General features: G+C 36.3%; 44 protein-coding genes, 2 pseudogenes and 1 other annotated feature. Of the genes and pseudogenes, 37 read left to right on the top strand and 9 right to left on the bottom strand.

The features are described from left to right. Positions 1-151: 151 nt before the first annotated feature. Positions 152-964 carry a Cof-type HAD-IIB family hydrolase gene (locus tag K9V48_RS17275; RefSeq protein ID WP_224140280.1) on the bottom strand — a complete coding sequence of 271 codons (813 nt, stop codon included), beginning with the start codon at positions 962-964 and terminating at the stop codon, positions 152-154. Between the two features lie 151 nt (positions 965-1115). Between K9V48_RS17275 and K9V48_RS17270 the strand changes: the two genes are divergently transcribed. The 10 genes from K9V48_RS17270 (at position 1116) to K9V48_RS17225 (ending at position 12940) form a co-directional block, all read left to right on the top strand. Then, complete coding sequence (locus tag K9V48_RS17270) at positions 1116-1883, top strand: alpha/beta fold hydrolase (protein ID WP_224140279.1); 768 nt, start codon at positions 1116-1118, stop codon at positions 1881-1883. Positions 1884-1993: 110 nt separating this feature from the next. Next, positions 1994-2302, top strand: coding sequence for a metal-sulfur cluster assembly factor (locus K9V48_RS17265; protein ID WP_224140278.1), 309 nt, complete (start codon positions 1994-1996; stop codon positions 2300-2302). Between the two features lie 455 nt (positions 2303-2757). Further along, positions 2758-3795, top strand: a complete 1038-nt coding sequence (gene argC, locus K9V48_RS17260) for an N-acetyl-gamma-glutamyl-phosphate reductase (protein WP_224140277.1) — start codon at positions 2758-2760, stop codon at positions 3793-3795. Positions 3796-3818: 23 nt separating this feature from the next. Beyond that, a complete protein-coding gene (argJ, locus tag K9V48_RS17255; RefSeq protein WP_308012594.1) occupies positions 3819-5051 on the top strand; it encodes a bifunctional ornithine acetyltransferase/N-acetylglutamate synthase in 1233 nt (410 codons plus the stop codon). A gap of 10 nt (positions 5052-5061) precedes the next feature. Next, a complete protein-coding gene (gene argB, locus K9V48_RS17250) occupies positions 5062-5844 on the top strand; it encodes an acetylglutamate kinase (RefSeq protein WP_224140275.1) in 783 nt (260 codons plus the stop codon). Continuing rightward, positions 5841-7001 carry an acetylornithine transaminase gene (gene argD / locus K9V48_RS17245; RefSeq protein ID WP_224140274.1) on the top strand — a complete coding sequence of 387 codons (1161 nt, stop codon included), beginning with the start codon at positions 5841-5843 and terminating at the stop codon, positions 6999-7001. The genes argB and argD overlap by 4 nt, the downstream gene beginning before the upstream one ends. Positions 7002-7152: 151 nt before the next feature. After that, the gene (locus K9V48_RS17240; RefSeq protein WP_224140273.1) at positions 7153-8223 is read left to right on the top strand and encodes a carbamoyl phosphate synthase small subunit; all 1071 of its coding nucleotides are present in this window, start codon (positions 7153-7155) and stop codon (positions 8221-8223) included. Next, a complete protein-coding gene (carB, locus tag K9V48_RS17235) occupies positions 8216-11302 on the top strand; it encodes a carbamoyl-phosphate synthase (glutamine-hydrolyzing) large subunit (protein WP_224140272.1) in 3087 nt (1028 codons plus the stop codon). The genes K9V48_RS17240 and carB overlap by 8 nt, the downstream gene beginning before the upstream one ends. 96 nt (positions 11303-11398) lie before the next feature. Then, positions 11399-12343, top strand: coding sequence for an ornithine carbamoyltransferase (gene argF / locus K9V48_RS17230; RefSeq protein WP_224140271.1), 945 nt, complete (start codon positions 11399-11401; stop codon positions 12341-12343). Between the two features lie 417 nt (positions 12344-12760). Continuing rightward, complete coding sequence (locus K9V48_RS17225; RefSeq protein WP_111615736.1) at positions 12761-12940, top strand: YjzC family protein; 180 nt, start codon at positions 12761-12763, stop codon at positions 12938-12940. A 57-nt stretch (positions 12941-12997) separates the two neighbouring features. Here K9V48_RS17225 and K9V48_RS17220 read toward each other — a convergent pair whose 3' ends face one another. Next, complete coding sequence (locus K9V48_RS17220; RefSeq protein ID WP_263432868.1) at positions 12998-13177, bottom strand: YjzD family protein; 180 nt, start codon at positions 13175-13177, stop codon at positions 12998-13000. 362 nt (positions 13178-13539) lie between these two features. Here K9V48_RS17220 and K9V48_RS17215 point away from each other — a divergent pair, with 362 nt between their 5' ends. From K9V48_RS17215 to K9V48_RS17200, 4 genes are all read left to right on the top strand, one after another. Further along, the gene (locus tag K9V48_RS17215) at positions 13540-14274 is read left to right on the top strand and encodes an alpha/beta hydrolase family protein (RefSeq protein ID WP_224140270.1); all 735 of its coding nucleotides are present in this window, start codon (positions 13540-13542) and stop codon (positions 14272-14274) included. Between the two features lie 351 nt (positions 14275-14625). Continuing rightward, the gene (locus K9V48_RS17210; RefSeq protein ID WP_224140268.1) at positions 14626-15426 is read left to right on the top strand and encodes a hypothetical protein; all 801 of its coding nucleotides are present in this window, start codon (positions 14626-14628) and stop codon (positions 15424-15426) included. A gap of 419 nt (positions 15427-15845) precedes the next feature. Beyond that, a complete protein-coding gene (locus K9V48_RS17205; protein WP_224140267.1) occupies positions 15846-16799 on the top strand; it encodes a BMP family ABC transporter substrate-binding protein in 954 nt (317 codons plus the stop codon). An 82-nt stretch (positions 16800-16881) separates the two neighbouring features. After that, the gene (locus K9V48_RS17200) at positions 16882-17064 is read left to right on the top strand and encodes a ComZ family protein (protein WP_224140265.1); all 183 of its coding nucleotides are present in this window, start codon (positions 16882-16884) and stop codon (positions 17062-17064) included. 38 nt (positions 17065-17102) lie between these two features. Here K9V48_RS17200 and K9V48_RS17195 read toward each other — a convergent pair whose 3' ends face one another. Further along, positions 17103-17399, bottom strand: a complete 297-nt coding sequence (locus K9V48_RS17195; protein ID WP_224140263.1) for a hypothetical protein — start codon at positions 17397-17399, stop codon at positions 17103-17105. Between the two features lie 252 nt (positions 17400-17651). Here K9V48_RS17195 and K9V48_RS17190 point away from each other — a divergent pair, with 252 nt between their 5' ends. The 4 genes from K9V48_RS17190 (at position 17652) to K9V48_RS17175 (ending at position 22136) form a co-directional block, all read left to right on the top strand. After that, positions 17652-18584 carry a beta-ketoacyl-ACP synthase III gene (locus K9V48_RS17190; RefSeq protein WP_224140262.1) on the top strand — a complete coding sequence of 311 codons (933 nt, stop codon included), beginning with the start codon at positions 17652-17654 and terminating at the stop codon, positions 18582-18584. 127 nt (positions 18585-18711) lie between these two features. Then, positions 18712-19953 carry a beta-ketoacyl-ACP synthase II gene (fabF, locus tag K9V48_RS17185; protein WP_224140261.1) on the top strand — a complete coding sequence of 414 codons (1242 nt, stop codon included), beginning with the start codon at positions 18712-18714 and terminating at the stop codon, positions 19951-19953. Between the two features lie 270 nt (positions 19954-20223). Further along, on the top strand, positions 20224-21000 hold the full coding sequence (locus K9V48_RS17180; RefSeq protein ID WP_224140260.1) for a DUF2268 domain-containing putative Zn-dependent protease: 777 nt from the start codon (positions 20224-20226) through the stop codon (positions 20998-21000). Positions 21001-21380: 380 nt separating this feature from the next. Beyond that, a complete protein-coding gene (locus tag K9V48_RS17175; protein WP_224140259.1) occupies positions 21381-22136 on the top strand; it encodes a YjbA family protein in 756 nt (251 codons plus the stop codon). Positions 22137-22364: 228 nt separating this feature from the next. On the opposite strand, the gene trpS is transcribed toward K9V48_RS17175, so the two are convergent. Together trpS and K9V48_RS17165 are read right to left on the bottom strand one after the other, a co-directional pair. Continuing rightward, on the bottom strand, positions 22365-23354 hold the full coding sequence (gene trpS / locus K9V48_RS17170; RefSeq protein WP_224140258.1) for a tryptophan--tRNA ligase: 990 nt from the start codon (positions 23352-23354) through the stop codon (positions 22365-22367). A 216-nt stretch (positions 23355-23570) separates the two neighbouring features. Beyond that, positions 23571-23776: a binding site (T-box leader), on the bottom strand. Positions 23777-23835: 59 nt separating this feature from the next. After that, positions 23836-24195 (bottom strand): DUF3899 domain-containing protein, encoded by a 360-nt coding sequence (locus K9V48_RS17165; protein WP_224140257.1) that lies wholly within the window; start codon positions 24193-24195, stop codon positions 23836-23838. A gap of 377 nt (positions 24196-24572) precedes the next feature. On the opposite strand from K9V48_RS17165, the gene K9V48_RS17160 reads away from it, so the two are divergent. The 9 genes from K9V48_RS17160 to spxA all read left to right on the top strand — a co-directional run bounded on the left by K9V48_RS17160 (position 24573) and on the right by spxA (position 33845). Then, complete coding sequence (locus tag K9V48_RS17160; protein WP_224140256.1) at positions 24573-26258, top strand: peptide ABC transporter substrate-binding protein; 1686 nt, start codon at positions 24573-24575, stop codon at positions 26256-26258. A 139-nt stretch (positions 26259-26397) separates the two neighbouring features. Then, positions 26398-27327 carry an oligopeptide ABC transporter permease gene (gene opp3b / locus K9V48_RS17155; protein ID WP_224140255.1) on the top strand — a complete coding sequence of 310 codons (930 nt, stop codon included), beginning with the start codon at positions 26398-26400 and terminating at the stop codon, positions 27325-27327. Beyond that, positions 27327-28349 carry an oligopeptide ABC transporter permease gene (gene opp3C, locus K9V48_RS17150; RefSeq protein WP_224140254.1) on the top strand — a complete coding sequence of 341 codons (1023 nt, stop codon included), beginning with the start codon at positions 27327-27329 and terminating at the stop codon, positions 28347-28349. The genes opp3b and opp3C overlap by 1 nt, the downstream gene beginning before the upstream one ends. A gap of 20 nt (positions 28350-28369) precedes the next feature. Beyond that, on the top strand, positions 28370-29413 hold the full coding sequence (locus tag K9V48_RS17145) for an ABC transporter ATP-binding protein (RefSeq protein WP_224140253.1): 1044 nt from the start codon (positions 28370-28372) through the stop codon (positions 29411-29413). Between the two features lies 1 nt (position 29414). After that, positions 29415-30353 carry an ABC transporter ATP-binding protein gene (locus tag K9V48_RS17140; RefSeq protein ID WP_224140251.1) on the top strand — a complete coding sequence of 313 codons (939 nt, stop codon included), beginning with the start codon at positions 29415-29417 and terminating at the stop codon, positions 30351-30353. A gap of 549 nt (positions 30354-30902) precedes the next feature. Beyond that, entirely contained in the window at positions 30903-32093 is a 1191-nt protein-coding gene (gene iscB, locus K9V48_RS17135; RefSeq protein ID WP_224140250.1) for an RNA-guided endonuclease IscB, read from the top strand. Continuing rightward, entirely contained in the window at positions 32081-32437 is a 357-nt protein-coding gene (gene tnpA / locus K9V48_RS17130) for an IS200/IS605 family transposase (RefSeq protein WP_263432867.1), read from the top strand. The genes iscB and tnpA overlap by 13 nt, the downstream gene beginning before the upstream one ends. Before the next feature lie 166 nt (positions 32438-32603). Continuing rightward, complete coding sequence (locus K9V48_RS17125) at positions 32604-33182, top strand: GNAT family N-acetyltransferase (protein ID WP_224140248.1); 579 nt, start codon at positions 32604-32606, stop codon at positions 33180-33182. Positions 33183-33449: 267 nt separating this feature from the next. After that, the gene (gene spxA / locus K9V48_RS17120; RefSeq protein ID WP_224140247.1) at positions 33450-33845 is read left to right on the top strand and encodes a transcriptional regulator SpxA; all 396 of its coding nucleotides are present in this window, start codon (positions 33450-33452) and stop codon (positions 33843-33845) included. Positions 33846-34056: 211 nt separating this feature from the next. Here the strand turns inward: spxA and K9V48_RS17115 are convergent, their stop codons facing one another. Continuing rightward, the gene (locus K9V48_RS17115) at positions 34057-34737 is read right to left on the bottom strand and encodes a TerC family protein (RefSeq protein ID WP_224140246.1); all 681 of its coding nucleotides are present in this window, start codon (positions 34735-34737) and stop codon (positions 34057-34059) included. 343 nt (positions 34738-35080) lie between these two features. Between K9V48_RS17115 and mecA the strand changes: the two genes are divergently transcribed. From mecA to pepF, 5 genes are all read left to right on the top strand, one after another. Further along, complete coding sequence (gene mecA / locus K9V48_RS17110) at positions 35081-35773, top strand: adaptor protein MecA (RefSeq protein ID WP_224140245.1); 693 nt, start codon at positions 35081-35083, stop codon at positions 35771-35773. Between the two features lie 370 nt (positions 35774-36143). Then, positions 36144-37655 carry a cardiolipin synthase gene (cls, locus tag K9V48_RS17105; protein WP_224140243.1) on the top strand — a complete coding sequence of 504 codons (1512 nt, stop codon included), beginning with the start codon at positions 36144-36146 and terminating at the stop codon, positions 37653-37655. Between the two features lie 300 nt (positions 37656-37955). After that, positions 37956-39164, top strand: a complete 1209-nt coding sequence (locus K9V48_RS17100) for a competence protein CoiA (protein ID WP_224140242.1) — start codon at positions 37956-37958, stop codon at positions 39162-39164. Between the two features lie 57 nt (positions 39165-39221). Beyond that, positions 39222-39389, top strand: coding sequence for a hypothetical protein (locus K9V48_RS17095; RefSeq protein ID WP_224140240.1), 168 nt, complete (start codon positions 39222-39224; stop codon positions 39387-39389). A gap of 147 nt (positions 39390-39536) precedes the next feature. Further along, positions 39537-41363 (top strand): oligoendopeptidase F, encoded by a 1827-nt coding sequence (gene pepF / locus K9V48_RS17090; RefSeq protein WP_224140281.1) that lies wholly within the window; start codon positions 39537-39539, stop codon positions 41361-41363. A 136-nt stretch (positions 41364-41499) separates the two neighbouring features. Here pepF and K9V48_RS17085 read toward each other — a convergent pair whose 3' ends face one another. Further along, on the bottom strand, positions 41500-41667 hold the full coding sequence (locus tag K9V48_RS17085; RefSeq protein ID WP_224140238.1) for a hypothetical protein: 168 nt from the start codon (positions 41665-41667) through the stop codon (positions 41500-41502). 1132 nt (positions 41668-42799) lie between these two features. On the opposite strand from K9V48_RS17085, the gene K9V48_RS17080 reads away from it, so the two are divergent. The 4 genes and pseudogenes from K9V48_RS17080 to K9V48_RS17065 all read left to right on the top strand — a co-directional run bounded on the left by K9V48_RS17080 (position 42800) and on the right by K9V48_RS17065 (position 47534). Next, complete coding sequence (locus K9V48_RS17080) at positions 42800-44110, top strand: homocysteine synthase (protein WP_224140237.1); 1311 nt, start codon at positions 42800-42802, stop codon at positions 44108-44110. 685 nt (positions 44111-44795) lie between these two features. Then, positions 44796-45165: pseudogene (locus K9V48_RS17075) on the top strand (DoxX family protein); the annotation flags it as partial. A 325-nt stretch (positions 45166-45490) separates the two neighbouring features. Further along, complete coding sequence (locus K9V48_RS17070) at positions 45491-46624, top strand: zinc-dependent alcohol dehydrogenase (protein ID WP_224140236.1); 1134 nt, start codon at positions 45491-45493, stop codon at positions 46622-46624. Between the two features lie 49 nt (positions 46625-46673). Then, entirely contained in the window at positions 46674-47534 is an 861-nt protein-coding gene (locus K9V48_RS17065; RefSeq protein ID WP_224140235.1) for an MBL fold metallo-hydrolase, read from the top strand. A 411-nt stretch (positions 47535-47945) separates the two neighbouring features. Here the strand turns inward: K9V48_RS17065 and K9V48_RS17060 are convergent, their stop codons facing one another. Together K9V48_RS17060 and K9V48_RS17055 are read right to left on the bottom strand one after the other, a co-directional pair. Next, complete coding sequence (locus K9V48_RS17060) at positions 47946-48374, bottom strand: YugN family protein (RefSeq protein ID WP_224140234.1); 429 nt, start codon at positions 48372-48374, stop codon at positions 47946-47948. Between the two features lie 395 nt (positions 48375-48769). Then, the gene (locus K9V48_RS17055) at positions 48770-49057 is read right to left on the bottom strand and encodes a transposase (protein ID WP_111615765.1); all 288 of its coding nucleotides are present in this window, start codon (positions 49055-49057) and stop codon (positions 48770-48772) included. A gap of 429 nt (positions 49058-49486) precedes the next feature. Here K9V48_RS17055 and K9V48_RS17050 point away from each other — a divergent pair. After that, a pseudogene (locus K9V48_RS17050) lies at positions 49487-49769 on the top strand (IS200/IS605 family accessory protein TnpB-related protein); the annotation flags it as partial.

Genomic DNA, 49769 nt, shown 5'->3' with positions numbered 1-49769 from the left:
TCTTAACGGGCAGTAAGACTCCGACCTCAGGCTTCTGAGTGTACAAATACAAAGAAGATAGGTGGGAGATTAACTGCCCGTAAAGGTCCGATAAGTGCGAACTAACCATCAGTGGGGGATGAAAGAATCCCCCCACTGATGGAAGTCTTCTTTATAAAGATAAAACATCCTTTAAATAATGCGCAATGCCGTCTTCTTCATTTGTTCGTGTTTCTTTGTTCGCAACCGCTTTAAGCTTGTCGATTGCGTTTCCCATAGCAACACCGTGACCAGCATATTGAAGCATTTCTACATCATTATCCTCGTCTCCAAATGCGATGATCCGTTCTGCTGGAATTTGATAATAGGATGCGATTTTTTCTAAACCAACCGCTTTATTCATACCTGCTTTAATAATTTCAATAACGTGAAATGGTGCTGCCCAGCTTCTATGATCAACAATTTCGGCATGAACCTCTGATAAATAAGATCGAATCTTTTCAACATCTTCTTCAACAGCATGTATCAGGATGCTTGTGACATCATCACCTAAATTTTCTCGTAAATCGCCAATTTTAATATCTGGGTTCCCCATGTTAAAGATATCTAAAAGTTTCTCATCATGGTAATGAAAATACACATCGTCGATAATTTCAGCTAACATATTATGTATTTGATATTTTTCGGCAACTTCAATAATTTCTTTAACAACCTGAAGATCAAGTGTTGTATGATATTTCCCCCAGCCATCATTTTTAGGATGATGGACATATGCTCCATTGAAATTAACGATAGGTGTAGTTAGTTGTAATTCTTCATAATAAATGGAGCTTGATCGAAATGGTCTTCCTGTAGCAATACAGACTATGTGTCCCGCAGCTTTTGCTTTTTCGATTATCTCTTTTGAATAATTTGAAATGGTTTTATCGTCCTTTAAAAGAGTTCCATCCAAGTCTAAAGCAATTAAGAAAGGTTTCGTTTCCATAAAGTCTCCTCTTTTCGTTTTTGTGAAATTTTGTTTGCGTGAGGCTGGACATGGTGTTTGCGCTTTAATACTAGTGTATCTTTTTTCCAAGTTACCTGTCTACATGTTACAATTAATTTGAGGCAAATTAGTTAGGGAGGCACGATTCACTTTGATTGTAGTCGAAAAAATGAACATCGCAGACATTCCACTATTACATATTGTCGATCATTCCATTAAGGATAAAAAAACTCCCTTGGTCATGTATATCCATGGATTTATGAGTGCAAAGGAACATAATCTCCATTATGCGTATTATTTAGCTGAAAAAGGAATTAGAGTTGTTTTACCAGAGGCGTTATATCATGGTGAAAGAAGTAATGAATATAATAAAAAGGAATTAAGTCTTAGGTTTTGGAAAATTGTCGTCAATGAAATTGAAGAAATCAATACAATTAAAGAGCATTTCGAAAAGCATGATTTAATCGATAACCAACGTATAGGTCTTGCGGGTCACTCAATGGGAGGGATCACCGCGTTAGGTGCTTTAACGCAGTATGATTGGATCAAAGCTGCTGTAAGTCTTATGGGATGCCCTAATTACACAACGCTTTTAAAAAGTCAGCTTTTAGACCTGCAGAAAAATGGTGTAGAACTACCCCTTTCTGCAACGGAAATTGATGAACAGTTTTCGCTGTTGGAGCCATTTGATTTAAGCTTGCATCAGGAGAAGCTGCAAAATAGGCCACTGTTATTTTGGCATGGAGAACGTGATGATGTTGTCCCGTTTGCCCCAGCTTATCAATTTTATCAAGACATCATCCCAATGTATGAAAAAACACCAGAAAGACTAAAGTTTTTTGTCGATCCTCTTGCAGATCATAAAGTATCGCGTGAAGGTGTTTTGGCGTTGGTAGAGTGGTTTGTCCGTTATTTATAAGTTATTTTCAGAAAGAATAAGCATGTCCCTTTCTTTATGGCGGCTACTCTACTATACTCGATTGAGCAAAGGATTGCTTAGTAAGGATTTGAAAGGAGCGATTAGATAAAATGGATGAATTAGTAAAGGAAAATATTTACGGTGCACTTGAAACGGTAGTCGATCCAGAATTAGGCGTCGATATCGTAAATCTTGGACTCGTTTATGATGTGACTATGGATGAGGAAGGGCAAACAGAAGTTTCCATGACATTAACATCGATGGGATGCCCAATGGCAGGCACGATCGTTGATCAAGTGAAATTGTCCCTAGCAGATATTCCCGAAGTAAAAAATGTAGAGGTAAATATTGTTTGGAATCCACCATGGACGAAGGACAAAATGTCTAGATACGCAAAAATTGCTTTAGGAATTCGATGAAGTTTATTTAAAGCCATCAGCGGGATAGTGCCCTCTGGTGGCTTTTTCATGCTTGGTGAATATTGTTGTGCATAATAAACAAATGAGATACTTTTTACACCTCGAATCAGAATCTACTACCCATAAAATTCCCGTTTCCCTGAAATCCCCAAACACTGGAGCAAAGAAAGGGAGAACCTATGAAATAACAAGCTTCCTTTAACAAAAAATCTTACGTCCAAAAGCTTCATACGTCTTTCCTAAATAATTTATTCACCATTCGCATTCTTTTATGCAAGCTTCTGTATATATATTAATTATTGTAGAGGGAAGTTTTAAGATTCATTTTCCTTATTCCTAAAGGGATTTATTGAAAAATTCATAAAAATATTATTTATACACTTGATTTTATTTTTATACATATTTATAATTGAGAAATAATTTAGAAAACGAACTTAACAAGAGAAGGTGTTTTGATGAAAGTCGGAATTGTCGGGGCCACTGGTTATGGTGGAGTCGAATTATATCGTATATTATCAAATCATCCACATGTTGATGAATGTATAATGTATTCATCTTCAGAAATGGATGTTCCATATAGTAATTCTTTTCCACACTTATCTGATCTAAGTACTCACACATTAAATAAGATTGATGTGGAAGAAATAAAAAAGAATGTGTCGGTTCTATTTCTTGCGACCCCTCCTGGTGTTTCAAGAATTTTATCACCTCAATTTCTTGACTCAGATGTGAAGATCATCGATTTATCAGGGGATTTAAGGTTAAAAAATAAAGGTGAGTATGAAGAATGGTATAAACGCCCGTGTGTAGATGAAGATGTCCTTGAAAAAGCTGTATACGGTCTTTCTGAATTAAATAAAGCAGAAATTACAAAGACGAATTTACTTGCGAATCCAGGATGTTTTCCAACTGCAACGATTTTAGGATTAGCACCAGTTGTTGAGAAGAAATTTGTTCATGAACAGTCAATTATTGTTGATGCTAAAACAGGAGTTTCAGGTGCAGGTCGAAATGCATCACAAGCAACACATTTTTCAGAAACAAACGAAAATATAAAAATATATAAAGTTCACGAGCACCAGCATATACCGGAAATTGAACAAGCGCTTCGCTCGTTAAATGAAGCAATCACTTGTATTTCCTTTAACACACACTTAGTGCCAATGACTCGTGGGATTATGGCCACTATTTATGCAAGTTTGACAGATACGTATTCAACAGAAGAAATACTAGATTTATATAAAGATTATTATGCAAATTCACCATTTGTTCGAATTCGGAAGCAAAATGAATTTCCATCAACAAAGGAAGTATATGGTTCTAACTTTTGTGATATCGGTGTAAAAGTTGATGAACGTACGGGAAGAATAACGATAGTAGCGGTGATAGACAATCTAGTAAAGGGTGCTGCAGGTCAAGCGGTTCAAAACTTTAATCTTATGAATGGTTTCGAAGAAAAGACTGGATTGTATTTCGCACCTATTTATCCATAATGACAGCTAGGGAGGAAAACGCAGTGTTAGAAACAAAGGAAACAGCTGCAATAACAAAAATTGATGATGGATCAATCGTTACACCAAAAGGATTTTCAAGCGATGGTGTTCACGCTGGTTTAAGGTATGCCAGAAATGATGTAGGTGTGATTTATAGTGAAGTACCTGCAAATTGTGCAGCAGTTTATACACAAAGTCACTTTCAAGCAGCACCATTAAAAGTAACGCAAGAAAGTGTTGCAAAAGAAGGGCGCTTGCAGGCAATCGTGGTAAACAGTGCCAATGCAAATGCGTGTACTGGAGAGCAAGGGCTTCAAGATGCATACGAGATGAGAGAACGTACTGCAAAGTTGTTTAATATTGAAAATCACTACGTAGCAGTTGCTTCAACTGGAGTCATCGGTGAATTTTTAAAAATGGATAAAATTCGTCAAGGGATTGACCAATTAAAACCTCAAGCAACCGAGAAGGCTGCAGTCGAATTCCAACAAGCAATTTTAACAACGGATTTAGTGATGAAAACATCATGCTACGAAGTTGTGATTGATGGAAAAAAAGTCACGATCGGTGGGGCTGCAAAAGGGTCTGGGATGATTCATCCAAATATGGCAACAATGCTTGGCTTTATGACAACTGATGCGAACATTGATTCTGAATCCCTTCAATCTGTGTTAAAAGAAGTCACGGATAAAACATTTAATCAAATAACAGTTGATGGTGATACATCGACGAATGATATGGTGCTTGTGCTTGCTAATGGTCAAGCTGAGAACGAACAATTAAATGAAAAACATCCACAGTGGAATGAGTTTAAAACAGCTTTTCAGATGGTAAGCGAAGAACTTGCAAAACAAATTGCCAAAGATGGCGAAGGGGCAACAAAACTAATTGAAGTAGAAATAACTGGAGCAAGAACAAAACAAGAAGCAAATGTTGTTGCGAAGAAGATCGTTGGCTCAAGTTTAGTAAAAACAGCTGTTTATGGAGCTGATGCAAACTGGGGAAGAATTATTTGTGCCGTCGGGTATAGTGAAGCTTCAGTAGAGCCAGAAAAGATTGACATATACCTTGAAGATCTTTGCTTGTTTACAAATAATAGCCCTCAACCTTTTTCAGAGGAAAAAGCAAGTGAGTATTTAAAAAGAGACCAAGTGAAAATTGCGGTTAACCTTGGTGTTGGAGATGAAGCAGGTAAGGCATGGGGCTGTGATTTAACCTATGATTACGTAAAAATTAACGCAAGTTACCGAACATAAGGAGAAGGATATGTCAAAAACAGTCGTATTAAAATGTGGCGGAAGTACAGTTCACCAATTGTCAGACTCATTTTTTCAAAGCTTGAATGCACTGATTGAGAATAATTGGAAGGTCATGATCGTTCATGGTGGTGGTCCAGATATAACAAACATGCTAAAAGCTTTAAATATTGAGACAGAGTTCGTAAAGGGACAACGAAAAACAACAGAAGCTGTGTTAGAGATAGCTGAAATGGTCTTAGCAGGAAAAATAAACAAGCATCTAACAAACCTTTTACAACAAAAAGGACTCAATTCAATTGGGATATCGGGTAGTGACGGTGAAATGTTACAAGCTGAATTTTTAGATAAAGAAAATCTTGGATTAGTTGGTAAAGTAACGTCTGTTAACAGATCCGTTGTATCACTACTCATGGAAAATGGGTATATACCTGTGGTTGCGCCGCTAGCACGTACTGTGACACATGATACTCTAAATGTTAATGCTGATTTAGCTGCTGCTGCAATCGCACAGGCAGTTGGTGCCCAGAAGCTACTATTTGTAACAGATGTACCGGGTATTCTTGATGAATCGAAACAATTAATCAAGGAAATTACTCCTTCTAAAATACAATCATACATTGAAGACGAGGTTATTACAGGTGGCATGATTCCAAAAGTGCAATCTGCGATGACAACTCTTTCAGATACATTAAAAGAAGTCATGATCGTAAGTGGTCAACAGGCATTTATTGAAAATGATGATTTTAAAGGAACGAAAATTGTTAGAGAACAGGAGGTATCGTCAACGTGAGTTATTTATTTCCTACTTATGCAAGATGGGATGTTACAGTGAAAGAAGCAAAAGGCTCGTGGCTTACTGATGAAAATGATAAAAAGTATTTGGATTTTGTCACAGGGATTGCGGTTTGTAATTTAGGTCATGCAGATGATGATGTGATGCAGGCAGTCGGAGAGCAACTAACAAAATATTGGCATACGTCAAATCTTTTTCAGCAACCGATTCAAGAGGATGTTGCCAAGCTCTTAGTTGAGAATAGTGATGGAGAGGCTGTATTCTTTTGTAACAGTGGAGCTGAGGCGAATGAAGCGGCAATTAAGTTAGCGAGAAAGCATACGGGCAAAACAAAAATTGTCACTTTCCTGCAATCCTTCCATGGACGAACATTTGCAACAATGTCAGCAACTGGTCAAGAAAAAATACAACAAGGATTTGGACCTCTACTCGAAACATTTACGTATCTCCCATACAATGATGTAGCTGCTTTAGATGTGCTAGAGGATGATGTAGCTGCAATTATGCTTGAAGTCGTGCAAGGAGAAGGCGGAGTTATCCCGGCAGAGCAAGAATTTATCGACAAGGTAAATGAAACATGTAAGCGAATTGGTGCATTATTAATTATCGATGAGGTTCAAACAGGTATTGGTCGAACAGGTAAACCATTTGGATACCAGCATTATGGACTATCACCAGATATCGTTACTTCTGCTAAAGGATTAGGGAGTGGGCTTCCAGTTGGCGCAATGATTGGGAAAGCACCATTAATTGAAACGTTTCAGCCTGGAAGCCATGGTTCAACTTTTGGAGGAAATCCAATAGCAATGGCTGCAGCGAAGGCAACAATGAAGAAAATCCTAAATGATGATTTTCTAAAAGAAGTTGAAGAAAAAAGTAGCTATTTAGTTGATAAGTTAGTTCAAAAAATAGGAAATCATCCACTTGTTAATGGAATTCGTGGAAAGGGCTTATTGATTGGTATCGAATGTAAGGAACAAGTTGGTATGTTGATTGATCAATTAAGAGAACAGCAACTACTCGTTTTATCGGCTGGACCAAATGTTATTAGACTTCTTCCACCACTAAACGTTTCCTATGAAGAAATCGATATAGCGGTTGGAATCATTGATAAACTATTTTCTACAGCAAAAGAAACGGCTAGCGCTCAGTAAAATGAGCATTTTTTTTACACGATTTTGAATAAAAATACTTATTATTTAATAATTATCCAATTATAAAAAGAATAGAAAAAATCGATAATCTGCATGGACATAAGTTCATGCAAATAGAAGGATCATTTTGAGACAAAAGAGGTGTGAACAAATGAAAGGTTATCTCCATTTAGAGGATGGTTCAGTTTATACGGGAGAGATTGAACATGGATCTTCACAAGACATCAGCGGAGAAATTGTATTTTTTACAGGGATGACAGGGTATCAGGAAGTGTTAACAGATCCTTCATTTAAAAATCAAATTGTTGTATTTACTTATCCACTGATCGGGAATTATGGCATCAACTCAAACGATGTTGAAAGTTTGCAGCCGCATGTAAAAGCTGTTGTTATGTATGAGTGCACAGATCAATATTCTCATTATGAGGCGAAGCACAGCTTAAAAGAGTATTTACAAAAGTGGAATATTCCAATTATCCACCATATCGATACACGTTCTGTTGTGAAAAAGATTCGTCATCAAGGTTCGATGGCTGCAACGATTTCCAAAGAAATTAAGAAAGAAGAACAGCCAAGTACAATTTACGAAGATGGCGTTTTCGAAGTCACCTCTTCTTCGATTGAAACGTATGGAGAAGGGGAAAAGCATATCGTCTTAATTGATTTTGGCTATAAGAAATCAATCCTTACTTCATTGGTTAATAGAGGGTGTAAAGTAACGACAATTCCTTTATCAATGATGAATAAAGTCGTTGAATTAGATCCAGATGGTGTCGTTTTATCAAATGGTCCAGGAAATCCAGAGATGTTAAAAAGCTATTTTTCGCAAATAAAACAAATTGTTTCATCCTATCCAACATTAGGGATTTGTTTAGGCCACCAATTAATCTCGTTATCTTTTGGGGCAAAAACGAAAAAACTCTTGTTCGGACATAGAGGTGCTAATCAGCCTGTATTAGATACGAAAACCAAAAAAGTATTTATGACATCGCAAAATCATAGTTACGTTGTAATTGGAGAAAGCTTGAAACAAACGGATTTAATTACTCGTTTTTATAACATAAATGATGATTCAATTGAAGGGTTATCACATGCTACATTACCAATTTTAACAGCACAATTTCATCCCGAGGCACATCCAGGACCTACAGATAGTGAATGGATTTTTGATGAATTTTTAGATTTAGTCGCGGTTGCAAAAGGAGATATACTTTATGCCTAAAAACCAATCAATCAAGAAAATCGTCGTAATTGGTTCTGGTCCAATTATTATCGGTCAGGCTGCAGAATTCGATTATGCTGGTACACAAGGGTGCTTAGCTCTGAAGGAAGAGGGTTACACAGTTGTTTTAGTGAACAACAACCCAGCTACAATCATGACAGATGAAGAGTATTCAGATGTTCTCTACTTTGAACCGTTAACCGTTGAAAGTGTAACGAAAATCATTGAAAAGGAACAACCTGATGGTTTACTTGCTTCATTAGGTGGTCAAACAGGACTAAACTTAGCGATGGAACTTCATGAAGCAGGAGTGTTGGAGGAATATGGTGTTCAACTGCTAGGTACATCGATTGAATCGATTCGAAAAGGTGAGGATCGTAACGAGTTTCGCCAACTTATGTATGATTTAAATCAACCAATTCCGGAAAGTGCAATTGTGACTACAGTAGAAGAAGCGATTGAATTTTCACATCAAATTGGTTTTCCGATCATCATTCGTCCAGCTTATACGCTTGGTGGTAAAGGCGGAGGAATTGCCAATACAATAGAAGAATATAAAAAGATTGTAAAAAGTGGCCTGCAAGCAAGTCCAATAACTCAATGCTTAGTGGAAAAAAGTATTGCAGGGTTTAAAGAAATTGAATACGAGATGATTCGGGATCATAAAGGAACATGTATTTCAGTTTGTAATATGGAAAACATTGATCCGGTTGGTGTTCACACAGGTGACTCAATAGTCGTTGCCCCATCCCAAACGTTAACAGATCAAGATTATCATATGCTAAGAACTGCTGCTGTGAAGATCGTTTCAGCACTTGGTGTGGTCGGTGGATGTAACATTCAATTAGCTTTGGATCCAAAAAGTAAGCAATACTATATAATTGAAGTAAATCCACGGGTCAGCAGATCATCTGCCCTAGCATCAAAGGCTACAGGTTACCCAATTGCAAAAATCGCGGCAAAACTTGCTGTTGGATATAGTTTAGAGGAATTAAAAAATCCACTAACAATGAGCACCTATGCGAGCTTTGAGCCTGCACTTGACTATGTAGTTGTAAAATTTCCTAGATGGCCATTTGATAAGTTTAATAAAGCAGATCGGAAATTAGGAACGAAAATGAAAGCAACTGGGGAAGTAATGGCGATTGAACGTAACCTAGAAGCTGCTCTCCAAAAAGCATGTGATTCCTTGGAGCTTGATAATATTGGGACGTATTTACCAGAGCTTGAAGTCTTATCGACAGACCAGCTTGTAGAACAAATGTTGATAGTAGATGACCGTCGCTTCTTTATAGTTATGGAACTTATTAGAAGAGGAATGGCGATTGAAGAAATCCATCGTATGACCGAAATGGATCTTTATTTCCTAGCATGCTTTAAAAAGATTGTTGATCTTGAACAGCAATTGAAAAAGCAAACCGTTGAAACATTTGATGCTGATTTGATGGCGAAAGTGAAAGAAAAAGGTTTCTCAGATCGAACAATAGCCGCATTGCTTCAAGTACCAGAAGCAGATATAAGAAATCATCGTCTTGAAGTAGGCGTGAAAGCAGCTTATAAGTATGTTGATACGTGTGCAGCGGAATTTGAAGCACGGACAAATTATTTTTACTCAACGTATTTCGGAGAAAATGAACAACCTGAATTATCAGATAAGAAAAAGGTCTTAATTATCGGTTCTGGACCTATTCGGATCGGTCAAGGAATCGAATTTGATTATAGTGCTGTTCACGGTATCAAAGCATTGAAGCAACTGGGTTACGAAGCAATTATGATTAATAATAATCCAGAAACAGTAAGTACAGATTTTGAAACAGCCGATCGTCTTTATTTTGAACCAATTACCCTAGAACACGTCCTTAATGTTGTTGAATCAGAAAAAATCGATTCTGTGATTGTCCAGTATGGTGGTCAGACAGCAATCAATCTTGCTGAACAATTAGAAGCTGCAGGTGTTACGTTGTTAGGAACAGATACAGACACACTTGATTGGCTAGAGGACCGTGATAAATTCTATCAATTATTAGATGAGCTTGCGATTCCACACGCAGTGGGATTAACAGCAAACAATGCAGATGAAGCAATAAAGGGTGCAAATGAAATTGGCTATCCGATCTTACTAAGACCATCTTATGTTATCGGTGGTAAAGGAATGGTCGTCGTTCATAATGAAGACATGTTAGCCTCGTTGCTAACTGAAAGTACAAATATGATTTATCCAATCTTAATTGATCAATTTGTACAAGGTGTAGAAGGTGAAATTGATCTCATTTCTGATGGAAAAGAGGCATTTATTCCGACTTATATTGAGCATGTTGAACCAGCAGGTGTTCACTCTGGTGATAGTTTAGCCATTCTACCTTCTCAAAGCTTAACAGAAAAAAATAAACAAATAATTGCTGAATATGCGGCTGGATTAGTGAAAAAACTAAATTATCGTGGAATCATGAATATTCAATTTTTAGTAAATGGAGATCAAATCTACATTCTTGAAGTAAATCCACGGGCTAGTAGAACGGCACCAATTATCAGTAAGGTAACAGGTATTCCTATTATTAAGCACGCAACCTACTTACTATGTGGTAAAACAATAGGTGATCTACAACTTCAACATGTTGAAATTGATGATTGGGTTGCTGTGAAATACCCAGTATTTTCTAGCCACGCACTTCATGATGTCGATATTACATTGGGACCAGAAATGAAGGCAACAGGTGAAGGTATGTGTGTTGGACAAAATATTCATAGTGTGTACCGTAAGATCTTTTATAAAGATTTACAAAATGTAACAAGTGTCTATTTTGATGAAATAAATGAAGAAGCGATTGAAGCAGCGAAGAAGGCTGGTCTTCAAGTCATGACAAATCATTATTCTTCATGGGTTGAAGGCGAGAAGGGCATCTTTGTCTCACTAATAGAAGGTGATGATGCCAAACTGGATCGTCAATTAGCCTTAGAAAAAGGGATGATGTTGTTCACGAACCTTGCCACATTTTATGCATGTTTGCAGGCGATTACTGCTGTAGATGAGGATGCATTATCAATCCAGAAATTAACAAAACGGAGTATGGCAATTTAACTCTACCAACAAAAAAGAAGACAAAATAAAGCATTATATGGTGCTTTCTATTTTGTAAGAAGTAATAAAAATATTAAAAAGGGAAGTGATTAAGTAATGAGCACGGTGAATCTAAAACCAAAAAAGGTAGTAGAAAAAAGAGACTTTTTAACACTACTCGATTATAGTAAAGAAGAAATTCTTCACTTAATTGACGAAGCTTTTAAGTTAGAAGAGAATCCACTTCAGCCTGTGTTGCAGGGGAAAACATTAGCAATGATTTTTGAAAAATCATCAACTAGAACTCGTGTGTCCTTTGAAACCGGTATGCTTCAATTAGGTGGTCATGCATTATTTTTAAGTACCCAAGATATCCAATTAGGTAGAGGTGAGCCGGTATCTGATACAGCAAAGGTATTGTCTGGGTATGTTGATGCCATTATGATTCGTACGTTTGGTCATGATAAAATTGAAGAATTAGCAAAGCATGCTAGCATTCCAGTAATAAACGGTTTAACCGATTTATTCCATCCATGCCAAGCACTTGCTGATTTAAAAACAATCTACCGTTTAAAAGAAAAGTTCGTTGGAGTGAAAACAGCTTATTTAGGTGATGGTAACAATGTTGCACATTCACTTATGATTGCAGCTGCTAAAGTTGGGATGGACTTTTCAATAGGCTGTCCAAAAGGCTATGAGCCAAATCAATCCGTTGTTGAAAAGGCACAAAAGATTGCCGAGGAGACCGGTGCGAAAATTACTGTTACGTATGATCCAGTCGAAGCGGTGAAAGATGCTGATATCATCTACACAGACGTTTGGGCGAGTATGGGTCAAGAAAGTGAACAAAAGGAACGTTTAGTCGCATTTAAAGACTTCCAAGTAAATGATGAGTTAGTCAAACATGCCAAGGAAGATTATCATTTCCTTCATTGTTTACCTGCACATCGTGAAGAAGAAGTTACGGCATCGATCATCGATGGGGAACATTCAGCGGTATTTGAGCAAGCAGAAAATCGCCTTCATGTACAAAAAGCATTGCTTAAGGAATTACTTGCATAACACATTTTTTGCTATTTACCTGCATGAAAATAAAGAGTAGTCTCGCTTTATAAAAGGGTCTGACATGGAATAAAGTCAGACCCTTTTTATCGTTTTGGAAACTATAAAATTCTTGTACTGTGGATAAGCGCACGACATCCAGCGTAAGCGTCCGGCCCCTCTAAGGTCTAGCCACACATGAATTGAAGGTAAAGTACACCTTCTATTCATGTGCGTCTTATGCCTGCCTTAGGCTGATCAAGGCGCTTGCGCTTTTGTTCCAGTTTGCCTAAATAGTTAAACCCGGATTAATTGTTGCTCTTATCTTTAGTCGCAACTTTAAAAGTCCATCTACCATTTTCATGTAGAACTCTAAGTGTGCTTATGAAAAAAAACTGTCTGGAGATACTATCGGTAAGTAAGAGAGGAGGAGTATGAATGGGCCAACAACATCGTTTTAGATCAGGTCAAAAAGCACCTAATAATGGAATCTACGTAGAAATAGGTGAAACAGGGGATAATGTGAAAAATCCCGGTCAAATCAGATTAAAAGCAGGCGATCGCTTTCCTGAAACGGCTAATCAAAATCGCCATTGGACATATAAACGGAAACCATAAACAAACAAAAACCCTACTAAAAAGTAGGGCTTTTGTTTGTAAGAAGAACTTTATTGATTAATGATGCTCAGGTTCTGCTGCTGTCTCAATCGGGATCACTTTAGCAATCAGAAAGATGACTAGGGTTGCAATGACAGACAAAATTGATGCAGATGCAAAGTCATAGTGACCACCTGTCATCGAATTAACAACATATGAAGTCATATTTATTAATAATAAAGTCCAAAAAAATGTCAAAAAGAAACGCACTGTCTTCACCTCAATTTCCAGACGAATTCTTACTATATATATTAACACAAGTTAATTGAAATATAAAAGAACCTTTTTATATGTAAGAAGTAATATATAGTTACAATCATTTAGGCTGTACGAATACTGAGTACAAATCCTCTTACAGGAAGATAACCCTAGAATGCTGAAAAACTTGCTTACTAAACAATCTTTTAAATGTAATGACCAAATTTATCATAATTGTGACAGTGTCCCATTCTTTTTAAAACCTTATACATACATTATAAGAAAGAAACCGGAATATGATGTTTTCACACACAATTTTTATTGAGGAATTAAGAGAATGAAAGAAAGGGGGTGGGCAAGAGATGCAAATTACGGAGCGCTTTTTTAAGCTTGAAACGGAATGGAATGTTATCCATTTACCTACAAGGCCAAATGGGTTTGGAATATTAATATTAGGCGATCGATCAGATTTTGTGGATGAAAGCTCCAGTCTTTGGCATCAACATTATGGGAGAAATCAACTCATTTCAGATTTAATGAATGAGGGGTACACACTTTTTCATTCTAATTTATTCGGAAATAATTGGGGAAGTCCGCGAGCAGTAACAATGGCTAAGCAACTTTATCATCTAATCATGAAAAGGGAAATATTAAATCAACATATTCACCTGTTGACGGATGGAATGGGAGGACTAACTGCATTACAATTAATGGAGGCGATCCCAGATAAAATACGCTCTGTGGCTATGTTGAATCCTTGCCTTGACCTCCAAGCCCATCTCGAAAACGAAAAAGAGCATAAGTTCTTTTATATGCGATTAGTAAAAGAAATCTCTACAGCATACGGTGTCGATGAGAAGATGGTAAAAAAAATAAACATGCCAATGATGAACGGCTCGACTTTTCAAAAACCAGTACGTATTTGGCAACGAATGAATGGCAGCACATATCCGCCGCAGCACCATAGTAAAAAGTATGAAGAGCTAAGAAAAAATATGGGAAGCCCGATCAAGCTCATCTACCATCTAGGTGACAATCCTTATCGAACTAACCAATCGATTATAAAGTTTTTTAAAGAGAACGAGAAGGTTTTATAGTGATGGCAAGTTAATACACCAATAAATGGAGGCTGAAAACACTTCTAATTATTGGTGTTTTTTTGATGCTCAAGAGAAATGGCTCAATCCGAAATAAAAGGATAGTGGGAAAAGTAGAGTGGTTCAATAAACTTTAAAAGTGGTTCAATCACAGTACAAAGTGGTTCAATTCTCAGGGGAACTGGTTCAATCCCCAACAAAAAGAACGGATGAAAAGTAGTTTGATTCCCACATCAGACAAATACACCTTATCTCTCAAAGAAAGACGAAACCTCATGAGCTTTTCCAAATAGAGACTAATTCTATCTCTGGTTGCATACGATACAATAACTGCGTATGAGGAGGAAAAAAATGCTTAAACGAGTTATTGTCTTTGGAGCCCACTCATATTTTGGTTTTGGCCTTTGTGAACGGTTAATTAGTGAAAGCGTTGAAGTGAATGGAATTCTTTTAAAACCAAGGAACCCAATCAATAAACTGATGTTGGATGAACGTTTATTATCGGTTGGAAGAAATGCTTTACTACAAACAATGAACGGTTATGAGCGAACGGGTAATGATGATATGACCGATATGATCATTCATTGTTGTGATGATGGTGTTGAGGCATCGTTACTAGAGCAAGATCGACAAAATCTAATAAAATCTGTTGAGCTCGCAAATGAAATAAATGTTCCGTATTATTTCATTACTTCAAGAAATAATGCTGAAGAACGTTTGAGAAAAGAGCATAGTAAATTTTGTGAAGATTATTTGAGAGATAATTTGGAATCGTGTACGACACTTCAGCTTCCTTTATTGTTTGGTCCATTTCAACCTCCAACAGAAAGCATACCTCAATTTTTAACAAGTTACATAAGGTGCCACAAAGATGTGCTAGTTGTTGATGAGCCTTTATTATTTATTGAGGATGCCGTTAACGCTGTATATGATTTGTTGGAGCATCTTGAAGTAGGAAATACGTATTCTTTTTTGCCGGATCTAGAAAAAGAAGATGAGTATCCAATGTCACTTGGGGTACAAATGAAAACGGATGACTCCCAAAAGGATCGAAATGAAAAATATGTCATAAAAGTACCAACTAGTTTAGAGAAGGGGCTGAAAGAACAAGTAGCATTTATCGAAAAATATAAAGAGATTCTTAACCCCTAAAATAGTTAGTGCTTGTACAATCGAAGAGAGAAAGGCTAAAATATAAAGGATAAGTACAATAAAGCGAGGCTTACCTTAATCTTTACGGACAGTAATCCACACCGAAATTCTTGGCGTTTAGGAAACTATAAAATTCTTGTACTCTGGATAAGCGCACGACATCTAGCGCAAGCGTTCGGCCCCGAAGCACAGGACGTGCAAGTGCAGTCAATGCGACAGGACGTCGCGTTCTTGACTGCCTCTTGGGTCTACAGCCCCTCTTGAATTAAAGGTGAAAAACACCTTCTATATCAAGAGCGTCTTATTGCTCGAGGCTGATCAAGGTGCTTGCGCTTTTGTTCTTTCTTTTGAATTTCTAAGGTTGGGATTTTACTGTCTGTTTAAAATAAGATAAATTAGAAAACGAGGAGGGGTTGCCCATGTACAAAAAGCTCGCACTTATCCTTATTATTCTTTTTTCGCTTTTCGGTTGTGGACAACCTACAGTATCTGGTCAGCTTCAGAAGGTTGGTTTGTTAGTTCCTGAAACAATTGACGATAAAGTTTTGGGGATAAGGGGGTATGAAGGCCTTCTGAAAATTCAATCTGAATTAGGGGTTGATGTGTTTTATAAAGAAGGTATGAACGAGGAAAGTGAAGTTCGCGCAGCAATAGATGAATTTCACCAAAATGAGGTCAACCTGATTTTTGGATATGGTAGCGAATATGGTAGTTTTTTTAATTCTATGAGTGAGGATTATCCAGATATTCACTTTGTTCTTTTTAATCAAAATGTAACTGGTGATAATGTTACTAGTTTAAATTTTGAATCGCATGCTATGGGGTTTTTTGGCGGAATGGTTGCAGGTGAAATGACAAAAACCAAAAAAGTTGGTGTGTTGGCAGCTTTTGAGTGGCAACCTGAAATAGATGGCTTTTTTGAAGGGGCCTATTTTCAAAACGAAAATGTTCACGTTGAAATCAGCTACGTTCAAGATTGGAATGACACCTCAGTTGCTTTACCTCTTTTAAATGAAATGATTGATTCAGGTGTTGACATCGTGTATGTTGCAGGAGATGGATATAATGTCCCAGCTATTGATAGGCTAAAAGAAGAAGGTCTGTTTGCAATTGGTTTTGCTATTGATCAATCTGATCTAGGAAAAGGAACTGTGTTAACCAGTACTGTCCAGCATGTAGACACCTTATATGAGGTCGTTGCAAAAGCTTATAATAAAGGTGAGCTTAAAAGCGGAGAATTAAATTTTGATTTTGAGGACGGAGTAATTACAATGGGGCAATTTAGCCCTCTTGTCGATGAATCTTTTCAAGTAAAACTTGAAAAATACATCAAGGAATATAAAAAAAGTGGAATACTTCCAAATCAAATGTAATTAAATTTTTGGCTTTTTCTATACAAATTCACCGTGGCATTATATGATAAAAACATAAGAATAATGATATGGAGTGGGTAATATGGAACAACATCCAAAAGTGATGGAATTTATGCAAATTGCTATGAAGTATTTACCAGAAGCGAAAGAAAAACTTGAGGGAACTGGTATTGAATTATCAATGGAAACACTTCAACCTATGTTGGAACTTTTTACAAAAGTAATGGGTGAAGCTTACGAACTAGGAAAGAAAGATTCACAATAACGTGAAATGATTAAAAAGCTGCCGTTTTTGGCAGCTTTTTATATTTTCTTTTTAATATAATCCATAAGTGGAGAAAGTTGCTCTAGCATCGGTTTTAGATCCTTAAGTGATACCATAATATCATCAATTTGCTCAAGTAAGGTAAAATAATTCACATCATCTATTTCGGTGTTCGTTTGTTGTTGATCATTGTTTCTTTCAGAAGATCTAGTTCCGAACATAAACTCTGTAAATCGGTCAACAGGCGGTGTTTGTGCCTTTTCTTTTTGAGCAATATCATCGTTTTTATCATGATCCATCTTTGGTATTTCTTTATGTTCATCTTCAAATTCCACGTTGTCACCTCCATGAGTAATGATAATCAATTCATATCTTTTGGTTTTACTAGTAGTTTATGTCACCGTATGTTACGGGTTCTAGTCAGCTGTACTAAAACATTAATATTGAAAAAAAAAAGGTTATAAGATAAAATTAGTACCAAGTCATAAGAATTGATATAAGGGATTCAAATTTCCAACAGTCAAGGTATTACAATCAATTAATGTGGGATAAATAAAATACCTAACTAATATAAAGGGGTTGCAAATATGAATGCAGGGATAATTGGTATTGGACGGTATACACCTGAGAAAATCGTAACAAATGCAGATTTAGAAAAAATGGTGGATACATCGGATGAATGGATTCGCACTAGAACTGGTATAGAAGAACGTCGAATTGCGGATGATTCAATCGATACGTCTGATATGGCATTTTTTGCTGCTGAAAAGGCGATTGCAGATGCAGGAATTGCAGCTGAGGATATAGATTTAATTTTAGTTGCAACAGTTACACCTGACCAGCCATTTCCTTCTGTCGCTTGTATGCTTCAAGATAAATTAGGCGCTACAAAAGCAGCAGCAATGGATGTTAGTGCGGCATGTGCTGGATTCATGTACGGTATGATTACTGCTAAGCAGTTTGTTGAAACTGGAGCATATAAGAATGTTTTAGTTGTGGGAGTTGAAAAACTTTCTAAAATAACAGATTGGAAAGACCGCAATACTGCGGTGTTGTTTGGAGACGGAGCAGGAGCTGCTGTTATCGGACCTGTAAGTGAAGGGAAAGGAATTATTTCCTTTGAACTTGGTGCAAATGGGACGGGTGGTAAGCACCTTTATCAAGATGAGTATATTATCATGAATGGTAGAGAAGTATTCAAATTTGCAGTTAGACAAATGGGTGAATCATGTGTAAATGTTCTTGAAAAAGCTGGATTAGGGAAGGAAGATGTTGATTTCTTAATTCCACATCAGGCTAATATTCGAATCATGGAAGCGGCTAGAGAGCGTTTAGAGCTACCTGTGGAAAAAATGTCAAAAACAGTACATAAATATGGAAACACGTCTTCCGCTTCCATTCCGATTTCGTTAGTAGAAGAATTAGAGGCCGGCAAAATCAAAGATGGCGATTTGATCGTTATGGTAGGTTTCGGTGGTGGATTAACTTGGGGTGCGATTGCACTTCGTTGGGGTCGCTAATTAGACGCACTTAATAGATGTCAATGATAATGGAATAGGATAAACAATAATAAGAGATGGTGACGGACACTTTGCAATCCGTCCCTAATAATGAATGTATTATCTAAAAAGGTGAGGTGCAATACTTATGGAAAAAAGGCGAGTTGTTGTAACGGGACTAGGAGCATTATCTCCGATAGGAAATGATGTAGAAACAACTTGGAAAAATGCAATAAATGGCGTATCTGGTGTTGGGCCAATTACGCGCGTAAACCCAGATGATTTTCCAGCTAAAGTTGCTGCAGAATTAAAAGATTTTGATATCGAGCAATACATGGATAAAAAAGATGCAAGGAAAATGGATCGTTTCACACAATATGCGGTCGTTGCTTCTTTAATGGCAGTGAAGGATGCGAACTTAGAAATAACGGATGATAACGCTCCTCGTGTAGGTGTTTGGATTGGTTCTGGAATCGGTGGTATGGAAACATTTGAAACACAATATAGAATTCTTTTAGAAAAGGGGCCTCGTCGAGTAAGTCCGTTTTTCGTCCCAATGTTAATACCTGATATGGCTACTGGGCAAGTATCAATTGCTTTAGGTGCTAGAGGATTCAATTCATGTACAGTTACCGCTTGTGCAACAGGGACGAATTCAATCGGTGATGCTTATCGAGTAATTGAACGTGGTGAAGCAGATGTGATGGTAACAGGTGGTACAGAAGCACCATTAACAGAAATGTCATTTGCTGGTTTTTCTGCGAATAAAGCTTTATCGACAAATCCAGACCCTGCAACAGCAAGCCGTCCATTTGATCAAGGTCGTGATGGTTTCGTAATGGGAGAAGGTGCGGGGATTATTGTTCTAGAGGAATTAGAGCATGCACTAGCTCGTGGTGCGAAAATTTATGCTGAAATCGTTGGTTATGCAGCAACGGGTGATGCGTATCATATAACTGCTCCTGCACCAAATGGTGAGGGTGGAGCTAGAGCAATGAAGCAAGCTGTTGAAGGTAGCGGGCTGAACGTGACTGATATTGATTATATCAATGCTCATGGAACAAGTACTCCTTACAATGATAAGTTTGAAACATTAGCAATTAAAGAAGTGTTTGGCGAGCATGCTAAGAAGCTAGCGATTAGCTCAACAAAATCGATGACTGGTCATTTATTAGGTGCCGCTGGTGGAGTAGAAGCAATCTTTAGCGTTTTAGCGATTAAAGAAGGTATCATTCCTCCGACAATTAATTTACAAACACCTGATCCAGATTGTGATTTAGACTACGTTCCTAACGAGGCGAGAGAACAAGACGTGAATGTTGCATTAAGTAACTCTTTAGGCTTTGGTGGACATAACGCAACGATTATCTTTAAAAAATACGAGGCATAATCATAGTGAAGGACCTGACAATTAGTCAGGTCCTATTTAATCGTTAAGGAAACTATAAAATTTTTGAACTGTGGATAAGCGCACGACATCCAGCGTAAGCGTCCGGTCCCTCTTGGGTCTAAGCCAATCAGGAATTGAAGGTAAAAAACACCTTCTATTCCTGATCGTCTTATTTGCCCGAGGCTGATCAAGGCGCTTCCGCTTTTGTTCTTTACTAAAAGAACACTCCTATCTATTGACTCATAGGATATCATGGGAAGGAGTGGTTAGGTGAGCGTAATCGATACAGTTAAATGGTTAAAGGAATCATCCGATCAAATAGAAATTTGCAAAAAGCTGCGACCGTATTTTACTAATATAAACGAACAAAATATTAGGAAATACTTACAATCATTTGGCATGTATAAGAGCAATCAGCGAACTGATAAATGGATTGAAAGAGCAGAAAAAGATAAACTCCTTGCATTTATAAAAGAAGAAGAAAGAAAACTGAAAACAGAATGGAATGGACCGAATAGTTCAATCTTTATTCTTCCAAGTGATGAAAATAATCGAAAAATAGAAATAGAATATAAAGGGAGATCAGGTTTGGCTTTTCGTAATAAATTGTTCTTATTTCTTTCGTTGGATACAGAAAAAAGGGATATTAGGTCATTATTCATTCATGAATTTCATCATGTTTGTCGACTAGCTGCTGTAAGAAAACAAGAAAAGCATTTTACAATCATTGATACGGTGATCATGGAAGGTTTAGCCGAAAATGCCGTCCGTGAAAAGCTAAGTGAAAATGATATTGCGTCTTGGGCCAAACTTTATTCAGACGATCAATGTGAACGATTTCTCAAAAAAATCATCTATCCGCAAAAAGATGTAACGAGAGAAAATCCTAAATTTTCACAAATGATGTTTGGGACTGGTTTTTATCCGAAGATGGTAGGGTATGCAGTTGGATATTATATCGTAAAAGACTATATGAACAAAACTGGTCTAAAAACGAAGGAGTTATTAAGTTTACCAGCAGAAGAGTTTTTTAAAGACTTACAATAACAAAAGCGCAAGCGCCTTGATCAGCCCCGAGGGGCTAGGCGCTGGATGTCGTGCGCGTATCCACAGTACAAGAATTTTATAGTTTTCTATACAATAAGAAAGCGTATTTTCTTAGAAACCTTATTTCACATTATCGGGTAGTAGTCCTCGCAATTAAGAGGTTAGTAAATGAAAGAATAATGACCACTAATAGAGAAGATAAGCTTTACTAACCATCAGTGAGGGGGAAAGAAGACCCTGCTGATGGTAGCATGGTGATAAGTGTGGGAAAAGTTAAGATTATGTGAAATAATTCTATGGAATATCTACATTGTTTGGAATAAATTCTCTATTTTTTGCCTATACTGTTAGACAAATGGTGATGAAGTGAGGGATAAAAAATGTTATTTCTTCATGATGTTTGGGTAAATTGGTTTGAAGGTGAAGAGAATGGGTACAGCGTCTGTCATTTCCATGAATGGAGAAAGGATGATAGCGTTGAACTCCTAGATCAGGTCCCCCTTTTAAAGGTTAATTCCTTACTCTTTAACTACATAGAAAATAGCTTATCGGAGTTACCACCTGGTCTATTAAAAGATATTTTTCAAAAAGCTTATATAAGAAAAAATCATGAAAGAATTCAATTGGATTACTGTTTTATCGTAACAGATGGGACTGGGATCATCGTTGTCGATACAATTGGTTATACAATACCAATTCGTAAAAGTAGGATTATTCCACGACAAGAACAGCTTGTCTTTGAAATGGTGAAAGAGATTGAGCCTGAAGAATATTCGACTGAATTCATTAAAAATGAATCAGAAGATAGGGAATATCATATTTTATCATTAGCCCCAGAACACGTGCGTGGTCTTACTAGAAAAGAACGCCAATTAAAGCAGCTATTGTTTATGGCACTTGACCAACTACAAGCGACGAAAAATGCTGCAGAAGTAAAGTATTGGTATACCGAATGGAATCCAACTATGTATGTGAACATTCAGGATCGAGAGTTTGATGAAGTGTGGGAAAAGCTCTATCAAGAAACATTGCAAGGATGGACGCCGAAACATATTCAATTATGTGAACATTTAATTAAGGGGCAACCCTTTTTCGAAAAGCTCTGGAATATGGAACAGGAATCAAAGGTTAACTAGTCTGTCAAATGATTATAAAAGCGGAATATCCTTATGTAAGCCTTGGCTAACATAAGGATATTCCGTTTTTCTTATAATATCAGAATTTATAAGTTTTGGCTTCGAGAATTGTCTAGCTGCAGCGCCTAGCCCTTCGAGGTCATAAGACGCTTTTGAATAGAAGGCAAAGCACGCCTTATTCAAAAGCGTCTTATTTGCCCGAGGCTGATCAAGGCGCTTGCGCTTTTCTTACTTTCTTTTCCGACCAAGTCCCATTGCATTTTCCATCTTTTTAACCATCTTATGGGCAACTGCATTTGCTTTTTCAGCACCTTGGTCTAAAATTTCATCTAAAGTATCGGATTCCATCAGTTCTTTATGTTTTGCTTGAATTGGTGCTAAAGCATTGACAACAACCTCTGCTACATCTGTTTTAAACTCACCATAGCCTTTTCCTTCATATCTTGCTTCAATTTGTTCGATCGATTCATTGTTTAAAATGGAATAGATAGACAACAGGTTAGAAACACCGGGCTTATTTTCTTTATCAAATTTCACAATACCATCAGAGTCCGTAACAGCACTTTTTATCTTTTTCTCAATTTGCTTTGGATCATCTAATAATGTAATGAATGCTTTAGGGTTTGCGTCAGACTTACTCATTTTCTTCGTAGGATCTGCTAGGGACATAATCCGTGCGCCTACTTTAGGAATACGGACTTCAGGGATTGTAAAAATATCATTATATTTTTTATTAAATCGTTCAGCAAGATCCCTTGTTAATTCTAAATGTTGTTTTTGATCTTCCCCAACTGGTACTAGATCAGCACTGTATAGTAGGATATCCGCAGCCATTAGTGGAGGATATGTAAGTAATCCTGCTGAAACAGCGTCTTTTCCTTGTGATTTATCTTTAAATTGTGTCATTCTCTCAAGTTCACCGATATAGGCTACACATTGCAGCATCCAACCTGCTTGCGCATGAGCAGGAACCTCTGATTGGATAAAAAGAGTCGCCTTATTTGGATCTAATCCAACTGCAAGATAAAGTGCTGCAAGACTTCTAATGTTTTTTCGTAATGCAAGTCGATCTTGAGCAACAGTTATCGCATGTTGATCTACGATACAATAATAACAATTATACTCGTTTTGCAGCTCAACAAATTGCTTCATTGCTCCAATATAATTTCCTAATGTGACTGATCCACTTGGTTGAATTCCTGAAAAAATTGTTTTCATGCTAATCCTCCTAGATTTAAATAGTTACTGACTTTGATGAAAAAACTTTGGAATTAGTGTTCGTGTCTAGCTACAGCGCCTAGCCCCTTAAAAATCATAAGCTACTCCATAATAGAAAGGCAAAGAACGCCTTCTATTATGAAGCGTTTTATGCCAGTCGGGTCTGAACAAGGCGCTTTCGCTTTTTAAATAAAAAAAGCCCACTCGTACCCTATTGATAGGGACGATGGACCGCGGTGCCACCCTACTTATTTCTAAATGTAGAAATCACTTCAATCTTTAACGCAAGATCACGTCTGCACGTACTAAATTCTGCGCAGAAGCTCTAAAGTCCATTCCATATCGTTCATTACCTGTTCACAGCAACCACAGGCTCTCTATAAATGAAACATATATGTACTACTCTTTATCATCGCTCAACTATTTTTATTTATTATAAAAAAAGAAATGAAAATTTGCAAATTGTTTGTTTCTTTAAATACTAGAAATAGTAAATGAAAAGTGCAATGACCATGAGGACCATCAAGAGAAAACCACTATATAACATTGGCGAATGATCAAAGTCTACTAAATCTGAGACTGGTGTCATTTCATGAACTTCATTTTTTGATAATGCTTTACCCTTTGAAACGAAAACCCTTCGAAATCCATAGGTGATGGCATCAAAGAATCCACCTTTAATTGTCATAGTTAATAGTGATAGGAAAATATAAGTCCCTGAAATCACAAAAGAGATGTTTATAAAATGTAATAAAGTTAATTCTTTGTAAATGAAAAAAGAAAGTAAGATTGTCGCGAATAATGACACAATAAATAGTATAGAGGTTTTTTTATAGGGCAAACTTAAATCACTCTCTTCCAAATGACGGTTATTCCTATTATAGCAAAAGAAGAGAGAAGAGAAAGATGTGCAAAAGTTATATTAGTAATATTTCATGACTGTAAATTTACAAATACAGGATGTGATTGTAAAGATAATTCATAAAAGAATAAAATCGAGAAATATAAAATTTGTAACGGTTTTCAATCTAGTTAAATAAAGAATTTAGTTGGAAAATCACAAAGATAATTAGGTCTTTTTGAGGATTTTTTGTTAAAAATTCATTAAGATTATTGCCTTTCTGTAAATTTTATTAAGAAAATAAATGCATAATTGTTTGAATACTTGTATAATGTAACTTGTACGGACAACTTACATAAAAAAGGGGAGGTTTACTAGTGAAAAAAACTAAATTTTTTCAACTAATAGCTATATCACTTGTGCTGAGCGTATTGTTAGCTGCATGTAGTGGTGGTGGTGAGGATACTAGTAAGGATGCTGATAAGGAAAGTGCTAATGCTACGCAAGAATTAAAAGCATTAGAATTACAAGCAATTCCGTCAATGGATACTGTTATGGCACAAGATACCGTTAGTTTCACTACGATGAATAACGTAATGGAAGGTTTATATCGTCTTGATTCAAACCAAGAGGTCGTTGGTGGTATGGCTGAAGGTGAGCCTGAAGTTAGTGAAGACGGTACAGTATATACATTTAAATTAAGAGATGCAAAATGGTCAAATGGTGACCCTGTAACAGCTAGCGATTTCGTCTTTGCATGGCAACGCGCAATTGATCCAGAGAATGCATCACCATATGGCCCATATATGATGGATGGGAAAATTAAAGGTGCTGCTGAAATTTCTGCAGCAGGTGCAGCAAAAAAAGAGTACGATCTTAACACTTTAGGTGTAAAAGCAATTGATGAAAAAACGCTTGAAGTAACATTAGAAAGACCAATTCCATTTTTTAAATCATTAATGTCATTCCCAACGTTCTATCCACAAAACCAAAAATTTGTTGAAGAGCAAGGAGATAATTATGCGAAAACGGCTGAAAATCTAATTTATAACGGACCATTCGTTTTATCTAACTGGGATGGAAGTACAGCGTCATCTTGGACATACTCTAAGAACGCAGAGTATTGGGATGCAGAAGCAGTTAAATTAGAAACTGTTCAATGGAATGTATTAAAAGATGCACAAGCAGCAGCTAATGCGTTTGAAACTGGAGAAGCTGATGTAACTCCTAAACTTACATCTGACATTGTTCCTCAATATGAAGGTGATGAAAGATTAGTTAAATGGTTAGAACCTACTATTTTTTGGCTGAAAATGAACCAAAAAGATAACGAGGCTTTGGCAAATGTAGATATTCGTAAAGCTATTGCACAAGCGGTTAACAAAGATGATTTCGTGAATAGTGTGTTGAACAATGGATCAATTGTAGCAAACTATGCAGTACCACAGGATTTTGCTAAAAACGATGAAACTGGTAAGGATTTCCGCGAAATTAACGGAAATGAATTATTACCTTACAATGTAGAAGCAGCGAAAGAATCGTGGGAAAAAGGCTTAGCAGCTTTAGGAACTGAGAAAGTTGAATTGAGATATTTAGGCGATGATACTGAAAATGCTAAGACAATTGCAGAATACGTTAAAAATCAATTAGAAACAAATCTTCCGGGCTTAACGATCAAAGTTGAAAGTGTACCATTTAGTGTCCGTATAGATCGTGAAAATTCTCAGGATTTTGACATTCAAATGGCCGGTTGGGGTCCTGACTACCTAGACCCAATGACGTTTTCAGACCTATGGTTAACTGGTGGCGGAAACAATAAAATGGATTACTCAAATGAAAAGTATGACCAACTAGTGAATGACGCTCAAACAACTTTAGGGCAAAAACCAGTTGAGCGTTATGAAGCTCTTGCAAAAGCAGAAAGAATTTTACTTGAAGAAGACGCTGCGATCGCGCCAATGTATCAACGTTCTTCTAATGTTTTAGTTGGCGAGAGAGTCGAAAACTTTACTTACCATTTAGTAGGACCAGAGTACAGCTTTAAATGGACATCTGTAAAATAATTTGTATAGACAACCTATACTGAATTTTTACAGTGTTTTGGGCGAAAAGAGAGTATATTGTTTGTCAATATACTCTTTTTCCCTTGTTGGGGAATTGTCGAATATTGTAGAAAATTAAAAAATTAGGAGGTGCGTTCATATGGTGAAATACTTAGCCGGGCGAATACTTTATATGATCATTACTCTGTTTCTAATTGTGACCTTTACATTTTTTCTCATGAAAATAATCCCTGGTACACCTTTTTCAAATGCTGCTAAATTGTCGCAGACACAGCTTTCAATTATGACGGAAAGGTATGGATTAGATCAACCAGTACCAGTTCAATATATGAACTATATGGTAAATATTTTGAAAGGCGACCTTGGAGTATCCTTTCAATTCAATAATGTAGGTGTTACGAAGATTCTTATGGATAGCATTGGCCCATCAGCAGTATTAGGATTCCAAGCGATTCTCTTTGGTACATTATTCGGTATCATTTTGGGGGTAATCGCAGCATTACGTCAGAATACGTGGGTTGATTATGGGGCTACATTTATTGCTGTACTTGGGAAATCAATACCATCCTTCGTATTTGCAGGTCTATTGCAATATTACTTTGCGGTGAAATTAGGCTGGTTTCCAGTAGCGTTTTGGCGGGGACCTGAATATTCGATATTGCCTACTATTGCTTTAGCGATGTTCCCAATCGCGACTGCAGCAAGGTTTGTACGAACTGAAATGGTCGAGGTGTTAGAATCTGATTATATTACACTCGCAAAAGCAAAAGGTGCAAGTTGGTTTGAAATAGCATTTAAGCACGCACTTCGAAATGCGTTAATCCCAGTTATTACAGTATTAGGACCACTTGTTGTAAGTTTGATGACAGGTTCATTAGTCATCGAGAAAATATTCGGTATTCCGGGTCTAGGTGAGCAATTCGTTAAATCAATTCAAGTAAATGATTATCCTGTTATCATGGGCACAACCATTCTTTTTGCGGTATTATTTGTTGCAGTCATTTTAATTGTAGATCTACTATATGGAATCATTGATCCGCGTATTCGTTTAGCGGGAGGGAAAAAATAATGGCAATCGAAAAAAAATCAAAAGATATGTTTGAGCCCGCGATGATCGATTCAACAAAAAGTGAAGAGATGTCAAAACCTAGTTTAAACTATTGGCAAGATGCTTGGTTACGAGTGCGGAAAAATAAAGGAGCAATTGTAAGCTTGGTTGTATTAGTTTTATTAACGATTATGGCTTTCATTGGTCCACATTTAAATAAATATGGGTATGACGAACAAAATCTACCACATAATAATTTACCACCAAGAATACCCGTGTTAGAAAATATTAGCTGGTTGCCATTTGACGGAGATTTAGTAAGAAAAAATGGTGATGTATACAACGCGTATGAACAGAAGAATGTTGATGATTACTATTGGTTAGGGACTGATAATTTAGGTCGTGACATTTTTACACGGTTATGGATGGGTACACAAGTATCATTATATATTGCTCTTTTGGCTGCAGTAATTGACATGGTAATCGGTGTTATTTACGGGGCAGTTTCTGGATTCGTTGGTGGGAAGACAGATAATATTATGCAACGGATCACTGAAATTTTAGTAGGAATTCCAAATCTGGTGGTTGTTATTTTAATGATTATTGTGTTAAATCCAGGTATTTTATCAATTACAATCGCACTGACCATTACAGGGTGGGTTGGAATGGCTCGGGTTATTCGGGCTCAAGTGATGAAGCTGAAAAATCAAGAATATGTTTTAGCTGCCAGAACGTTGGGACTTTCGAATGGAAAAATCATTTCGAAACATCTAATTCCTAACTTGGCTGGTGTTATTATCATAAATACAATGTTTACGATCCCAAATGCAATTTTCTTTGAAGCATTTTTAAGCTTTATTGGTTTAGGGCTACAACCACCATTAGCTTCCTTAGGAACATTAATTAATGATGGCTTTAAAGTATTACAATTATACCCATACCAAATGGTTATTCCAGCGATTACCATTAGTGTCATAATGGTTTGCTTTAATATGATTGCAGATGGACTTCGTGACGCATTAGATCCGAAAATGCGAGACTAGAAAAAGGTAGGTGAATCTAAATGGAAAAAATCTTAGAAGTGAAAGACTTGCATATTTCATTCCACACATTTTCAGGGGAAGTGCAGGCAATTCGAGGAGTTAATTTTGATTTGCTAAAAGGTGAGACTTTGGCAATTGTAGGTGAATCTGGTTCGGGAAAATCAGTTACGACAAAAACGATTATGCGCTTGCTCCCAGAATCGAACTCTGACATTAAGCATGGAGAAATTCTTTTTGAAGGTAAAGATTTAACGAAACTTACAGATAAAGCGATGCAAAAAATTCGTGGGAAAGATATTTCGATGATCTTCCAAGATCCAATGACATCTTTAAATCCAACGATGAAAATAGGAAAGCAAATTATTGAACCAATTGTAAAGCATCAAAAATTGAGTAAAGCAGCGGCAAAAGAACGTGCAATTGATATCTTAAAGCTAGTCGGTATTCCACAGCCCGAAGTCCGTTTTAATCAATATCCACATCAATTTTCAGGTGGGATGAGACAACGGGTTGTTATCGCGATTGCACTAGCTTGTAATCCGAAAGTGTTAATTGCAGATGAGCCAACAACAGCATTGGATGTAACGATTCAAGCGCAAATTCTTGAACTTATGAAGGAATTGCAAAAGAAGATTGAGACATCGATTATCTTTATTACCCATGACTTAGGTGTTGTAGCAAATGTGGCGGATCGCGTTGCTGTCATGTACGGTGGGAAAATCGTTGAAATTGGTACAGTAGACGAGGTTTTCTACAATCCACAACATCCATACACATGGGGGTTAATTAGTTCAATGCCAAGTCTTGATACAGTTGAAGAAGAATTGTATGCAATTCCTGGTACACCGCCAAATCTATTAAATCCACCAAAGGGTGATGCGTTTGCGCCCCGTAATGAATATGCGATGAAAATAGATTTAGAAGAGCAACCGCCAATGTTTAAAGTGTCTGATACACATTACGCGGCAACATGGTTACTACATCCTGATGCACCAAAGGTTGAACCACCTGCTGCAGTTAAACGACGTCAGCGTCAATTCCCTAGAATAAAGGAGGGGAAATAGGGTGACAACAACTGAAAAGCTAGTCGAAATAAAAAATTTAAAACAATACTTTAACGTCGGTAAACCAAATGAAGTCAAAGCGGTTGATAATATCTCATTTGATATTTATAAAGGTGAGACGCTGGGATTAGTTGGTGAATCAGGATGCGGAAAATCAACAACTGGTCGGACGATTATTCGATTATATGATGCAACAGATGGCGAAGTTTTATTTGATGGAGCGGATGTTCATGGCAAAAAATCGAAAGCACAACTAAAGGAATTCAATCGCAAAATGCAAATGATCTTTCAGGATCCACAGGCTTCATTAAATCCACGAATGAAGGTTTCAGATATTATTGCTGAAGGTATTGATATTCACGGGCTTGCAAAATCAAAAACTGATCGGATGAACAGAGTCGTTGAACTTCTTCAAACAGTTGGATTAAATAAAGAGCATGCGAATCGTTACCCGCATGAATTTAGCGGTGGACAACGCCAACGTATCGGAATCGCTCGCGCTCTTGCTGTTAAGCCTGAATTTATTATTGCCGATGAACCGATTTCTGCACTTGATGTATCCATACAAGCACAGGTGGTCAACTTATTGAAAAAGTTGCAAAAGGAAAAGGGACTAACCTATTTATTTATCGCCCATGATTTATCGATGGTTAAGTACATTAGTGATCGTATTGGGGTAATGTATTTTGGGAAATTGGTTGAACTTGCAGATGCAGATGAGTTATACAATAATCCGATGCATCCATATACTCAATCCCTCTTATCTGCGATTCCACTTCCGGATCCAGATTATGAACGTACCCGCGTTCGAAAAACATATAATCCAAGCGTGCATAACTATAAACCAGGTGATGAAGTTGAATTTCGTGAAGTGACACCAGGACACTTCGTCATGTGTTCACAAGCAGAATATGAACAATTAAAAAAACAGAATTCTTAAAGTGAAAGATTGCCTTATGTTTAGGGCAATCTTTTTTCTTGTCAAAGAAACGATGAAATTCTCGTATTGTAGATATGTACTTCGACTTCCAGTTTTGGTTGCATTTTAAGAACAAACGTTCTATAATTGTGATAGAATATAAGGCAAATATATGCTCTCTCCACACTAGCTTTTTTTGATCGATGTGATTAAGGTCATTTACGCTTTTTGAATATGACTTGTAACGTGAACTACCACGAGCCTAAAGGCATCGTGGCTTCTGAAAAGAAGTTGCATGGTTTTTAGCTTCGTCCCTTCAAGGGTGAGTTTACCAGACTCAGTTAGGAGAAATCCTAGCTACGTTAATGAGGTCATGACACCTTTGGTTGACGCACCAGACCGTTGCTCTGTCATCCATGTTTAAGTAGGGCTGAGGTAAGGCTCGGTGACATGGATGTAAAAAGCCTTTTTAACATTGTCGAGGTGAGGTCGGATTCCTTGTATGGTAATAGCACAAGGATACGCACAACCTACCTTTGGGTAGAGAGTTTATCTGAAAGGATGTTTTAAATGGTTTACGTTTTGAATGTATATGGAAAACCACTGATGCCTTGTTCTTCCGTCATCGCTAGATTGTTACTCAAACAAGGAAAAGCGAAAGTCAAGGGAAGAACACCGTTCACGATTCAGTTGTTGTACAAGACAGAAACCGAATATGTTCAGTCGTTGACTCATGGGTTAGATAGTGGGAGTGCGAAAGTAGGATCTGCTGTTTCTGGTGAAAAAGGAAATATCGTCTATATGGCTCAAATAGAAACTCGTTATCGCAAAGCGAGATGGCTAAACCGCAAGAACTCGATGAAAAAGGATCGTTTCTCGCCTACCATGACGAGTAAGATTCATGCTCATGTAAGAGAAATGAAGTTTGTTCAAACGGTTCTTCCTATCTCAAAAACGATTATAGAAACCGCTACGTTTGACCCTCATGCCTTAAAAAATCCAGCGGTTTTAACCAACAAATGGTTATATCAAAAGGGAATTAATTACGGGTACGCCAATACAAAAGCGTATGTATTAACGAGAGATGGGTATTGCTGCCAACATTGCAAAGGAAAAACAAAAGACAAACGATTAGAAGTTCATCACATTATTTTCCGTAGTGAAAATGGCTCTGATGAAGAAGATAACTTACTTACTCTTTGTAAAACGTGCCATGACGCCCTCCATCGTGGAGAAGTTGCGCTTAAAAAGAAAGGCAAGAAAAAAGGGAAACTCAATCATGCTACGCAAATGAACAGTATTGGCATTCAACTGTTAAAGCGAACCCATGCAGAAGAAACCTTTGGATTCGTAACGAAAGAACACCGTCAGCTTATGAGGTTGCCGAAAGAACACTACTTCGATGCCGTTGCGATTACAACCCAAGGAAAAGAACCGACCTTTAAAACGTCCAATGTCTTGTTTAAAAAATGCGTTTCTTATGGTGATTATCAGCAAACCAAAGGTGTTCGTAGTGAACAAGTGATGCCCACAGGAAAACTCTTTGGATTCCGTAAGTTTGACAAGGTTCAATACAAAGGGAATGACTATTTCATTAAGGGGCGTATGTCAACAGGATACGCCATTCTAATGGATACGGAAGGCAATAAGGTGGATTTAAAGCCGATTCCAAAGTTTTCTAAGATGAAGAGAGTGAGTGCTAGAAAATCGTGGATGACCATACCAAAAATCATTCTAAGTTTTTACTCATGTGCCACTTGATATTTGTGTGTAAATATCGAAAGAAGTTGTTTATTCCACTTGGAAATAATGTAAAACAACTCATGCATGATATAGCTAATAGGTATCATTTTAGGATCGTTGAAATGGAAGTAGACAAAAATCACATCCATTTACTTATTCACTATGAACCTAAGATGAGTATTCTTGAAATCGTAAGACTACTCAAGCAAATGACTACGCTTCACATTTGGAAACAACATGAAAAATATCTTGTTAAACATTTTTGGAAAGAACGAACTTTTTGGAGTGACGGATATTTCGCTTGTTCCATTGGAAACGTTAGCAGAGAAACGATTCAAAAATATATCCAAGAACAAGGTTAAAAGCAGGCTTACATCCCCTACCCTAAAGGGATAGGGGTTTTACGCCCGATTTTATAAAAAGTGGAAGAATCGTTGATTTTGTCGAAATTATCCATGTTTAACGTAAAAAAGAAAGGGTATATCTAAATATAAGAGTAGTTATTTGAAAGCAAAAGGGAGTAAATCAATGAATTGGTATGAGAAGTTAAATCAGTATTTTCCCATTGAAGAAATGAAATCTAAAGAGCATATGGAAACTCTACTGATAGAAAAAGCTGATATTTATCATAAAGACGAGGGAAAAAACCATGTGATGATGTACGCTGAACTCAATGAATTTATCTTTATCGATTATATCTTTGTCTCAAATAAAGCAAGAGGTGAAGGACTAGGTCATAGGCTTTTAGAAAAGTTAAAGAAAAAAGGAAAGCCAATTATCCTTGAAGTTGAGCCAATGAACTATGAAGATACAGATACTGAAAAAAGATTGAAGTTTTATCAAAGGGAAGACTTTAAACATGCGAATGCAATTGGCTATGAACGGAGATCACTTGCAACGAATGAAGTGAATAAATTGGAAATTCTCTATTGGGCTCCAAATGGTGAATCTGAAGAACATATTTACAAAGCAATGAAAAAAACCTATAACATCATCCATACATTTAAAGATAAAGAGTTATATGGTGAATCATACCAACCTGTAAGCGAGGTATTGTCTCTAAATGAGGAGAGTAATAACAAAAACATTTTCGATGATTTAAGTTAATTGAGAATGGGGAATTTAAATGACAGATAATTCGATCAAGGAAAGGATCTAATTAATTAAGAAAAAACCCCAATGAAAATTCAACGTTATAAGGATTTTTTGATGATTATAAAGGGTTCGTCACACTTTTCATTAAATTCTATATGCATACTTACTTTTTTTATAGTATAATCTAAATAGGAATTCTTATTTTAAAGTGATTTTAATTTCTATATACAGTTTGGTTTGATTTTTAACTCATTCTATAGTTTGAGGAGTGAAGGATGAATGGTAACATTATTTACATCACCTAGTTGTACTTCTTGTCGAAAAGCTAAAGCGTGGTTGGAAGAGCATGATATTTCATACGTGGAACGAAATATTTTCTCAGAGCCTTTGAAGATTCAAGAGATAAAAGAAATATTAAGAATGACTGAAGATGGCACTGATGAAATTATTTCAACTCGCTCAAAGACTTTCCAAAAATTAAATATCAACCTTGAGTCGATGCCATTGCAGGATTTATACAATTTGATTCAAGAGAATCCTGGTTTACTTCGACGTCCAATAATTATTGACGAAAAGAGACTTCAGGTTGGTTACAATGAAGATGAAATTCGCCGTTTTCTTCCACGACGTGTACGTACATTTCAGCTTAAAGAAGCGCAGCGTTTAGTAAACTAAATAAAGCATTTAAGTAGATCAAATTCAGTAACTTAGATGTAAATAAACCAAAAAACTATTGATAAAATCAATAGTTTTTTATCTATAAATTAATGGATTTTTCTATAGAAAGTCAAGCGCAGGATAAATAAGGTCCATTACTGCCTATTTACTCGTTCTAAATTGATTTTAGGAATAGGTAAGGAGTAGATAGGTAGATTTTCGCCACTTATTAACTTTTTCGATCAGTACGTAAACTAAATAGTTGTTGATAAAGTACACCTGCAAATAGAATGAATGATGTTGTTAAGTAAGGCAAACTTTGTGCAAGTAGGGGATACGATATGAAAAGTGTTTGAAGTTGGTGCTCCCCAATGATCATTTTTCCCGCTGTATATGCAAGCAATCCGCCACCAACATAGATGAGCAATGGGAATTTAGTAAGTAATGAAAGAATAATTTTGCTTCCCCAAATAATAATAGGTATTGAGACGAATAATCCAATAGCTACTAATCCCATATGTCCCTGTGCGGCTCCAGCAACTGCTATGACATTATCAAATCCCATTAATAAATCTGCGATTACAATTGTCTGAATTGCTTTCCATAACGAGTCATAACTTTTAATCGAATTTGTGTCATCATCTTTGCCTACGATTAAATGATAAGCAATGTATAAGAGGAAGACACCACCTATGAGCTGCAAAAATGGTATTTGTAATAAGTAGACAGCAATTAATGTAAGGAAAATTCGGAAGACAATTGCAAGTACTGTCCCTAAAATAATTGCTTTGTTCCGCTGAATAACAGGTAAATTACGACAGGCCATTGCAATGACAATTGCATTATCAGCTCCAAGTATTAGGTCAATTCCAATAATCACTAAAAGTGATAGAAGAAATTCTTGTTCCATGCATAAACCCTCTTTCAGCTTATTGACTGCTCGTACAAGTATATGAAATCAATCATAAAATATGATTGTAGAATCATATAGGTAAAATAACTGTTTTTGTAAATTTAGTTCTTTTTTATTTCCTTTCAGCACTTTTTATCATAAAATAGGGGTACAAGATTCTTGCATCAATGAAGGTTTTGAATTAGGTGGATTTATTCGTCACAATTATTTGATGAATGCTAACACCTTTCCTTTACTTACGATTAAAAATCGTACAATATGGGTAAAGTGTAGTAAAGTGCAAATACCCTAGAGGGGGTTGTCCCTTCAACATCAATTACAGAAGGGAAGGTTTTAGAAAATGGAAATTGAACGCATTAACGATAATACGGTAAAGTTTTATATTTCGTATATGGATATAGAAGAGCGTGGTTTTGATCGTGATGAAATTTGGTATAATCGCGATCGTAGTGAGGAACTTTTTTGGGAAATGATGGATGAAGTTCATGAAGAAGAGGAGTTTATGGTTGAAGGACCTCTTTGGATTCAAGTGCAGGCACACGATAAAGGATTGGAAGTCATCGTTACAAAAGCACAAGTGTCAAAGGATGGACAAAAGCTTGAACTGCCATTTTCAGATGAAAGTTTAAAAGAACTACCGGTTGATGAAAATATAGAAACATTATTAGAACACCATTTTAATAAAGCTGAAGATTCGAAAGATAACCAAGTTGAGGATTTCGAGCCGCAGTTCCAATTTGTCATAAAATTTAATGATTTAGAAAATATAATTTCTTTGTCTAAATATTCAGTGTTAGCAGGTGTATCGAATCACTTATATACACTAAACAATCATTATTACCTATATATCGAGTTTGATGATGAAAATGATGAGGATGATGAAGATATTACGGATACAGAAATTGAAGATACATTAAGTATCATACTTGAATTCGGTCAAGAGTCTAAGGTAACCATTCATCGACTAGAAGAATACGGAAAATTAATTGCAAAAGATCATGCGTTAAACGTCATTAAAAAACATTTTTCTTAACTGAATAAAAGAAGTTTCTGTTGGTTTGTTTCCAAGCTAAACCTAATGATGCCGTTAATACCAAGGTGCATAGGAAGACAGAATAGTAAAAAACCGATTTCTAATGAAATCGGTTTTTTTATCCATAGTTGAAAATATAAATAATGTTAAGAGTTAAAAACAGGATTTAGTAATAGAATAGGTAATACCGCAAGTGGAAATCCACTAGATGATTTATTCTATTCCTACCTCAAGGTTAGGGAGCAACAGAGAAGATAGATGGAGGATAAGCATCTGGAAATATTTAGATTAATAAGAATTCAAGGAAAAGAATGATAGCAGGGTTATGTTTTAGGAAGGTAAGAATAAGATAGTAAGTATGGTGAAACCGATGAAGAATACATTCCGTTTACTATTATTTATTGCATTTATTGCTTCAATTATATTACTTACAAAGAATCTTTGGGGAGATTGGATCGTTGGTACCGTTAGTGTCTTATTTACATTGTCTATCATCTTCATTTGTGTTGTTATTTTTCTTGAAAATCGACATCCATCACATACGATTACATGGTTGGTTGTATTAGGTGGATTTCCATTAGTAGGATTTTTTTTCTATTTATTTTTTGGGAGAAATATAAAGAAAAGACGATTATTCGCCAAAAAAGCGTTAACGGATGAAAAAGCATTTTTAGAAATTGAAGGGAATAGAGCCTCGTATCAAGAAAAAATTGATCATATGGGGGATCATCAACGACTTTTATTTAAGCTTGCTCACCGTTTAGGGCACAGTCCGATTTCATTTGGGACGAAAACGAAGGCGTTAACAGACGGGATTGAAACATTTGAACACATCTTTCATGAGTTAAAAAAGGCGAAACATCACATTCATCTTGAATATTATATTGTCAGACATGATGGGGTTGGACAAAAGTTAAAAAATGTATTGATTGAAAAAGCTCGGGAAGGCGTTGAGGTTCGTTTTCTCTATGATGCTGTTGGTAGTTGGAAGCTTTCAAAGAATTACTTGAGGGAAATGAGGAAGGCAGGGATCGAAGCGGTTCCTTTTCTCCCTGTCCGAATCCCTTTCTTAAATAACAAGATAAATTTTCGAAATCACAGAAAAATTATTATCATTGATGGTGGAGTCGGTTTTGTTGGAGGCTTAAATATTGGAGATGAGTATTTAGGAAAAAATCGATATTTTGGATATTGGCGTGATACTCATCTATTAATTATGGGTGAAGCCGTAAGAACGTTGCAAATGATTTTTTTGCAAGATTGGTATTATATGACAGATAAAAAGTTGTTATCACACACGTACTTAACATCCAATATTGAAGAAACAGATCATACAGGTGGCATTCAACTAATCGCGGGTGGACCTGATAATAAGTGGCATGTTATTAAAAATCTGTTCTTCTCGATGATTATTTCAGCAAAAGAATCAATTTGGATTGCCTCTCCTTATTTCGTGCCTGATGAAGATATCCTTTCAGCACTTAAAGTAGCTGCGTTAAGTGGGATTGATGTAAGGATCTTGGTTCCGAAACGACCGGATAAAAAGATTGTCTATTATGCCTCTCGTTCTTACTTTCCGGAGTTACTTGAAGCAGGTGTTAACGTATACGAATATGAAAAAGGATTTATGCATAGTAAAATGATCATAGTCGATTATGAGCTAGCGTCAATTGGCACAGCAAATATGGATATGCGAAGCTTTCATTTGAATTTTGAGGTGAATGCCTTCCTCTATCGAACAGGAAGTACTCAGACTCTTGTTAAAGAGTATCTAAAGGATATTGACCAATCAAAAGCAATTGTCATGGACGAATTTTTAAAACGGTCATTCTTAAAAAAACTCTTCGAATCAACCGCAAGACTTCTGTCACCGATGCTTTAATGGGAATAGGCTAGCTAATCGATAGATGATTGGCTAGCCTATTCTTATTGTTGTTTAGGAAATTATAAAATTCTTGTACTGTGGATAAGCGTACGACATCCAGCGCAAGAGCGTCCGGCCCCTCTAAGGTCTATTCATACGCTTCTTATACCATGCCTGAGGCTGATCAAGGCGTTTGCGCTTTTGTTCTTTAGATGGTAATTTCATTATTTTGAACCGATAAAATACGATTTTATCAATTTGAAAAGTGTCGTAAAACATGGATAATAGATTGTATCAAGAAGGAGGGGGGATGAATTCTTGTTTGTAGCATGTAATGAAAAAGGAATTCACGTAAATGTAGCGGAAAAAAAGTGGTCGAGAGAAGGATTAAAAAGAATGAGAAAGCAATCAAATTTTTTCTGTCCAGTTTGTTCAAATGAAGTAGAGTTAAAAATCGGTTCTGTCATAACCGCACATTTTGCCCATAAAAGATTATCAGATTGTACGGCGAGTATTAGTGAAGCTGAAAGTCAATATCATCTGAAGGGAAAGCTTGATTTATTCGAGTGGCTTCAAATTCAACCCAATCTAAAAGACGTTCGACTTGAACCATATTTAGGTGAGATTAAGCAACGTCCAGATATTTTATTTAGGGATGGAGAAGCGAGGATTCCGCTTGAATTTCAATGCTCAAAAATTGATTCAAAAACATTTAGAAAAAGGTCAGTATCATACCTCGAGTTACAAATGAACGTTTTTTGGATACTGGGGGCAAAAACATTAAAAAGGGCTGGATCCAGATCATTTTTAATTTCTCCTTTCCAGTGGTTGTTCGCTGAAATCCCAAGCAAGGGAGAACCTCCTAGAATCTATTCATATTGTACCGAATCAAAATCCTTCATCGTACTCTTCTCAATTATTCCATTTTCGCCAAAGTTGATTTTTACCTTCCCACAAAAATACTCACTCAACTCACTAGACTATCATGATTTAAAAAGGCAGAAGATAAGTAAGCAGAATGTCTACGTAGCTTGGTTTGATCATATAAGAAAATTTCGATTAAAATCATCAAATTATTTAACAAAGGATTCAGCTTATTTGAATATGTATCTGTATAAAACTAAACAGCTGCCCCTTTCCTACTTATCATCATTAGCACTTCTGCCACTCCAGACCACATACTTAATCGAATCACCCGTATATGTATGGCAAGGATGGATTTTAGTTTATATTGACAGGATACAACTTCATCAAAGTTTTACCTTCCAAGATATTTGTCATTATATCGAAAAAAAAGTAGTGGGAAAGTTGATTAGAATTCGCCGATTACCTCAGATTAATCTTCATTATTCCTATGTCATTAAGGAATATTTAATCCAGCTTTGCCATCTTTTGATCCTCAAATCGAGTCAGAAAAATATATTTATAAAAAACAGAAATATCCAATGGTTAACGAATATGGAGATACTCTTAAAAGACGATGAAGAGATGAAGAGGAATTTTATAACAATAAATGGAGATAGGTGAATAGTTAACTGGTTTTTGAACAAATTAAAAGGGAGATATTAACAAAGAGGTGATCATATGTTTAAGAAGAAACAAAAACGTAATCCATTCCTTTTCACCGTTTCAATGATAGGGGTAGGTGCTGCAGCATACTATTTGACAAAAGAAGCCACACAGGGTGAAGATAGAGATAACCAAGTTCAATCATACTCATCTGATAGTCCGCTTGACTATGATCTAGGATGATCCATAAGCGGCAACTGCGGAGATAAAGATATCAGGAGGATGAGTATGAAACACAAAAGAAAAATAGTACTTATTACAGCATTTACGCTATTAAGTTCTATCAATACTAGCTCCGCATTTGCAATTTATCCAAAAGGGGGAAACGCAATGTCAGAACAAACTGCTGTGAAAAAATTGCCATCTAGAAGTGAAATTAGAACCGAGGATACGTGGAATTTAGAGGACATTTTCGAAAGCAATGAAGCATGGGAGAAAGAATTTACGGAAATAAAGTCATCCTTGCCAAAGTTAGCGGAATTTAAAGGGAAGCTGGGAGAAAGTGCTGACACGTTATATGAAGCGCTCACTTATCAAGATCAAGTAATGGAACGGCTTGGAAAACTTTATACATACTCACATATGAAATATGATCAAGATACAACAAACTCAACTAATCAAGCGCTAAATGACCGCGCAAGAAATCTTTATACACAAGCATCGAGCTTAAGTTCTTATATTGTTCCTGAGCTTTTATCAGTTGATGAAGCAAAGATTAAGGGATTCTTAGAAGAAAAAGATGAATTAAAGCTTTATGAGCATTCACTTGATGAAATCAATCGTCAGCGTCCACATGTGTTGTCTGCTGAACAAGAGGAATTATTAGCACAAGCATCAGAAGTTTTAGGCTCTTCTAGCAATACATTTGGGATGTTAAACAATGCAGACCTTACATTCCCAACAATTAAAGATGAAAATGGCGAGGAAGTAGAAATTACGCATGGTCGCTACATCCGTTTCTTAGAAAGTGCAGATCCAAAAGTACGTGAGGATGCATTTAAAGCTGTATATAAAACATACGGAGGCTTTAAAAATACATTTGCGAGTACGTTAAGCGGTACAGTGAAAAAGGATAATTTCAGCGCTAAAGTTCGAAATTATCAATCAGCAAGACAAGCTGCTCTTAGTAGTGATAACATTCCGGAGTCCGTTTATGATAATTTAGTTAGTACCATTCATGATCATTTAGATCTACTTCAACGTTATGTAAAACTACGTAAAGAAGTATTAAAGCTTGATGAAGTTCACATGTATGATTTATATACACCCCTAATTAAAGATGTAAAGATGGAAGTTACTTATGATGAGGCGAAAGACTATATTTTAAAAGGACTTGCCCCATTAGGAGAAGAATACAATTCAATCCTCAAAGAAGGTTTTGAAAATCGCTGGGTAGATATTCATGAAAATAAGGGGAAAAGAAGCGGTGCTTATTCATCTGGTGCTTATGGAACAAACCCTTATATCCTAATGAATTGGCAGGATAATGTAAATAATATGTTTACACTGGCACATGAATTCGGTCATTCCGTCCACAGCTACTATACACGGAAAACTCAGCCATACCCTTATGGTGACTATTCTATTTTTGTAGCTGAAGTTGCTTCAACTTGTAATGAAGCGTTGCTAAATCATTACTTATTACAAACAATTGAGGATGAAAAAGAACGTTTATACTTATTAAACCATTTTTTAGAAGGCTTTAGAGGAACAGTTTTCCGTCAAACGATGTTCGCGGAATTTGAACATATGATTCATCAGAAGGCGCAAGATGGTGAACCATTGACACCAGAACTGTTAACAAAAACTTACTATGACTTAAACAAAAAATACTTCGGTGAAGATATTGTAGTTGATGAAGAAATTGGCTTGGAATGGGCGCGTATTCCTCACTTCTACTACAATTACTATGTGTATCAGTATGCAACAGGTTACAGTGCAGCAACTGCATTAAGCAATCAAATACTCGAAGAAGGTCAACCTGCCGTGGATCGTTATCTTGAATTTTTAAAAGCAGGAAGCTCTGATTATCCAATTGAAGTTCTAAAAAAGGCAGGTGTCGACATGACATCATCTGCACCAATTGAAGAGGCTTTAAAAGTATTTGAAGAAAAGCTGAATGAAATGGAAGAACTTTTAGCTAAAATAAATAATTAGGAAAAGAAAGAGGAATGCGTCATAAAAGGGCGCATTCCTTTTAACATAAGTAAAGAACACCTTCTATTCCTGAGTGGCTTATTTGCCCGAGGCTGAACAAGGCGCTTGCGCTTTTCTTATTTCGCCGCATGCGATTCTAAAAACCTTTAAATGTTTTCCGATGATTGATGAGATAGAGGGTAATGAAGATGACAATGAATAATATAGGTGATGTAATATAAATAGGTATAAGATTCATAAACCCTAGTAAGTTGAGAAAAAACAAGACAATTATCGCACAACATCCAATTGTGATCCATTTCAAAGTGAAAACAACCTCCTTTTTTTCACAGGAAATTATAAAATTCTTGTACTGTGGATAAGCGCATGATATCCAGCTCCAGCGCCTAGCCTCTCTTGGGTCTACAGCCACTTTTGAATTGAAGGCAAAGTACGCCTTCTGTTCAAAAGCGTCTTATGCCTGTCGGAGCTGAACAAGGCGCATGCGTTTTTTCACTACTTGTATATGTTGAGATAAGTCTTTTTATCCCAAATTCATTATGGGTTTGAGGGGAGAAGTATTGTTAGGGATGACAAAATCTTAATCATTAGTTAGTATTACCTAATATTTGTGACGTTTTTGTGAAAAGATTCGATGATACTTGCTAAAAGTCGACAAAATCTGATATATTAATGGTGTGAAATGAATCACAAACAAACATTTACCCCTTTGTTTGACCGTGAAAAAATTTCTCCCATCCCCTTTGTTGTCGTTAAGACATATAAAAGAAGGCCCTGTACATGTGTATAGGGTCTTTTTGTTGTTTAGGAAATTATAAAATTCTTGAACTGTGGATAAGCGCACGACATCCAGCGCAAGCGTCTGGCTCCTCTAAGGTCTAGCCACGCATGAATTGAAGGCAAGTACACCTTCTTATTCATGCGCGTCTTATGCCTGCCTTAGGCTGATCAAGGCGCTTTCACTTTTGTTCTTTGGATTTTTGAAGCATGTTTTCTTCCGTTTTATTCTTCCTTTACAGCTCGTTATTTTCAGAAGTCAAAGTATTTGAGTGCTAGTTCAAAAAACAACTAGAAATAGTTGACGATTATCACTAAAGATGTTAAATTTAGGTAAATAAACAATTCTTATAGGTATAGTGGGTATAAGGGTAGGGAATTCATGACCGAGCCTATTAGTCAGCTAAGTGCATCTTCTTTTTTATACGATTGAAAGAGAGGATGCCTTTTTTTATCGTTTAGCGTAACGGTAAAATCCTTGTACTTTGGATAAGCGCACGACATCCAGCGCCTAGCCCCTCTTGGGTCTAAGCCACTCAGGAATTGAAGGCAAAGAACACCTTCTATTCCTGAGCGTCTTATGCTTGCCTTAGGCTGATCAAGGCGCTTCCGCTTTTGTTCTTAAAATTCGGTCAAAAGAAAATAAGGGGGAACATCACATGACAAATGAAAGAGAGCTTCAAATTGAGACATTGGCCGTTCATGCAGGCCAGGAAGTAGATCCAACGACTTTATCAAGGGCAGTGCCAATTTATCAAACTTCTTCATACGTCTTTCGTGATAGTGAGCATGCTGCCAATCTCTTCAGTTTAAAAGAACCAGGGAATGTCTATAGTCGGATTATGAATCCAACGACAGATGTTTTTGAAAAGAGGATTGCTGCATTAGAAGGAGGAACAGGGGCACTTGGACTTTCGTCAGGGCAATCTGCGATCACATTTTCCATCTTAAACATTGCGTCTGCGGGTGATGAAATTGTTTCATCTGCCAGTCTTTATGGAGGTACATATAATTTATTTTCACACACATTACCAAAGCTAGGGATTACCGTAAAATTTGTAGATCCAAGTGATCCGAATAACTTTGAAAAAGCCATCACAAGCAAAACAAAAGCTTTATTTGCTGAAACGATTGGGAATCCAAAGGGCGATGTTTTAGATATCGAAGCTGTTGCGAATGTGGCTCAAGATCATTCCATTCCTTTGATTGTTGACAATACGTTCCCTACTCCATATTTACTTCGCCCAATTGATTTTGGAGCCGATATCGTCGTTCACTCCGCTACAAAATTTATTGGTGGACATGGAAGTTCAATTGGAGGGGTCATTGTTGATAGTGGAAAGTTCGATTGGGCAAAAAGCGGCAAATTTCCTGGGCTAACGAATCCGGATCCAAGCTATCATGGACTAGTCTACACAGAAGCAGTTGGTGAAAATGCCTATATCATTAAAGCTCGAGTGCAATTACTTCGTGATCTAGGGTCAGCTCTATCACCTTTTAATTCCTTTTTATTTCTTCAAGGACTAGAAACACTACATCTTAGAATGGAACGGCATAGCACGAACGCGTTAGCAGTTGCGCGGTTTTTAGAAAATCATGAAGCTGTTCAATCCGTTAGCTATACAGGTTTGGAAAGTCATCCTTCATACAATCTAGCACAGAAGTACTTGTCCAAAGGCCAAGGAGCGATTTTAACGTTCGAAATTAGCGGAGGAATTGAAGCAGGTAAAAAACTAATTGAATCAGTAAAACTGTTTTCCCACTTAGCGAATGTCGGTGATTCAAAGTCACTACTCATCCACCCAGCAAGTACTACACATCAACAATTGAGCAGCGCAGAGCAAGTAGCAGCTGGAGTAACCCCAGGATTAATTCGTTTATCAGTGGGTACGGAAGCGATTGAGGATATTATTTATGATCTTGATCAGGCTATAAAGGTAAGTCAAACAGTGCAAGCTGTAGCTGAATAAAATATCTACGAAAATAAACTTGATCCAGGTCTGTCATTCTGACCGTAAGAAAATGATGAATATATTAATATGTTTGAAGTAATTAACTTTATTACGAATGAACTGGCAGTAATACCCCAGCTCTAAAGCTTTTAGCTAATTATTTGAAATAGATGTGGCTTTGAAATAAAGTTTGATATTTTAAAACTTAACTGTACTATGATTATTTGAGGATAATTAGTTCAATATATGAGCTAATATCCTCTTTTTTGATACATATTAGAATTATAAACTACACTATAAAATTCTAATTTAATATATTTATTTTATCATTTCATGGTTTAAGAAGGAGAATAGTGGTATTTGGGAAGAGGTGACTGGAGGATTACCCGAATCTAAGGCACGTTGATACCAGTATTAAAATCAGCTAAGGAAGGTTAGTTTTACTTATTTAGTAATAAGGGTATTTTTATTCTTCCGATAAAGGTACCAGTTGATCATCCATCGGGATTCCGTGGGAGCCGCGGTTTGTGGAACAGCATCCGTATAACATGTTAATTTTTTCCTTAGTACCACTCAAATTTTTGTACTATATATGCTATAGCATATAATTACCAGCTATTTGATATAGGAAAAGGCAATTTAAATTAAAACTGCTACAGTAAGGTTATTCTCAGGAAACAGGGCAAAGGTAGTGGCAAACTACATGAACAGTCCCTGGTTTTTATCAAATAAAAAGAAAGATGAGATTACTATTTTAATAAATATTATACAAGTTGTGCTTTTCGTGTTTTTTTTATGACAGAAACGAAAATTATATCAGGGAAAATGGCAGATGAGTTCAAACGTTTTGGTTTTCCTCCTATCTTTAATTTTTTGACTAGTTTTTTTGAAGTTATAGGGGCAATTGGAATGTTAGTTTGAATTTGGTTTCCAGCTTTAGCTATTCTGGTGGGGGTATTATTGGGATGCACTATGATTATGGCAGCTTTTACTCTTATTGTGTTAGTGAGAGATCCTTTAAGAAAGCAATACCTGCTCTTATCTTAGGTGTTCTAAGTATAGGGATATCGCTTATCATATATTATAATAGATTGCTCATAAACAAAAACCATTTACTTGAATCTTCAAATATAATGCATTCCTTAAAATGTTATGGCTAACGAGGCTTTTTTTAAAATAAGAAGGGATCTTTTGGATTATGATGATTCTTAATTAAACTCTAGGAGTGCAGTTTAGCATAATAACTAAGGAACTATTTTTGCTGCTTTTTGGTGTTTTTTAATAATTTGTTTTTAAACCTCAGTTGTTTTTACAGAGCTTTATATATATTTTTTTACTTTATTGATAATTATAAAAGGGAGTGAGTAAAAACTCATACTAAAAGACTTGGAGGCTATAATGAGGGCAGTAACTTATCAAGGTCCGAATCATGTCGAAGTTAACAAAGTAGAGGATCCCAAAATAGAAAAAAAAGATGATATTATTGTAAGAATTACTTCCACTGCTATTTGCGGATCTGATTTACATTTATATCAAGGAAATATGCCATTACCTGAAGGATATATTATTGGTCATGAACCTATGGGTATTGTAGAAGAAATTGGACCTGAAGTAACAAAGGTGAAAAAAGGAGATCGTGTTGTCATTCCATTTAATGTTTCATGTGGTCATTGTTTTTATTGCCAGCATGAAATGGAAAGTCAATGTGATAATTCTAACCCGCATTATGATTCAGGAGGGTACTTTGGTTATACCGAGAAGTTTGGAAATCATCCAGGTGGTCAGGCTGAATATTTAAAAGTGCCTTTTGGAAACTTTACTCCCTTTGTTGTCCCTGAATCATGTGAACTGGAGGATGAATCACTCCTCTTTTTATCAGATGTCCTTCCTACTGCTTATTGGAGTGTAGTAAATTCCGGAGTGAAAGAGGGAGATACCGTTATCGTGCTTGGTTGTGGACCTGTTGGACTAATGGCCCAAAAATTTGCTTGGATGAAAGGCGCAAAACGTGTGATAGCAGTTGATTACTTGGATTATCGGATCAATCATGCAAAAAAGATGAATAATGTTGAGGTATTTGAGTTCACAAAATATCCTGATATGGGTGAACATTTGAAAGAAATCACTCATGGTGGAGCAGATGTTGTTATCGATTGTGTTGGTATGGACGGAAAAAAATCACCTCTGGAGTTTCTCGAACAAAAATTAAAATTGCAAGGTGGGACTCTTGGACCCATTCAAATTTCTACAAAAGCAGTTAGAAAGTATGGAACGGTTCAAATGACAGGTGTTTACGGGGGCAACTATAATATGTTTCCTTTGGGTGCATTTTGGATTAGAAATATCAATCTTAGAATGGGACAGGCACCAGTCATTCATTTTATGCCAGAACTGTTTGGGAAAATAACGAATAACGAGTTTGATCCAAGAGAGATTATCACACATAAAATACCCCTTGAAGAAGCAAGTCATGGTTATCAAATTTTTAATAATCGTGAAGATGATTGTATTAAAGTCGTTTTGAAACCATAATGCTTTATATAACGGAGAAATACAACTTTCGAGGAAGAAGGGGATATTCATGGGAAAGAACTTGCAAGATGGTATGAGAGACGCCATGGAGAACAAATTTATGCCTTTGACATCCCTAAGGAGTGGTATGGGACAGGCTCTGATGCATGATATTTATTGTTATACGAATCAGATTGTAAATTTATGTTTTGTAGGAAGTCCTGAAAAATCAAATGAATGGGTTCTAATTGACACAGGAATGCCTGAATCGGTTAATCATATTCTCGGTGCTGCAAAAGAGAGATTTGGTGAAAACAACAAACCAAAAGCGATTATACTGACACATGGGCATTTTGATCACGTTGGTGCAGTGGTGGATCTAGTTCAGAAATGGGATGTACCAGTATATGCTCATGAGGCGGAATTACCTTACTTAACTGGGGAATTAAGTTATCCAGAACCTGATGGATCAGTTGAAGGAGGACTAGTTGCAAAAATATCGCCGTTATTTCCAAATGAACCTGTTGACTTGGGAAACCACATAGAGGCTATTCCTTCTGACGGTAGTATTCCAAATATGCCTGGATGGCGATGGATACATACACCAGGGCATTCACCTGGTCATATATCCCTGTTTAGAGAAAAGGATCGATCTCTCATTGCAGGTGATGCTTTTGTTACGGTGAAACAAGAGTCGCTTTTCAATGTGTTGACTCAGAAACTAGAAATCAGTGGACCTCCGAGATACTTGACCACCGATTGGCAGGCTGCTTGGGAATCGGTTAAAAAGTTAGAGGTGTTAGAGCCTGCAATTGCAATTACAGGGCACGGACAACCAGTGTCCGGTATCGAACTTTCAGAAGGCCTCGAAAAATTGGTGAAGGAATTTAACCGGATTGCAGTCCCAGATTTTGGACGATATATTAATTAAAAGCACTGATCTTCTAATAACTCGGATCATAAACATTGTTTTTTATTTGAGAACTAAGTTCGAAAGTTTTCACATGAAGTTAAGGTAATTGCGGATAATTTGGTTCTGCCCGTAAGGAAAAATGAAACATTAACTAAAAGGAACTTCAATTAAATGTCGTTTGCAGCATAGTAATACAAAAAAGTAAGCTAGGATTAATCCATAGCTTACTTTTTTGTATAGTCAATTACTTTTGCTCCTTTTAGTAGCTCAAAGTTTATAGCATTTTCTTGGAACGAGTGACGGGAAAATGCTAAATTAGAAAAGGGTTACGCCGTAAGTGGATGCTGGATAGAAAGAATCTAGAAATTGAAAACGCTTGGATAACATTTGGTTATTCAAGCGTTTTCGTTTATTGTAAAATCGATGAGATTAGGAGCTCAATAATCCATTCATGGAATTCAATACTTGTTCTATTTTTTCTTCACCAGCTTTTTTCCAATTGCTTTTATCTCTTATATACCCGTCCGTATCCAAGGGCTCTTGAAATTGAGTAAGTCCTGTGGTGGCTGTCATTAATGAGTTTTCATCATAATCTAAACCAATATTTACTACATGCTTAATAACATAGGGTGTTCCAAACTCAATATATGCATTAGCGTAATCCAAAGCCCCATCCAAAACATTGAAAGGAATTCTTAAATAAATGGTTTCCCCGCCTTCCCTCCATAAAATAGTATCGAATTTCCCTTGATCATATTCAAAATTACTGCAGAAACTACACCCATAGGAGTTAAACATTTCTCGAACAAAACCAAAATTCCCCTTTTTCCCTTCGATACTTGATTGTAATTTGATCATCATTATTCACTCCTGTTAAAAATATTTATTACTATTCTTAACAAAAAGATGAATAAGATACGATAAATATAAAGAGATGTAAAAATGAAAAAGATGACAAGTACGATGAATGTAGATGTAAAAGAAAGTCTGATTAAAATCTTGTAGTAATTTTAAAACAGGATTTTTCTTTTTGTTTTCTTGTCGATGCTGTAAAACTCCAGTAAAGGGTCAAAATTTTGTACAAGGAATTGTATCTTTTTAGTTATCATCGTGAGCTTAATAAGAAATCTGTTTGTTTGAAATTGCTTATTTGATACAAACAGCGACATAAAAGAAGAGATTTAGAGTGGAGAAAAAAGTAGTTTGCTTATATTGCAATCGTGAAGGATATAAAGAAAAAATGGATGAAGATACTACCTTTCATCCCATGTAAGAACCATTAATCTGTAAATGATGAATACTCCAAGATAACCCCCAGTTATCAAGAAATAAGGATTAAGAAAAATACCATGAATGGTAGTCATAAATACAGCATTGTCAATTAGGATTTGGTAAATAGATGTTGCTGCAATATTTCCAAAAATAAGCGTTGATATAACAGCGGTAATATTAAAAATCATTCGAAATATCTTTCTGTGATTCTGTAGAAAAAACATAAGAATAGGAAAAGCAATACTAGAAACAACTAATAAAATCTTCAAAATGTCACTCCTTGCATAGTATGTAAGGCTGTATTTAGCTAATTATTACCGTAAATATAGGTAAATAAACAAAATCAAATTTTATTACAAGAAGGGGTACGGAAACGATTTGAAGAATGAGGGGCTACTATGGAAAACAAACCAAAAACAAAGAATTAGACGTTAAATGACAATAAAAAATTGTATTACCTGTTTGGTTAAAATGGGCCGTTTTTATTAGTTGTATCTTTTTTATGAACTATTATGGAATTAATTGATTTTATCTTTTTTAGCCAGAAGACCCCCATCTTCAAGACGAGATAGCGGATAAGTGGGGGGTGAATGGCTCTTTTTTTCTTTTAAAAATATTTTTGTTCAAATATGGTAAATTGGATAAACTTTTTGTTATAATAATCTTATCGAATATATGTTCTGGGAGGTGAGGGAGAAATGAAAAAGGCTTATTTTTCAAAAAGAATCTATAAAAATACGTTGCCTAAAGTATGTATAGATGCCATTTCCCACTCTCTTCTTTTGTTTAATCGCGCGAAACATTTTGCTTTTCAAACACAAGTAGTAGAAAAGCGTTCAGGGAAAAGTAAGCGAGATAAATCTCTTCACTTAACAGTGAAAAATCGTTTTGAAATGAACGATTATTACACAAATTCAGTTGTTCAGGAAGCAAATGCTTTGATGAAATCTCAAAGTGAACTTAAGAAAATGTACATTTCTA

Source organism: Metabacillus rhizolycopersici, assembly GCF_020075705.1.
The sequence above is the reverse complement of the archived record's forward strand: the minus strand, read 5'-3'. Positions and strand labels throughout refer to the sequence as shown.

Coding starts and splice junctions, on each gene's coding strand:
- K9V48_RS17275 (WP_224140280.1), bottom strand. CDS start 964: ATGGAAACGAAACCTTTCTTAATTGCTTTAGACTTGGATGGAACTCTT.
- K9V48_RS17265 (WP_224140278.1), top strand. CDS start 1,994: ATGGATGAATTAGTAAAGGAAAATATTTACGGTGCACTTGAAACGGTA.
- argC (WP_224140277.1), top strand. CDS start 2,758: ATGAAAGTCGGAATTGTCGGGGCCACTGGTTATGGTGGAGTCGAATTA.
- argB (WP_224140275.1), top strand. CDS start 5,062: ATGTCAAAAACAGTCGTATTAAAATGTGGCGGAAGTACAGTTCACCAA.
- K9V48_RS17240 (WP_224140273.1), top strand. CDS start 7,153: ATGAAAGGTTATCTCCATTTAGAGGATGGTTCAGTTTATACGGGAGAG.
- carB (WP_224140272.1), top strand. CDS start 8,216: ATGCCTAAAAACCAATCAATCAAGAAAATCGTCGTAATTGGTTCTGGT.
- argF (WP_224140271.1), top strand. CDS start 11,399: ATGAGCACGGTGAATCTAAAACCAAAAAAGGTAGTAGAAAAAAGAGAC.
- K9V48_RS17225 (WP_111615736.1), top strand. CDS start 12,761: ATGGGCCAACAACATCGTTTTAGATCAGGTCAAAAAGCACCTAATAAT.
- K9V48_RS17215 (WP_224140270.1), top strand. CDS start 13,540: ATGCAAATTACGGAGCGCTTTTTTAAGCTTGAAACGGAATGGAATGTT.
- K9V48_RS17210 (WP_224140268.1), top strand. CDS start 14,626: ATGCTTAAACGAGTTATTGTCTTTGGAGCCCACTCATATTTTGGTTTT.
- K9V48_RS17205 (WP_224140267.1), top strand. CDS start 15,846: ATGTACAAAAAGCTCGCACTTATCCTTATTATTCTTTTTTCGCTTTTC.
- K9V48_RS17200 (WP_224140265.1), top strand. CDS start 16,882: ATGGAACAACATCCAAAAGTGATGGAATTTATGCAAATTGCTATGAAG.
- K9V48_RS17190 (WP_224140262.1), top strand. CDS start 17,652: ATGAATGCAGGGATAATTGGTATTGGACGGTATACACCTGAGAAAATC.
- fabF (WP_224140261.1), top strand. CDS start 18,712: ATGGAAAAAAGGCGAGTTGTTGTAACGGGACTAGGAGCATTATCTCCG.
- K9V48_RS17175 (WP_224140259.1), top strand. CDS start 21,381: ATGTTATTTCTTCATGATGTTTGGGTAAATTGGTTTGAAGGTGAAGAG.
- trpS (WP_224140258.1), bottom strand. CDS start 23,354: ATGAAAACAATTTTTTCAGGAATTCAACCAAGTGGATCAGTCACATTA.
- opp3b (WP_224140255.1), top strand. CDS start 26,398: ATGGTGAAATACTTAGCCGGGCGAATACTTTATATGATCATTACTCTG.
- opp3C (WP_224140254.1), top strand. CDS start 27,327: ATGGCAATCGAAAAAAAATCAAAAGATATGTTTGAGCCCGCGATGATC.
- K9V48_RS17145 (WP_224140253.1), top strand. CDS start 28,370: ATGGAAAAAATCTTAGAAGTGAAAGACTTGCATATTTCATTCCACACA.
- iscB (WP_224140250.1), top strand. CDS start 30,903: ATGGTTTACGTTTTGAATGTATATGGAAAACCACTGATGCCTTGTTCT.
- tnpA (WP_263432867.1), top strand. CDS start 32,081: ATGTGCCACTTGATATTTGTGTGTAAATATCGAAAGAAGTTGTTTATT.
- K9V48_RS17125 (WP_224140248.1), top strand. CDS start 32,604: ATGAATTGGTATGAGAAGTTAAATCAGTATTTTCCCATTGAAGAAATG.
- spxA (WP_224140247.1), top strand. CDS start 33,450: ATGGTAACATTATTTACATCACCTAGTTGTACTTCTTGTCGAAAAGCT.
- K9V48_RS17115 (WP_224140246.1), bottom strand. CDS start 34,737: ATGGAACAAGAATTTCTTCTATCACTTTTAGTGATTATTGGAATTGAC.
- mecA (WP_224140245.1), top strand. CDS start 35,081: ATGGAAATTGAACGCATTAACGATAATACGGTAAAGTTTTATATTTCG.
- cls (WP_224140243.1), top strand. CDS start 36,144: ATGAAGAATACATTCCGTTTACTATTATTTATTGCATTTATTGCTTCA.
- K9V48_RS17095 (WP_224140240.1), top strand. CDS start 39,222: ATGTTTAAGAAGAAACAAAAACGTAATCCATTCCTTTTCACCGTTTCA.
- pepF (WP_224140281.1), top strand. CDS start 39,537: ATGTCAGAACAAACTGCTGTGAAAAAATTGCCATCTAGAAGTGAAATT.
- K9V48_RS17080 (WP_224140237.1), top strand. CDS start 42,800: ATGACAAATGAAAGAGAGCTTCAAATTGAGACATTGGCCGTTCATGCA.
- K9V48_RS17070 (WP_224140236.1), top strand. CDS start 45,491: ATGAGGGCAGTAACTTATCAAGGTCCGAATCATGTCGAAGTTAACAAA.
- K9V48_RS17065 (WP_224140235.1), top strand. CDS start 46,674: ATGGGAAAGAACTTGCAAGATGGTATGAGAGACGCCATGGAGAACAAA.
- K9V48_RS17060 (WP_224140234.1), bottom strand. CDS start 48,374: ATGATCAAATTACAATCAAGTATCGAAGGGAAAAAGGGGAATTTTGGT.